68 protein-coding genes, 1 tRNA gene and 2 pseudogenes (1 of these 71 running past the window's edge) are annotated in these 53,747 nt (G+C 46.3%); 36 read left to right on the top strand and 35 right to left on the bottom strand.

Annotated elements, in window-relative coordinates; translation table 11 throughout:
- From JFQ59_RS11745 to JFQ59_RS11735, 3 genes are all read right to left on the bottom strand, one after another.
- Positions 1–939 carry the beginning of a molybdopterin-dependent oxidoreductase gene (locus tag JFQ59_RS11745; protein ID WP_407928354.1) on the bottom strand. 1,695 nt of this gene lie to the left of the window's left edge, so only the first 939 of its 2,634 coding nucleotides appear in the window; its start codon is at positions 937–939; the stop codon falls past the left edge of the window.
- A gap of 127 nt (positions 940–1,066) precedes the next feature.
- Positions 1,067–1,633 carry an FmdE family protein gene (locus JFQ59_RS11740; RefSeq protein ID WP_202320692.1) on the bottom strand — a complete coding sequence of 189 codons (567 nt, stop codon included), beginning with the start codon at positions 1,631–1,633 and terminating at the stop codon, positions 1,067–1,069.
- Positions 1,634–1,680: 47 nt separating this feature from the next.
- The gene (locus JFQ59_RS11735) at positions 1,681–2,826 is read right to left on the bottom strand and encodes a hypothetical protein (RefSeq protein ID WP_202320691.1); all 1,146 of its coding nucleotides are present in this window, start codon (positions 2,824–2,826) and stop codon (positions 1,681–1,683) included.
- Positions 2,827–2,905: 79 nt separating this feature from the next.
- Here JFQ59_RS11735 and fdhD point away from each other — a divergent pair, with 79 nt between their 5' ends.
- From fdhD to JFQ59_RS11720, 3 genes are read left to right on the top strand one after another with little or no spacing between them, the layout of a single operon-like run.
- Positions 2,906–3,589, top strand: coding sequence for a formate dehydrogenase accessory sulfurtransferase FdhD (gene fdhD / locus JFQ59_RS11730; RefSeq protein WP_202320690.1), 684 nt, complete (start codon positions 2,906–2,908; stop codon positions 3,587–3,589).
- Positions 3,579–4,184, top strand: coding sequence for an N-glycosylase/DNA lyase (locus JFQ59_RS11725; RefSeq protein WP_202320689.1), 606 nt, complete (start codon positions 3,579–3,581; stop codon positions 4,182–4,184). The genes fdhD and JFQ59_RS11725 overlap by 11 nt, the downstream gene beginning before the upstream one ends.
- Before the next feature lie 40 nt (positions 4,185–4,224).
- Positions 4,225–5,247, top strand: a complete 1,023-nt coding sequence (locus JFQ59_RS11720; protein WP_202320688.1) for an S-methyl-5-thioribose-1-phosphate isomerase — start codon at positions 4,225–4,227, stop codon at positions 5,245–5,247.
- Between the two features lie 27 nt (positions 5,248–5,274).
- Here JFQ59_RS11720 and JFQ59_RS11715 read toward each other — a convergent pair.
- The 3 genes from JFQ59_RS11715 to thiI form a co-directional block, all read right to left on the bottom strand.
- A tRNA-Arg gene (locus JFQ59_RS11715) sits at positions 5,275–5,346 on the bottom strand.
- Positions 5,347–5,943 carry a 6-hydroxymethylpterin diphosphokinase MptE-like protein gene (locus JFQ59_RS11710; RefSeq protein WP_202320687.1) on the bottom strand — a complete coding sequence of 199 codons (597 nt, stop codon included), beginning with the start codon at positions 5,941–5,943 and terminating at the stop codon, positions 5,347–5,349. It abuts the tRNA gene before it with no gap.
- A complete protein-coding gene (gene thiI, locus JFQ59_RS11705; RefSeq protein WP_202320686.1) occupies positions 5,943–7,067 on the bottom strand; it encodes a tRNA uracil 4-sulfurtransferase ThiI in 1,125 nt (374 codons plus the stop codon). Before thiI ends, JFQ59_RS11710 begins: the two co-directional genes overlap by 1 nt.
- A 71-nt stretch (positions 7,068–7,138) precedes the next feature.
- Here thiI and rd point away from each other — a divergent pair, with 71 nt between their 5' ends.
- Together rd and JFQ59_RS11695 are read left to right on the top strand one after the other, a co-directional pair.
- On the top strand, positions 7,139–7,303 hold the full coding sequence (gene rd, locus JFQ59_RS11700; RefSeq protein ID WP_202320685.1) for a rubredoxin: 165 nt from the start codon (positions 7,139–7,141) through the stop codon (positions 7,301–7,303).
- A 64-nt stretch (positions 7,304–7,367) separates the two neighbouring features.
- Complete coding sequence (locus JFQ59_RS11695; RefSeq protein ID WP_202320684.1) at positions 7,368–8,696, top strand: AIR synthase-related protein; 1,329 nt, start codon at positions 7,368–7,370, stop codon at positions 8,694–8,696.
- On the opposite strand, the gene JFQ59_RS11690 is transcribed toward JFQ59_RS11695, so the two are convergent.
- Positions 8,693–9,175, bottom strand: a complete 483-nt coding sequence (locus JFQ59_RS11690) for a hypothetical protein (RefSeq protein WP_202320683.1) — start codon at positions 9,173–9,175, stop codon at positions 8,693–8,695. The genes JFQ59_RS11695 and JFQ59_RS11690 overlap by 4 nt on opposite strands.
- 51 nt (positions 9,176–9,226) lie before the next feature.
- Between JFQ59_RS11690 and JFQ59_RS12700 the strand changes: the two genes are divergently transcribed.
- Entirely contained in the window at positions 9,227–10,105 is an 879-nt protein-coding gene (locus tag JFQ59_RS12700) for an MBL fold metallo-hydrolase (RefSeq protein WP_330999887.1), read from the top strand.
- Here JFQ59_RS12700 and JFQ59_RS11680 read toward each other — a convergent pair.
- The 6 genes from JFQ59_RS11680 to JFQ59_RS11655 are packed head-to-tail and all read right to left on the bottom strand — an operon-like array spanning position 10,102 to position 13,892.
- Positions 10,102–11,124 carry a 4Fe-4S binding protein gene (locus JFQ59_RS11680; RefSeq protein WP_202320682.1) on the bottom strand — a complete coding sequence of 341 codons (1,023 nt, stop codon included), beginning with the start codon at positions 11,122–11,124 and terminating at the stop codon, positions 10,102–10,104. The two genes, JFQ59_RS12700 and JFQ59_RS11680, sit on opposite strands and share 4 nt — an antisense overlap.
- Before the next feature lie 32 nt (positions 11,125–11,156).
- On the bottom strand, positions 11,157–12,137 hold the full coding sequence (locus tag JFQ59_RS11675) for an isocitrate/isopropylmalate family dehydrogenase (RefSeq protein ID WP_202320681.1): 981 nt from the start codon (positions 12,135–12,137) through the stop codon (positions 11,157–11,159).
- Positions 12,134–12,619, bottom strand: coding sequence for a 3-isopropylmalate dehydratase small subunit (locus tag JFQ59_RS11670; protein WP_202320680.1), 486 nt, complete (start codon positions 12,617–12,619; stop codon positions 12,134–12,136). The genes JFQ59_RS11675 and JFQ59_RS11670 overlap by 4 nt, the downstream gene beginning before the upstream one ends.
- Before the next feature lie 31 nt (positions 12,620–12,650).
- A complete protein-coding gene (locus JFQ59_RS11665) occupies positions 12,651–13,244 on the bottom strand; it encodes a VIT1/CCC1 transporter family protein (RefSeq protein ID WP_202320679.1) in 594 nt (197 codons plus the stop codon).
- Positions 13,241–13,657, bottom strand: coding sequence for a hypothetical protein (locus JFQ59_RS11660; RefSeq protein ID WP_202320678.1), 417 nt, complete (start codon positions 13,655–13,657; stop codon positions 13,241–13,243). Before JFQ59_RS11660 ends, JFQ59_RS11665 begins: the two co-directional genes overlap by 4 nt.
- Position 13,658: 1 nt before the next feature.
- On the bottom strand, positions 13,659–13,892 hold the full coding sequence (locus tag JFQ59_RS11655; protein ID WP_202320677.1) for a NifU family protein: 234 nt from the start codon (positions 13,890–13,892) through the stop codon (positions 13,659–13,661).
- Between the two features lie 113 nt (positions 13,893–14,005).
- On the opposite strand from JFQ59_RS11655, the gene JFQ59_RS11650 reads away from it, so the two are divergent.
- From JFQ59_RS11650 to JFQ59_RS11625, 6 genes are all read left to right on the top strand, one after another.
- Positions 14,006–15,379, top strand: a complete 1,374-nt coding sequence (locus JFQ59_RS11650) for a lactate racemase domain-containing protein (protein WP_202320676.1) — start codon at positions 14,006–14,008, stop codon at positions 15,377–15,379.
- 67 nt (positions 15,380–15,446) lie between these two features.
- Positions 15,447–16,181 carry a helix-turn-helix transcriptional regulator gene (locus JFQ59_RS11645; protein ID WP_202320675.1) on the top strand — a complete coding sequence of 245 codons (735 nt, stop codon included), beginning with the start codon at positions 15,447–15,449 and terminating at the stop codon, positions 16,179–16,181.
- 102 nt (positions 16,182–16,283) lie between these two features.
- Positions 16,284–17,552 carry a hypothetical protein gene (locus tag JFQ59_RS11640; protein WP_202320674.1) on the top strand — a complete coding sequence of 423 codons (1,269 nt, stop codon included), beginning with the start codon at positions 16,284–16,286 and terminating at the stop codon, positions 17,550–17,552.
- A 2-nt stretch (positions 17,553–17,554) separates the two neighbouring features.
- The gene (locus JFQ59_RS11635) at positions 17,555–17,986 is read left to right on the top strand and encodes a hypothetical protein (RefSeq protein WP_202320673.1); all 432 of its coding nucleotides are present in this window, start codon (positions 17,555–17,557) and stop codon (positions 17,984–17,986) included.
- Complete coding sequence (locus JFQ59_RS11630) at positions 17,983–18,618, top strand: hypothetical protein (RefSeq protein ID WP_202320672.1); 636 nt, start codon at positions 17,983–17,985, stop codon at positions 18,616–18,618. Before JFQ59_RS11635 ends, JFQ59_RS11630 begins: the two co-directional genes overlap by 4 nt.
- A gap of 40 nt (positions 18,619–18,658) precedes the next feature.
- Positions 18,659–19,099: a hypothetical protein gene (locus tag JFQ59_RS11625; protein ID WP_202320671.1), complete on the top strand. Its 441-nt coding sequence runs from the start codon at positions 18,659–18,661 to the stop codon at positions 19,097–19,099.
- A gap of 88 nt (positions 19,100–19,187) precedes the next feature.
- Here the strand turns inward: JFQ59_RS11625 and JFQ59_RS11620 are convergent.
- Positions 19,188–19,309: pseudogene (locus JFQ59_RS11620) on the bottom strand (IS481-like element ISA0963-7 family transposase); the annotation flags it as partial.
- A 246-nt stretch (positions 19,310–19,555) separates the two neighbouring features.
- Here JFQ59_RS11620 and JFQ59_RS11615 point away from each other — a divergent pair.
- From JFQ59_RS11615 to JFQ59_RS11595, 5 genes are all read left to right on the top strand, one after another.
- Positions 19,556–19,834, top strand: coding sequence for a hypothetical protein (locus tag JFQ59_RS11615; RefSeq protein ID WP_202320670.1), 279 nt, complete (start codon positions 19,556–19,558; stop codon positions 19,832–19,834).
- Between the two features lie 9 nt (positions 19,835–19,843).
- Positions 19,844–20,572, top strand: a complete 729-nt coding sequence (locus JFQ59_RS11610) for a hypothetical protein (RefSeq protein WP_202320669.1) — start codon at positions 19,844–19,846, stop codon at positions 20,570–20,572.
- Positions 20,562–20,945, top strand: coding sequence for a hypothetical protein (locus JFQ59_RS11605; RefSeq protein ID WP_202320668.1), 384 nt, complete (start codon positions 20,562–20,564; stop codon positions 20,943–20,945). The genes JFQ59_RS11610 and JFQ59_RS11605 overlap by 11 nt, the downstream gene beginning before the upstream one ends.
- A 298-nt stretch (positions 20,946–21,243) precedes the next feature.
- Positions 21,244–21,921 (top strand): DUF6345 domain-containing protein, encoded by a 678-nt coding sequence (locus JFQ59_RS11600; protein ID WP_230972493.1) that lies wholly within the window; start codon positions 21,244–21,246, stop codon positions 21,919–21,921.
- A gap of 4 nt (positions 21,922–21,925) precedes the next feature.
- Positions 21,926–22,810 (top strand): hypothetical protein, encoded by an 885-nt coding sequence (locus tag JFQ59_RS11595; RefSeq protein ID WP_202320667.1) that lies wholly within the window; start codon positions 21,926–21,928, stop codon positions 22,808–22,810.
- Between the two features lie 28 nt (positions 22,811–22,838).
- Here the strand turns inward: JFQ59_RS11595 and JFQ59_RS11590 are convergent.
- Positions 22,839–23,093, bottom strand: a pseudogene (locus JFQ59_RS11590) (peroxidase family protein); the annotation flags it as partial.
- 248 nt (positions 23,094–23,341) lie between these two features.
- On the opposite strand from JFQ59_RS11590, the gene JFQ59_RS11585 reads away from it, so the two are divergent.
- Positions 23,342–23,521, top strand: coding sequence for a hypothetical protein (locus JFQ59_RS11585; RefSeq protein WP_202320666.1), 180 nt, complete (start codon positions 23,342–23,344; stop codon positions 23,519–23,521).
- 81 nt (positions 23,522–23,602) lie between these two features.
- Positions 23,603–24,004, top strand: coding sequence for a hypothetical protein (locus JFQ59_RS11580; protein ID WP_202320665.1), 402 nt, complete (start codon positions 23,603–23,605; stop codon positions 24,002–24,004).
- A 176-nt stretch (positions 24,005–24,180) separates the two neighbouring features.
- Here JFQ59_RS11580 and JFQ59_RS11575 read toward each other — a convergent pair whose 3' ends face one another.
- On the bottom strand, positions 24,181–24,327 hold the full coding sequence (locus JFQ59_RS11575; RefSeq protein ID WP_202320664.1) for a hypothetical protein: 147 nt from the start codon (positions 24,325–24,327) through the stop codon (positions 24,181–24,183).
- Positions 24,328–24,375: 48 nt separating this feature from the next.
- On the opposite strand from JFQ59_RS11575, the gene JFQ59_RS11570 reads away from it, so the two are divergent.
- On the top strand, positions 24,376–24,681 hold the full coding sequence (locus JFQ59_RS11570) for a hypothetical protein (RefSeq protein ID WP_202320663.1): 306 nt from the start codon (positions 24,376–24,378) through the stop codon (positions 24,679–24,681).
- Positions 24,678–24,812, top strand: coding sequence for a hypothetical protein (locus JFQ59_RS12620; protein WP_269140591.1), 135 nt, complete (start codon positions 24,678–24,680; stop codon positions 24,810–24,812). The genes JFQ59_RS11570 and JFQ59_RS12620 overlap by 4 nt, the downstream gene beginning before the upstream one ends.
- Before the next feature lie 91 nt (positions 24,813–24,903).
- Here JFQ59_RS12620 and JFQ59_RS11565 read toward each other — a convergent pair whose 3' ends face one another.
- From JFQ59_RS11565 to JFQ59_RS11525, 9 genes are read right to left on the bottom strand one after another with little or no spacing between them, the layout of a single operon-like run.
- Positions 24,904–25,524, bottom strand: coding sequence for a Dph6-related ATP pyrophosphatase (locus JFQ59_RS11565; RefSeq protein ID WP_202320662.1), 621 nt, complete (start codon positions 25,522–25,524; stop codon positions 24,904–24,906).
- Entirely contained in the window at positions 25,521–25,910 is a 390-nt protein-coding gene (gene cbiX, locus JFQ59_RS11560) for a sirohydrochlorin cobaltochelatase (RefSeq protein ID WP_202320661.1), read from the bottom strand. The genes JFQ59_RS11565 and cbiX overlap by 4 nt, the downstream gene beginning before the upstream one ends.
- Positions 25,907–26,485 carry a cobalt-precorrin-7 (C(5))-methyltransferase gene (locus JFQ59_RS11555; protein WP_202320660.1) on the bottom strand — a complete coding sequence of 193 codons (579 nt, stop codon included), beginning with the start codon at positions 26,483–26,485 and terminating at the stop codon, positions 25,907–25,909. Before JFQ59_RS11555 ends, cbiX begins: the two co-directional genes overlap by 4 nt.
- Positions 26,439–27,353: a cobalt-precorrin-5B (C(1))-methyltransferase gene (locus JFQ59_RS11550; RefSeq protein ID WP_202320659.1), complete on the bottom strand. Its 915-nt coding sequence runs from the start codon at positions 27,351–27,353 to the stop codon at positions 26,439–26,441. Before JFQ59_RS11550 ends, JFQ59_RS11555 begins: the two co-directional genes overlap by 47 nt.
- The gene (gene cobJ / locus JFQ59_RS11545; RefSeq protein ID WP_202320658.1) at positions 27,334–28,674 is read right to left on the bottom strand and encodes a precorrin-3B C(17)-methyltransferase; all 1,341 of its coding nucleotides are present in this window, start codon (positions 28,672–28,674) and stop codon (positions 27,334–27,336) included. The genes JFQ59_RS11550 and cobJ overlap by 20 nt, the downstream gene beginning before the upstream one ends.
- Complete coding sequence (locus JFQ59_RS11540; RefSeq protein ID WP_202320657.1) at positions 28,649–29,371, bottom strand: cobalamin biosynthesis protein; 723 nt, start codon at positions 29,369–29,371, stop codon at positions 28,649–28,651. Before JFQ59_RS11540 ends, cobJ begins: the two co-directional genes overlap by 26 nt.
- Positions 29,346–30,050 carry a cobalt-precorrin-4/precorrin-4 C(11)-methyltransferase gene (locus tag JFQ59_RS11535; RefSeq protein WP_202320656.1) on the bottom strand — a complete coding sequence of 235 codons (705 nt, stop codon included), beginning with the start codon at positions 30,048–30,050 and terminating at the stop codon, positions 29,346–29,348. Before JFQ59_RS11535 ends, JFQ59_RS11540 begins: the two co-directional genes overlap by 26 nt.
- Positions 30,051–30,054: 4 nt before the next feature.
- Positions 30,055–30,642 (bottom strand): SAM-dependent methyltransferase, encoded by a 588-nt coding sequence (locus JFQ59_RS11530; protein ID WP_202320655.1) that lies wholly within the window; start codon positions 30,640–30,642, stop codon positions 30,055–30,057.
- Positions 30,627–30,980, bottom strand: coding sequence for a hypothetical protein (locus tag JFQ59_RS11525; protein ID WP_202320654.1), 354 nt, complete (start codon positions 30,978–30,980; stop codon positions 30,627–30,629). The genes JFQ59_RS11530 and JFQ59_RS11525 overlap by 16 nt, the downstream gene beginning before the upstream one ends.
- 161 nt (positions 30,981–31,141) lie before the next feature.
- Between JFQ59_RS11525 and cbiM the strand changes: the two genes are divergently transcribed.
- Genes cbiM through JFQ59_RS11500 form a run of 5 tightly spaced genes read left to right on the top strand, consistent with a single transcriptional unit; the run spans position 31,142 to position 34,216 of the window.
- The gene (cbiM, locus tag JFQ59_RS11520; RefSeq protein ID WP_202320653.1) at positions 31,142–31,795 is read left to right on the top strand and encodes a cobalt ECF transporter S component CbiM; all 654 of its coding nucleotides are present in this window, start codon (positions 31,142–31,144) and stop codon (positions 31,793–31,795) included.
- Positions 31,792–32,049: an energy-coupling factor ABC transporter substrate-binding protein gene (locus JFQ59_RS11515; protein WP_202320652.1), complete on the top strand. Its 258-nt coding sequence runs from the start codon at positions 31,792–31,794 to the stop codon at positions 32,047–32,049. The genes cbiM and JFQ59_RS11515 overlap by 4 nt, the downstream gene beginning before the upstream one ends.
- Positions 32,042–32,761, top strand: coding sequence for a cobalt ECF transporter T component CbiQ (gene cbiQ, locus JFQ59_RS11510; RefSeq protein WP_202320651.1), 720 nt, complete (start codon positions 32,042–32,044; stop codon positions 32,759–32,761). Before JFQ59_RS11515 ends, cbiQ begins: the two co-directional genes overlap by 8 nt.
- Entirely contained in the window at positions 32,707–33,708 is a 1,002-nt protein-coding gene (locus JFQ59_RS11505; protein ID WP_230972490.1) for an ATP-binding cassette domain-containing protein, read from the top strand. The genes cbiQ and JFQ59_RS11505 overlap by 55 nt, the downstream gene beginning before the upstream one ends.
- Before the next feature lies 1 nt (position 33,709).
- Positions 33,710–34,216: a methyltransferase domain-containing protein gene (locus JFQ59_RS11500; RefSeq protein ID WP_202320650.1), complete on the top strand. Its 507-nt coding sequence runs from the start codon at positions 33,710–33,712 to the stop codon at positions 34,214–34,216.
- Position 34,217: 1 nt separating this feature from the next.
- Here JFQ59_RS11500 and JFQ59_RS11495 read toward each other — a convergent pair whose 3' ends face one another.
- Both JFQ59_RS11495 and JFQ59_RS11490 read right to left on the bottom strand, forming a co-directional pair.
- The gene (locus JFQ59_RS11495) at positions 34,218–34,598 is read right to left on the bottom strand and encodes a class II SORL domain-containing protein (protein WP_202320649.1); all 381 of its coding nucleotides are present in this window, start codon (positions 34,596–34,598) and stop codon (positions 34,218–34,220) included.
- Between the two features lie 106 nt (positions 34,599–34,704).
- Positions 34,705–35,241: a winged helix-turn-helix transcriptional regulator gene (locus tag JFQ59_RS11490; protein WP_202320648.1), complete on the bottom strand. Its 537-nt coding sequence runs from the start codon at positions 35,239–35,241 to the stop codon at positions 34,705–34,707.
- A 101-nt stretch (positions 35,242–35,342) separates the two neighbouring features.
- Between JFQ59_RS11490 and JFQ59_RS11485 the strand changes: the two genes are divergently transcribed.
- The 3 genes from JFQ59_RS11485 (at position 35,343) to JFQ59_RS11475 (ending at position 39,093) form a co-directional block, all read left to right on the top strand.
- Entirely contained in the window at positions 35,343–37,526 is a 2,184-nt protein-coding gene (locus JFQ59_RS11485) for a heavy metal translocating P-type ATPase (RefSeq protein WP_330999886.1), read from the top strand.
- Between the two features lie 19 nt (positions 37,527–37,545).
- Positions 37,546–37,749, top strand: coding sequence for a cation transporter (locus JFQ59_RS12695; RefSeq protein ID WP_330999885.1), 204 nt, complete (start codon positions 37,546–37,548; stop codon positions 37,747–37,749).
- A gap of 219 nt (positions 37,750–37,968) precedes the next feature.
- Entirely contained in the window at positions 37,969–39,093 is a 1,125-nt protein-coding gene (locus JFQ59_RS11475; protein ID WP_202320646.1) for a radical SAM/SPASM domain-containing protein, read from the top strand.
- An 87-nt stretch (positions 39,094–39,180) separates the two neighbouring features.
- Here JFQ59_RS11475 and JFQ59_RS11470 read toward each other — a convergent pair whose 3' ends face one another.
- The 3 genes from JFQ59_RS11470 to JFQ59_RS11460 are packed head-to-tail and all read right to left on the bottom strand — an operon-like array spanning position 39,181 to position 40,753.
- Positions 39,181–39,690, bottom strand: a complete 510-nt coding sequence (locus JFQ59_RS11470) for a helix-turn-helix transcriptional regulator (RefSeq protein ID WP_202320645.1) — start codon at positions 39,688–39,690, stop codon at positions 39,181–39,183.
- A 50-nt stretch (positions 39,691–39,740) separates the two neighbouring features.
- Positions 39,741–40,409 (bottom strand): M48 family metalloprotease, encoded by a 669-nt coding sequence (locus tag JFQ59_RS11465; RefSeq protein WP_202320644.1) that lies wholly within the window; start codon positions 40,407–40,409, stop codon positions 39,741–39,743.
- Entirely contained in the window at positions 40,406–40,753 is a 348-nt protein-coding gene (locus JFQ59_RS11460; protein ID WP_202320643.1) for a BlaI/MecI/CopY family transcriptional regulator, read from the bottom strand. The genes JFQ59_RS11465 and JFQ59_RS11460 overlap by 4 nt, the downstream gene beginning before the upstream one ends.
- A 111-nt stretch (positions 40,754–40,864) precedes the next feature.
- On the opposite strand from JFQ59_RS11460, the gene JFQ59_RS11455 reads away from it, so the two are divergent.
- Genes JFQ59_RS11455 through JFQ59_RS11440 form a run of 4 tightly spaced genes read left to right on the top strand, consistent with a single transcriptional unit; the run spans position 40,865 to position 44,189 of the window.
- Complete coding sequence (locus JFQ59_RS11455) at positions 40,865–42,787, top strand: heme lyase CcmF/NrfE family subunit (protein ID WP_202320642.1); 1,923 nt, start codon at positions 40,865–40,867, stop codon at positions 42,785–42,787.
- Between the two features lies 1 nt (position 42,788).
- Entirely contained in the window at positions 42,789–43,199 is a 411-nt protein-coding gene (locus JFQ59_RS11450) for a cytochrome c-type biogenesis protein (RefSeq protein WP_202320641.1), read from the top strand.
- A complete protein-coding gene (locus tag JFQ59_RS11445; protein WP_230972489.1) occupies positions 43,186–43,875 on the top strand; it encodes a class I SAM-dependent methyltransferase in 690 nt (229 codons plus the stop codon). Before JFQ59_RS11450 ends, JFQ59_RS11445 begins: the two co-directional genes overlap by 14 nt.
- A gap of 47 nt (positions 43,876–43,922) precedes the next feature.
- Complete coding sequence (locus JFQ59_RS11440) at positions 43,923–44,189, top strand: hypothetical protein (RefSeq protein WP_202318670.1); 267 nt, start codon at positions 43,923–43,925, stop codon at positions 44,187–44,189.
- A 75-nt stretch (positions 44,190–44,264) separates the two neighbouring features.
- Here the strand turns inward: JFQ59_RS11440 and JFQ59_RS11435 are convergent, their stop codons facing one another.
- From JFQ59_RS11435 to JFQ59_RS11425, 3 genes are all read right to left on the bottom strand, one after another.
- The gene (locus JFQ59_RS11435; RefSeq protein ID WP_202320639.1) at positions 44,265–45,569 is read right to left on the bottom strand and encodes a NosD domain-containing protein; all 1,305 of its coding nucleotides are present in this window, start codon (positions 45,567–45,569) and stop codon (positions 44,265–44,267) included.
- A gap of 124 nt (positions 45,570–45,693) precedes the next feature.
- Entirely contained in the window at positions 45,694–46,047 is a 354-nt protein-coding gene (locus tag JFQ59_RS11430; protein WP_230972487.1) for a response regulator, read from the bottom strand.
- Between the two features lies 1 nt (position 46,048).
- The gene (locus JFQ59_RS11425; protein ID WP_202320638.1) at positions 46,049–47,464 is read right to left on the bottom strand and encodes a PAS domain-containing protein; all 1,416 of its coding nucleotides are present in this window, start codon (positions 47,462–47,464) and stop codon (positions 46,049–46,051) included.
- Positions 47,465–47,672: 208 nt separating this feature from the next.
- On the opposite strand from JFQ59_RS11425, the gene JFQ59_RS11420 reads away from it, so the two are divergent.
- On the top strand, positions 47,673–49,205 hold the full coding sequence (locus tag JFQ59_RS11420) for a class I adenylate-forming enzyme family protein (protein WP_202320637.1): 1,533 nt from the start codon (positions 47,673–47,675) through the stop codon (positions 49,203–49,205).
- Here the strand turns inward: JFQ59_RS11420 and JFQ59_RS11415 are convergent.
- Positions 49,186–49,644, bottom strand: a complete 459-nt coding sequence (locus tag JFQ59_RS11415) for a MaoC/PaaZ C-terminal domain-containing protein (RefSeq protein ID WP_202320636.1) — start codon at positions 49,642–49,644, stop codon at positions 49,186–49,188. The two genes, JFQ59_RS11420 and JFQ59_RS11415, sit on opposite strands and share 20 nt — an antisense overlap.
- 94 nt (positions 49,645–49,738) lie before the next feature.
- Here JFQ59_RS11415 and feoB point away from each other — a divergent pair, with 94 nt between their 5' ends.
- Together feoB and JFQ59_RS11405 are read left to right on the top strand one after the other, a co-directional pair.
- Entirely contained in the window at positions 49,739–51,652 is a 1,914-nt protein-coding gene (gene feoB, locus JFQ59_RS11410) for a ferrous iron transport protein B (RefSeq protein ID WP_202320635.1), read from the top strand.
- Positions 51,652–52,263, top strand: coding sequence for a metal-dependent transcriptional regulator (locus tag JFQ59_RS11405; protein WP_230972486.1), 612 nt, complete (start codon positions 51,652–51,654; stop codon positions 52,261–52,263). The genes feoB and JFQ59_RS11405 overlap by 1 nt, the downstream gene beginning before the upstream one ends.
- Here the strand turns inward: JFQ59_RS11405 and JFQ59_RS11400 are convergent.
- The coding region (locus tag JFQ59_RS11400) for an acetate--CoA ligase family protein (RefSeq protein ID WP_202320634.1) at positions 52,256–53,747 on the bottom strand (1,492 nt) is incomplete at its 5' end. The genes JFQ59_RS11405 and JFQ59_RS11400 overlap by 8 nt on opposite strands.

Below are 53,747 nucleotides of genomic sequence, written 5' to 3'. Positions count from 1 at the left end.
TCTCTTCTCATCGTACACAACGAATACATCCCTGTACTCAGGAATCCTGCTTTTCAGCTTCTCCGCCTCATCCTGGATCCCCCTTACATCGTAAGCCCTGAGCCTCTTTTTCGTATCCAGCCTGACGAGAATGGGAAGATCTGTGTACGTTTTCACAAAATCCTCGTCGTAAAGCTTTCGCCTGATTATCTCGTGAGCAATGCCCAGGGCCAGAGCTGCGTCTGTAGAGGGGTTTATCTGAATCCACTCATCAGCCTTCGCTGCCGTTGGATTGAAGTTCGGATCAACCACGATGAGCTTCGCCCCCCTCTCCCTTGCCAAGGTGAGGAATTTGGCATCTGGAAGTCTTGTTACCATCACATTTGATCCAAATACTGCTATGTACCTCGATTTCATCCATTCGAGGGACTCAAATTCCTCCGTCTGAACACCAAAGGTCTGGGACCAGAAGGCCGGGAGATCTCCGTTCATCGTGTAGCCATGAATCACGCTCCAGCCAAACATGCTCGCCAGTCTGACAAGAGCCCCCTTGTGGACGTACCCGGTTCCAGGAACCTGCACGGATACGGCTACAGATTCCGGCCCATATTTTCTCATTATTTCAGCCAGCCTGTCTGCTGCGTAATCGAGAGCTTCATCCCAGCTTACAGCCCTGAACTTACCCTCCCCTCTCCTTCCTGCCCTGATCAGCGGTCTCTTTAGCCTGTCAGGACCGTAAATGAGGTTCACCATTGACTGCCCTCTCAGGCATCCTCGAGGATTGTATTCTGGCTCAGGATAGTCGGCCGACTGGGTGAGGGTCTCAATCCTTCCCTTATAAACCATTGCATCGAATGCACATGCTCCAGTGCAGTTTGGTGAGCAAACAGACCTTACAATCTCGAACTTTTCGTCCGGACTCTGCTGAGCAATGGCCTTTCTGAAATATTCTGTTTGCATACCCGTCAGAACAGCACTGCTAAGGGCGGTAATTTTAAGAAAATCCCTTCTACTTAAACCCACCAGATCACCCCCAATTGTACTTTGGCAAGCAATTTTTTAACAATTATCCCTAAAATTTTCGGTGTTAAATTACCTCAAAATACACATCACCACTGCAGGTAAAACAGATTCTCCCACCGTCTTTTTCAACAACGTAATCAGCAGGCTGAAGTTCCCCACAAACCTCGCATTCAACTATCGGTTCCTTGATCCCCCCTACCGGAATTGTCAGCCTTATCTTTTTAACATCAAAAAACCTCTCATCGAGCGAAAGAAACTCCTCTGCAAGCACTTTCTCATCCTCCCTGCTGAGCTTCCCAAGCCTGAATAAAAACTTCCTGATCAATTCAGATTCGCTGGCGGCTTCTTTTCTTATCGCCACCCTGTATCCTTCTTTTGTATCGAACCTCACAATGGAAAGGGCAAGCTTTCCGTAATCCCTGACCACCAGATTTCTGTTTCCCGGGGTTGTTCCGGCAACAATCTGAAGCGCATCAGGGATGCACATGCTGGTTTCAGCAATTCCGACAAGACCTTTTCCCCGAAAGCCCACATTAAGCCTGGAGTACGCTATTCTGGCCATCCTTATTCCCAAGGCTACGCCCGGGCTGAGATGGCCGTGGAGCCTGGTGGCAAATTCAATTTCATCCATGAAAATTACTGCAAACAATCAATTATAAACTTTTAGACGTTCCAACTTTACTCCTCGAACTCCTTCCCGATCACACACTCAGGCCACCGCCTATCCGCTCCAGATTTCAGGATTTCAATCTTGAATGCCGGATGGACTTCCGTCCACATACCGTGATCTGTGTCGACAACCCAGACTCCCCTGACCTTCACCAGATCGCCGGGACAGACACCCTGAACTGGCGTTAAGACCTCAATCTGATCCCTCGGAACCACCTCCACGTGCAGTGCCCCCCTCCTCAGAACGTAGTTCCCAATGCCGAGAGCGTTTTTATTATCCGGGATGATATCAAAGCAGTAGTCGCCATCTCCTGCTACAAACGGTGGTTTTTTCACAATTCCTGTAATCTCTATGCAGCTTCCAATAATTCTAAGCCTTTCCGGCGTGTGAGTGTTGACAAAGACGTCGCTCATCTCAGGACAGAGTCCGCTCTCCTGTTTCCATCTCTCCTCACTCCAGCTTTTGGGGTTGAACGGGTAGAGTGAAATCTTAAGGTTGTTTTTGAATCCGTCATCTGCTGTCAGGGCGTAGGCAGAGGACGCAAAGAGCAAAACCAGAGTAAGTGCAAGCAGAGACCTGGATCGCCTTGTCAGAAGGGGAACTGCAAGCAGGGATGAAAATACGGTGACTAAAACCGGAAACGTTACCAGTGAAAGGTAAAAGAGAAATGCTGCAAACAATCCCGCTGTGGCTTTGAGTTTCTCCCCGTTTTCTATCGCCATGTATACCACGTATCCGAAAGGTGCAAGCAGGATTCCGAAAATGGAGAGAGACGCATGTATGCCATCATCTCCGAAGTATAGAATTGCGATGAGAAGTGCAGTGAAAGTTTCAAGTGCCGACAGGGTAAAGGTTGAGGAGAGCAAACCGTTCCGCCACCTTACATATGACGCCACATAAGCAATTGGAGCTCTCACAATAACGTTGAGAACTGCCACCTCCACAAAAACGGCTTTTGTCATCAGCAGAATCGGTAACGATAACAGGGTGCTAAGCAACACCGCGAAAAAGGCTTTTTTTGGGTTGAACAGCCACGAAGCAAGAAGCATCACGAGATAAACCAGTCCATAACCGACGAATATGGCCGGTGCATTCATCATGGTGGAAGTGGCCAGCGTGCCAAACAGGACAAAGAGCAGGAACCTCCTATCCATATTCTACCAAATTTATTCGTTATATTTAACCCTTATTCTGAAAAGTGAAGTTTATTAATTCCTACCTCGGCAAGATGATGTGATTAAAAAAATTGGAAAACCCCTTGAGCTGGCGAAGGAGGCCAAAATTACACTGTTCGCTGGTAAAACCCCATACCACATAATGTGCACCCCTGAGAACCTGAAAGAACTGGCCGTAGGATTTCTCGTATCCGAGGGGATCGTAAAATCAATCGATGAAATAATTTTTTCGTATATAGATAACGATGTTCTCTTTGTAAAGCTGAACGGAAACCAAAGCAGCACCACAATAAGGTCTTCGGGCTGTATTGGGGTTTACAGAGAGCAGGAAAAAATACCGAAGGTTGAGGCTGAAGCGAAATTTACAATGGACGAGATTAAAAAATCCCTCGAGTATCTGGAAATTGAGGAATACGTGAGAACCAGAGGGTATCATGTCGCATCCATAGTGGGAAAAGATGGCTTGCTGTACAGAAGGTACGATGTTGGTAGACACAATGCAGTTGATAAGGTTATTGGAGCAGCATTGCTCAACGGAATAAGACTCAAAAAGACGTTCCTGCTCATTTCCGGGAGAATATCGAGGGGAATGGCGATGAAATGTGCAAGAGCTGGAATACCGCTAATTGTGTCAAAAGCCGCAATTCTGGACTCTGCAATAGACGTGTGTGAGAAAAGCGGTGTTTCAGCGGTATCATTTGCCACAAACATTGCCGTCGTTGGTGACGCCCTTGTTCTTTGATCTTGGGAAGGCCATAAAGTCGAGACTGGCAGAATTTGAAACTCTCGGTAGAGAGGGAGAGGTCATTTTTGACTTCAGGCCTTTTCTGGATCTCAAGGTTAAAGCCGACCTGAAAAACGAGCTTGCATTTTGCATATCCACTGCCAACTCATCTGCAGCGGCAGGTTTAAAATTTCAGACGCTGCTGGAGAGTGATAACATTCAATCCGCTCTCAGAAAGGCCGGAGTCAGATTCTGGAGAAGGAAAACAGAATATATCAGAGAGGCTTTTCGCAATTTCAATTTGGTGGAGAGGGCTCTTCAGCTTAGCACTGCTGCAGCAAGGAAACGGCTCCTAAAGGTAAAAGGCCTCGGGATGAAGGAGGCCAGCCACTACCTCAGGAACGTTGGAAGAGATGATGTGGCGATTATAGACCGCCATATACTGAGGTGGCTTACAGAAAACGAATACATCGAGCAATACGGAAGTTTGACAGTCAGAAAGTATGCTGAAATTGAAAAGATACTGAGAGACATCGCCGAAGAAAGAAGAATCAGCCTTGCCGAGCTCGATCTGAGGCTGTGGGCAGAAATGACGGGAAAAGTTCTGAAGTGATGAAGCGCAACAAAGAAATAGTATCGTAAGAATTACCCGCATGCGATCCATATTCTGGGAAGATGGTGTCAGGCTGATAGACCAGACGAAAATTCCGGAAAAATTTGAGGTTATAACCTGCAAAAAAGTTGAAGAGCTTGGAGATGCCATAAAGAGACTTGCAGTGAGGGGAGCTCCGGCACTTGAAGCTGCTGGAGCCTACGGAATAGCCCTCGCTGCCCATGAGAGAGACTTCAAGGATGTGGAAGAGATGAAGAGGTGGCTGAAGAGGGCCGCAGAATTTCTGGCATCGACCAGACCAACCGCCGTAAATCTTTTTGTTGGTATCGAGAGAGTCCTAAAGGTTGCCCTCACAGGAGAGAGTGTGGATGACATAAGAAAACTGGCACTGAGAGAAGCAGAGAAGCTTGCGGAGGAGGACATACAGAGAAACAGAAAGATGGGTGAGTATGGAGCAGAACTGCTGGAAGATGGTGATACTGTCATGACTTACTGCAATGCTGGCAGACTTGCAACTGTAGACTGGGGGACTGCACTGGGGGTTGTGAGGAGTGCTGTCGAGCAGGGAAAGAACATCAGAGTCATAGCCTGCGAAACAAGACCTCTCAATCAGGGTTCAAGACTGACATGCTGGGAGCTGATGCAGGATGGAATCGATGTAACGCTCATCACCGACTCAATGGTTGGGATAGTCATGCAGAAGGGTATGATCGACAAGGTTATTGTAGGAGCGGACAGAATCGTCAGGGATGCCGTGTTTAACAAGATCGGAACATACACTGTTTCTGTTGTAGCTAAAGAGCATGGAGTCCCATTTTACGTTGCTGCACCCAAAGCAACCTTCGACTGGGGGAGAAAAGCTGATGAGGTAGTTATTGAGGAAAGAGGGAGAGAAGAACTGATTTACTGCGGAAATCGAATTCTTGCCCCGCCAGACGTGAATGTGTACAATCCCGCTTTCGATCCAACACCGCTGAAAAATGTCACGGCATTGATCACGGAGTTCGGGGTAATATATCCACCCTATAATGAGAACGTGCCAAGGATTCTGAAGTTTGACTGACTGCAAAACTGCTCAACCATAAAAAAGCGGGCCCGCCGGGAATTGAACCCGGGTCGGAGGTTCCGGAGACCTCCAGGATATCCACTACCCCACGGGCCCTTATATGATCCCCTCCTTTCGGAGAATTATCCTTGCCCATTTGAGCTTTTTCTTCTTTACCTCAGTGTCTGCCCTTTCAAAATCGAATCCGTAAAGCTTTATCTTTTTCGCTCCAAACCTTTTTGCGATTACTGCCGCCCTGTCACCATCAGTGAATCCACCAAAGTTGTATACTCTGTTGAACGGAATGCTCTGTGTTGTCCCTACGAATCTCCCGATTTTTGGTACAACAGACATTATTCTGTCCACATTGTCACCGTGAGCGTGCAAAACTAAAAGACATCCATTTTTCTCAAGATTTACGAGGGTTTTATCATCCTCCTCCATGTCCGTAACATGAATGTCTGGTACGAAGTCCACGAGATTGATTGCCTTACCGGCTGTGATTCTGAACTTCTCCTCCACCCCTTCACCCCGATATGCACCACCGATCACTGCCACTTCTTTTCCACGTATAATTTCAAGTACGCTTTTGTCGAGCAACTTTCCTCTCCCGAGTGATTCCATCAACCTCGCCGCCTTCTCATCTTCCTCCCTGCTGAATTCAAAATCAGCAAGAATGGCCTCGTAAATCTTCAACCACATCTCGAGCTTCATCAGAACACCCTTACGTCTTCCACCTCGCTTTTCTCAATTGCTTCCCTTTCCAGCCTATCAAAGCTTTCATACTTCGTCACGTCCTCAAGATTCGCCCTGGTTTCCGGATGTCTCGCAATCATGAATGAGCAGCAGTCATCATAAGGCAGGATTGATATATCGTATGTCCCTATCTTCCTCGCAATCTCGATTATTTCCTCCTTGTCCATACCGATCAGCGGTGGTAAGACCGCCAGCTTCGATGCGGAGTATATCACATTTAGATTATCCAGAGTCTGACTCGCAACCTGAGACAGGTTATCTCCGGTTATAACCGCCTTGCAGCCCTCCATTTCCGCAATCATGTTCGCCATCCTCATCATACTCCTCCTGTATACAATCATCCTCAGCCTTGCCGGAACGTTCTTTATAATCTCAAGCTGAATTTCATAGAAAGGAACCATATACAGCCTTACCTCTCCCTGATACTCTGCCAGCTTCTCTGCAAGAATTTTTATCTTTTCCCTTACTTTAGGTGAGTGCATGGTGCGGTTGAAAAAGTGAACAGCTACAATCTCGCAGCCCCTTTTCATGGCCATGAACGAGGCAACGGGACTGTCTATACCCCCAGATACCAAACTAACGACCCTTCCCGCAACTCCCACAGGCAGTCCACCCACCCCCGAAATTTTCCGGGTGTAAACATACACCTCCCGATCGCAAACCTCAATCCAAACTGTCACATCCGGGTTTCTGAGATTGACACCTTTTCCGGTCCTCTCAACTATGTAAGCACCGACCTCTCTGTTGATCTCAATCGAATTTAGAGGGAAATTCTTGTTACTTCTTGAAGTCTCAACCTTAAACGAATTGAACTCGTCAGGAAGGCTTCTGATAGCTGCTTTCTTGATTTCCTCGATATCAGTACCGGTCTTAACCCCAACACCGAAGTACTTAATTCCCGGAATTTTTTTTAACCTCTCAGCAATGCTATCCGCATATTCAACCTCAATTCTCCCGAATTTACGCCTGACTTTCCTGCCAGTAGCTCTTTTAATCGCATTAATCAGCTTTCGTTCAAAAAATTCTCTGTTCTTCCCCTTTGTGGCTATTTCTCCGTAGTGCACCACCACAACTTTTTCCATTGTTAGGAAAACGACCCTGCGTTATTTGAGTTAAACGAAAGGATTATAATGGTAAACAACCATGAAGTCCCATGGCAAAGTATCAGTGTACGGTTTGCGGATACGTTTACGACGAGACCGAGGGGGATCCGGAAAGTGACGTCCCTCCCGGAACAAGGTGGGAGGACCTGCCGGATGACTGGGTCTGTCCTGTTTGTGGAGCTTCCAAAGACCAGTTCGAGAAGATAGAAGACTAAATCCTATTTTTTATATTTTTGGAACGGCAAACAGCTTATTAACCCTGCAGACCGTCCATTAACGATGGACATTGAGGGGTACGCAAGAAGAATGCTTGAAAAAATGAGTGAAGACAGGGTGAAAGAGCTGCTTGCAGAAAGAATAGCGGAGATCAAAAACTGGGATATGGATAGGGCGAAAAGGTGGGCCGAAGCCGTTATCGTGGAGGTTAAAAACGCATACGGCAAATCAAACTATCTCCTCGACTACTACAAATCGGGAGTGACGATGGGAAGGTTTGGTGTTGGTTCAAGGGGTAGAGGTGATTTTTACGTTCATGAGAAGATTGCTGAAGTGATTGGAAGTTCCGGAGCTGTCGTATCATCGAAGGATCTGGACGATGCAGGAGTTGTCAAGTTCGGGGATTTATACATCAGCGTTGCGATTGACGGAATTCATTCAAGACTGAGCGAGTTTCCTTTCATAGCTGGATTTCATGTAACAAGGGCAGCGATGAGAGACGTTTACGTGATGGGGGCTGAGCCTGTGGCCGTTTTTTCAGACATACACATCGCTGATGATGGGGATGTCAGCAAGATATTCGATCACATTGCAGGCATTTCTGCAGTGTGCGAGGCCACAGAAGTTCCACTGGTAAGCGGTAGTACGCTCAGGATTGGAGGAGATATGGTAATCGGAGAGAGAATGACCGGCGGTGTGGGATGTGTTGGAGTTTCCCGCTATATTACACCCAGAAAAAATGTGGAGTCCGGAGATGTTATTTTACTAACTGAAGGGGCTGGAGGCGGAACCGTTGCAACCACGGCCATCTACTACGGCATGCACGATGTGGTTGATGAGACCATCAATCTGGACTTCATCAGGGCGGTAAGGGCGGTGTTCTCCCAGAATCTCGTGAAAAGAATACACTCGATGAGTGACGTAACAAATGGTGGAATCAGAGGTGATGCTGAGGAAATAGCAAAGGTTTCCGGAAAGTCGCTGGTATTCGACTTTGATGAGCTCAGAAAATGCGTAAACCCGAGAGTTCTCAGCATGCTGGAGGAGCTCGAAATAGACTTTCTCGGCGTTTCTATAGACTCGCTGATGATCGTGTGCGATGAGGAAACTGCTGAAGATGTAATAAAAGCCGTGAAAGGTGCAGGAGTTAACATAAGAAAGGTGGGGTGGGTTGAAGAGAGCGGAGATGGTCCCAGAGCGTACCTGATTGAAGGTGGGGAAAGGAGAGAGATAAAACCGAGATTCAGAGAATCTGCTTATACACCGCTGAAGAAAGTTGTTGGAGAGGAGGAACCACCAGATTTTGGAGATATGAAGAGAAGAGTGGATGAAGCGGTTAAAAAAGCCATCGAGAAGAAACTGAAAGTTCTTGAAAGGCTTGCGAGAGCCTAATCCCCCTTTATTTCTCTGTTAATCCTATCCTCCAGCTCGATCAGTATCTGAAGGATCGTGAAGTACAGTTCGGCAAGCTTCTCCTTGTCCCACTCAGCGTATTTCAGTATTATACCATCAAGCTTGCCCTGCAGCTTCCCCATCCTGTAGAGGACGTAAAGCATGTCCTCCACGCTGTTACTGAACGTTAACTCCACTCCTCTCTCCCTCTCAAACAGCCACGCTCTCCTTATTGTCTCACCTATCGTGCCGTAATCTATCTGCAAAAAATCCTTCCTTGTCCTGAACAGTTCCTCAAGCTCATACCTGTTGGGCATTACAATTCCATTAATGATTGCCGAAAGCTCCACGAGCCTCGTGAAAAACAGATAGAAAATAGGATTGAATATATTTCCCGTCTTTTTCAGATTCTTGGCTCTCTCCACAAGATTTTCATCGAAAAGACTCCTGACCTCTTCCTCAAACTCTTTCAATCGCATTTACAGTTACTAAAAGAAAGGGGTTATAAATCTTGCCGAGAATGCGAAAAGGTGATATTCGACGAGATTGTAATTTACAGGCGGAAGTACGGAAGAGGTTACAGACCACACATTACTATTGATTTTGAGGGCTCTGAATTCCACATAGACTCATCCCCAGGCAAAACCGGATGGAACATCGTAACCCACGCTCACTCCGACCACTATGGTCAGAGAAACATGAACAATTCTAGGGCAATAGCAAGCGAGGAGACTGCGAAAATTCTTGAGGCAGATACACAGAAATCCTTTGGCGGAATAACGTTCTCAACTGGACAGAGATTGAAAATTGATGGACATAAAGTTAAAACATATCCAACACACCACATGCACGGTTCGACCGCCTTCTTTTTTGCAGAATGCGAAGTTCTGATAACTGGCGATGTCAAGGATTTCTCAAAACTTCCCTCCTGCAGAATTCTTATTACAGAGGCCACCTACAGCCATCCATCACAGATATTCGAGGACGAGATTGACAGGCTGGTAGAGCATGCCTCTGACAAAACTGTTTTTGGAGCATATCCGATTGGAAAAGCCCAGAGAGTTGCGGAAATTCTTACAGAGAAGGGCTTTGATGTTAGGGCAGAAGAGAAGATTGCAAGGATCTGCAGAGCTGTGGGCATTGAGTGCAGTGAAAGCGGTTCTCTGATTGCATCGCCACGTAATCTGCCCAAATACGGTTCAGGGTACATTCTTACTGCTCAGAACTTCTACAGATGGCCGAAAATTACTCTCAGCGATCATCTCGACTACAGAGGGTTGCTTGAAATGATTCACCACTGCAATCCGGAAACGGTTGTGTTTTACCACGGAAAGCCCTCAAAATTCCTTATGAAATACCTGAACTCGGAAGGAATCGGCTGTTACACACTTGAAGACTTTAAAAATTAGGTTGGAATGTGTTCGGGCGGTCTGACAGCCTTCATTTTCATCGCTTCCTGCTCGCAGCCGACAACACAGGCGCCACATCCGAAGCATTTCTCCTCGTCGACCCTGGCCACATCATCTACTGCAATGGCGTTGAACTGACAGCGTTCCTCACAGACCCCGCATGCTATGCAGAGATCCTCATCAACGTACGCAACGTATCGACTTTTTTCAAGCATGGACTCGATGGGGACGTTGCCGTATTTCGCAGAAAGGAAGAACTCACAGCAGTCTTCACAGCAGTTGCAGTTAACCGTTACCCTCTTGTCAACTATCTTCCCTGTATTGGGCCATGTATGAATTAGACCGTCCTCCTCGGCTTTTTCAATTATCTCTAGGGCTTCTTCAACCGTTATCTCTTTTCCGGAACCTCTGGCCACCACGTACTCGGCACCTCTGCCAAACTGAATGCAATGCCAGAGTGACGTCTCGTTCGTGTGACTGCAGCCATCTCCGGCAAGATGTGTTACATTCCTGCATGAGCACGGAACGACAGCAATTTTATCCTGTGCCTTGATCATCTCAACTATATTTTCCTGTGGAAGTACGTCCGGCAAATCCTTTATCGCTCTGTAAGCCGGAACAACTCTCCACACCTTAAAATCTGCTATCGCCAGAAGCTGTCCCATTTTTGCGTGTGCTTCTTTCTCACCAAACTCCTTCCACAATTTCGCAAATTCAGGGTCTTTCATGTGCTTAGAGGCTAGTGTTGCATCGTGAAGTTGAATAAGATCTCTTGCAAAGCGGTAGTAGTTTCTGTTCTGGAAGTCCTTTGGAAATACAACTCCCTTAAAGAAAAGATCCTCGAGAATCTCCTTCACTCTGCTGACATCCATTCCGAGTTTCTCCGCAACTTCCTCCGGGCTTCCGGGCAGGGCAGCAGCAACTTTGGCAGCCTCCTCATCCATGAGGTATTCCAGAATCTTTCTCAGATACACTGACTCCGGAAACCCAAGTTTCATCATCAGAGTTTCGTAGCTCATGAAAAAAATTAGTCAGGCTTTACTATTTAAATCTAATCCAACAGAAGGGCAACTTCGTTAGCAAATTCCATCGTTTTCAGATTGCCTCCAAGATCGGGAGTTGTTTTTCCAGATTCTATAACCCTCTCCACAGCCTCTTCAATCTTTCTTGCCTCGTCAAGATACCCGAAATGCCGGAGCATCATGCATGCTGTGAGAATCATTGCCGTTGGATTCGCAATGCCTCTGCCTGCTATATCGAAAGCCGCACCGTGCACAGGCTCAAATATCGCATTTTTCTCACCAACGTTGGCAGAAGGGGCCAAACCAAGCCCACCAACCAGTCCTGCCGCAAGATCCGAGACAATATCTCCAAACATGTTGGTCGTCACAATGACGTCAAACCTGAAGGGATCCATCACGAGGTACATGCAGGCGGCATCGATGTAATAATCATTGAACTCTATATCCGGATACTCAGAAGCGACATCCCTGCACACCTCTCTGAAAAGTCCACATGTCTTCTTCATTACGTTGGCCTTATGCAATGCGGTAACCTTTTTTCTCCTTTCCCTCTTTGCAAGCTCGAACGCATACTTCGCAATTCTTTCCGAGGCCCTTCTCGTTATCACCCTGACTGCCTCAGCCACCCCATCAAACTCAAACTCAAAGCCCCTATAGAGGCACTCGGTGTTTTCCCTTACCACCACAATGTCGAGCCCCGGATAGAGGCACCTTATCCCCTTTATGGCTTTGGCCGGCCTGATGTTTGCAAATGTATTGAGTTCCTGTCTCAACCTGACAATTACATCGGCAGCGGTTTCACCCGCTGCACCAAACAGAACCGCATCACTCCTTCTGCACGCTTCAAGAGTCTCTTCGGGTAAAGCTTTACCGTACCTCTCAAGAGCCCCATCTCCGGCATCGTAATACTCAAAGGTGAAGGGGAGATCCAGCTTTTCCAGAATCAGCATAGCCGCTTCCATCACTTCATTTCCAATACCATCCCCGGGTATAACGGCAATTCTTTTCATGCTCTATCCCTCAGACTCCGTGCAAAATTAACAAGACCTCCCTTGTCCAGTATATCCCTCAGAAACTCCGGCAGCGGGGCAATTGAATACTTCTCATCTCTGGTTCTGTTGAAAACAACCCCCCTTTCGTAGTCCACATCAATATCGTCCCCGTCATTTATTTTATCGGCATCTCTGCATTCAATAACCTTCAAACCGATGTTTATTGCGTTCCTGAAGAAGATCCTTGCGTATGATTTTGCTATCACCGCCTCAATTCCCGTAGCTTTCAGTGCCAGTGGAGCATGCTCTCTGCTGCTCCCACATCCGAAGTTCTCTCCGGCAACAACAAAATCGCCCTTCTTTACCTCACTGGCAAATTCAGGTCTCAGATTCTCGAATACGTGTTTTGCCAGCTCCTCGGGATCATTTATAACAAGGTACTTTCCCTGAATGATCACATCCGTGTCAATGTCATTCCCAAACTTCCAGGCTCTTCCCATGTGCTAAGTTGGGGGAGAATTAAAAAATGTTTCATATGAAGTGGCTTGGGCTAAGCAGGGTTACTATGACAGCCGTAAGAACTCCCGCCAGAAGCATCCTCAAACCGCTCAAAATCACATTAAACCTTGCGATTTTTCCCATCACCGCCCCGACAACGAAAAGGCTGAAAAAGCCCAGGCAGACAGAAGCCACAAAGGCTTCATCTAAGGGTAAGAACACGTACGGGGCTATCGGAATCATTGCAGCAATTATGGGGGCAATTCCGTGAACCAGTGAGGATACGTAAGCCGCAAACCTGTGCGCTCTGTCGATCGTACACTCTCTGGAGTTCACAAGCAGGGCCTTATCCTTTTCATCCTTGATAATTTTTTGTTCAATCCTTTCCGCCTCAAAAGCCCCCCACGAGCTTGAGATTCCCAAAGCCAGTGCCGCTGCGACTCCTGCAGAGATTATGAGTCTCGAGCTTATCTCACCAACCATATGTGCACCGATTATCAGCCCAAGAACCGTAAGAACCCCATCAAAGAAACCTATAACGAAATATCTCCTGGACACCGAGGTTATGTCGGTCATCTCGCTGTAAAGTTTCAAATCCTCCCTGTACTTCCTTATTTTTTCCCTCATCGCACTACGTTAAGTATTTCCTCAAAATTAAAATTCATAGACGACAGTTTTTTCCTGGCATTCGACAAAGCCATGGATTGAAAACTGCTGTCCCTGGCTTTTTTCAGTAAAGCTTCGAATTCAATTTTTGTGAGCAGATTCTTCAGGAAATCAATTAGTTCGTATCTGCCAAGAACTTCCACTTCCTGCTTCCCCACAAAATTGAAGTTAACAAAGATTCGAGCCTCATTCTTCCAGCATTTTTCGCATTCTGAGATAAGTATCTTTTCCCCATTCTTCTCGAACCATAGTTTCTGAAACATCAGTCCCCCGCAGTCACAGAACCCACCAAAAAGCTGTTCCTGAACTTCCTCACACTCGTATACAGTATCCTCTAAAATTACCTTCTTCAAAGGCTCGATCAGCCTTATCATATTAAACAGGTACTATTTTCTTGACTTCCGGAACCTTGGTCCTGAGATGCCTCTCAACGAATGCCGTGAGAGTGATCATTGACATCGGGCATCCGCCGCATGCACCCAGAAGCTGAATTTTTACTGTGCCAGTTTCCTCGTCAACATCAACTACTGCGATGTTTCCTCCATCTCTCATCAGAGCGGGTCTTATGTCCTTCTCGACAACCTCTTCCACTTTCTCTCGTAGTGACATGATTTCAATTCTTCACCCAGAAATAATAAGTTTTTGGTGTCGATATCAAGACTGAATGTTTCCAGGCTAAAGATGTTCCGAAAGTTTAATCTTCTACTCTGTAAATATTTTTCATGAAAATTTCGCTGCCTTTCGGGAATCGATGGGTTGAGGCGGAATTTCCCGAACATGCAAAGACCATATCTCCCGGATACGGGTTTTCAAAGCTCAGCCCTGTAGAGAACCAGGAAAAGGAGATATTAAACGGCATCAGTTACCCCCTTGATACCGAGCCGCTCAGAAATGTGGCAAAGAAAGGATGGAAAATTACCATTGCCTTTGACGATCCTACAGTGCCCTGCTATGCTCCTGTGTGGAACACTGCACTGAAAGCAACTGTCAGAGAACTGAAGGCCGCAGGAGTTGATATGAAGGACGTCAGCCTTCTATGTGCCAATGCTCTTCACAGGAAGTTCAGAATATGGGAGGTTGAAAAAATACTCGGTGATGTGGTGAAGATGTTCTCAGGCAGAATTTACTGTCACGACGCCGAGGATAGGAGGAGAATCGTGAAGCTTGGAGAAACTCAAGACGGTTATCCCGTGGAGATAAACAGGGCCGTTGCTGACTCCGATCTCACCATATACGTCAACACCTTCGCATCTGCCTTCAACGGTGGGTGGAAGTCCATCTGCGTTGGTCTTGCCACATGGGAGACAATACGGTGCCACCACACTCCGGACTACATGTCCATGTCTGCTGAGAGAAACATGATGCACGATATCCTGAACAGAATGGGTGAGGTCGTTAAGTCCGAAATAAGGAGGGACATTTTCAAGATTGAGACTGTTATGGCAAATCCTCTTCAGGTTCACGCTGTGTTTTCCGGAACCATTGACAGGTGCAGAGAGGAGGTTCTGAAAATCTGGAGGAGGAGAGCTAAGAGGCGAAGGGATCTGCTCAAGGAAAAGGTAGATGTCGTGTGCTATGGAGTTCCAGAGTGGAGTCCGTATGCGGCCTTTTCAAAGATGAACCCCGTACTAACACTGCTTTCAACGGGTCTGGGCTATCTCGGTGGAGTAGTGGAGGGACTGGGAAAGAAAGGCTGCGATGTTATCCTTGCCACCCCATGTCCCGATCAGTGGGACAGGACAGCCCATGCCCCATATCCCGAGATCTGGGAGATACTTGGTGATCTGAGGGATCCGTACGAAATCATGGAGAGATACGAAAACCACTTTGCCAGTCACACCGAATACATTTCAAAATACCGCAACCACTACTCCTTCCATCCCGTTCACGGCCTGATGGCGACTTTCCCGCTTAAAAGGCTGAAACATGCTGGAAGGGTAATTGTGGCAGGAATCGAGAATCCGAAGCTCGCAGAGCACATTGGATTCCTTCACGCACCCACAGTTGAGGACGCTGTAGAGATGGCTCAGGAGCAGCACGGGAAGGATGCGAGTATTGCTGTGGTAAAATACCCAATGATCGTCAGCAGGCAGTGAGTGGTAGCGGTGCCGGACTTTGACACTTGTCAGCAAAAATTATAAGTTTTGTTCACAACTAAGATCAATGCCCCTTGGACCACCAAAAATCGAGATGCTGTGGTTGCTGAGAAATCCCAGAAACCTTGGCGAGCTGTCGGAGCTGATTGGTAAATCAAAGCAGGCGACGCTGCACCACCTCAAGCCCCTACTGGAGCTCGGACTCGTGGAAAGGATGAGAAGTGGAGTTTACAGGACGTCCAAGCTGGGACAGATCTTATTTGAATTCGGCACGAGATTGGAGAAGTTTGAACGGGTTGTCAAGGCTGCAGGAAGATTTTTCATTGAACACGAGTTATCAGCGATCCCGACGGAGATATTTGAGAACATCTACATGCTCGACGGATGCCGGATAAACGTGAGAGAGAATCCCTACGAGCTCGGGGAAGTAGAGGGAATTTTAGCTGACTCAGACTGGGTCAAGGGTCTGTCGTCAGTATATCACGAGAGGTTTCCAGAGTTTTTCGCAAGTCTGACTGATGGCAGAAATGTGGAACTGGTCTTAACCAAGGACGTTTTCAATGTAGTGGTTGAGAGAGCTAAAGCCAAGCTGAACGAGTTCCTAAAGCGGGGAAAAATGTACGTCTGCGATAACGTCAGACTCGCTTTCGTTGTGGCTGAAAGAGGCTTTGCTTTAGCCTTGTACAGGCTTGACGGGGTTTACGATGCCCAGAACATCCTGATTTGCAGGACGGAAGATGCTGTGAGATGGGGCTTGAGGCTCTTTGAATATTACAGGTCGATATCGCGGGAAATTAAGTGATTAGCTGAACGTTAAGTAATTCGCTTAACGTTCAGCATTTTACTTAATGTTAAAATAAAAGCTTAACGAAAAATTTAAGTTCTCGCTATGCTATGTGTGATCATGAATAAAGCGAAGTTGGGACTGATTATACTGGCGCTCGTAGCCGTGCCAAATGCACTGGCAACAAAAACGGACTTTTACGCAGGAATTCCCGTTAAAGCTATCACGAACGAGCACGGCTACATGCTTGTCGATATGAGAACCAACCAGACGATCCTCTACTTCAACCACACAGCCATCAACGAGAATCTGGATGGCAAACCATCCATAACGAAGGATGAGGCGATTGAGATGGCTGAAGAGCTGTGTGGTGAAGCTTACACGCTCGTCAGGGTTACTGAAAATCCTTACGACTACGACATTCAATTTGAGAGACGGGTTAATGGAATAGCCGTTTTCGGCGAGGACTGCTACGTTGTTGTGAACAGGATGACGGGCAAGATCGCAGCTTACAGGAAGATACCCGTCGAAGAAGTAAAGGTTGAACAAGTCGTTAAACTGAAGAAGGAAGAGGTTCTGAAAATCGCAAAAGCGAGAGATGCGAAGCTCTACATAGTTCCCGGCTTCGGTGTCGTGTGGTTTACCGACGGTGATGCTGTGGATGCTGTTAGTGGAAAAATCGTGAGCGATGAAATGAAGAGGATTATGGCGGAGAAGTATAAAACGACGGTGGATTTCGGAAAGCTTGAGCGCGAGGTTTGGGTGGGAGAAATTAAGTCCAAGGCAGATTCGAAAGGAATAGACAATGATCAGGGGGCTGTTTTCAGAGCTGACGACGAAATGTGCAAGGACGACATTGACGCTGCTGAAGCTTCGATGGAGACTTCGTATAGTTACTGGTATCCTTGGTCGTGGGATGACGATGCAGATGATTACGATGTAGTAAGTAGTGACAGCACCGTGAACTACATTCTTGGCCATTTTGAAGCAGTTTACTACTCCGGACATGGAAACCGCTACTGCATAGCTCTGGGAGGGACTGGAAGCAGCAGTACATACTGCACGAATGACATAGCAAACAACAGGCAGACAAGACTCTTCGTGGTCTCAGCATGCTACGCTGGTGGAAACAGCTTTGGGGACAGGCTTGCTCAGAACGGAGTGGGATGTGTTATAGGTGCATCTGGCGAGATAGCGGACATCCAGTACTGGTGGGGGTATTCGGCCTGTGCAGACTGGGCCGGCAGGTTCTGGGACTGGGCGACAGGGAACGTTAACGTAGCCTATCAGAAAACAGCCCACGAGGCGAGGATCGCAGCGAACACGGCTGTTTGGAAGAAGGACTGCAACCTCGACAGCGAAAAAGGTTACTGTAACATCTACATCTGACCATGCTGCTCGAGATATACTTATCCAACTTCCTTAATCTGATTGGCGGAGCGGGCGTGGTGATCTACGCCATCTCGATAGCGCTCCTCTACACATCGTTTATCACAGCCTTCGCAGCCATCAGAAATGTCGAGCTACAAACAAAACGCTTGCCCGCTGTCCTCGCGGTAACAATCTTCGTTCACTTCGCAGTCATGGTTGCGACTACCTACCCGCTCATAGCGCTCGGCCGGGTGCTTTCGGAAAAGGTGGCTGCAACATTTCTTGGCATCCCAGTGAACGCGATCCTTGGCGTCGCCGCCAGCCTCGCCTACAAAAAGTGCAACCACTTGGAAGTCATCATCTTCTGGGTCATCGCGGGCTTGATCCTCGACGTAATCGCCCTGCAGCTTCACGGCGAGGTGTTCATCGCACATCCGAAGATGATAGAATGAGCTCGAGGAGAAAGTACGCTGTAATGTCCGTACTCTCCGCCCTCGCCTTCGCTACAATCTTTGCGGTGAGCTACTACGCATCAGAGGCGGACGAATTGATATCTGCCAGAGCAATCTTCAAAGTGTACGTGTACAAAGTTGAAGTAGGCGAGAAAAACTGCACACTCTACGTTCCGATTCCGGCCAGAGATGGCAGGGTGTTGGAGTTTGCCGACGTCGTCAACGCTCCTAAGAACTGGTCGATCGTTGACACCAAATACGGGAGAATGCTTAAAATAGAGGGTGATTTTGAGGCGTACGCACTCTCAGAGAAGCCGATAAATCTCAGCAACGCCTTCCTACTCCGTCCGAGGTTCGGAGGAGGGAGTGCCTACACCACCTACATCTACTCCACCTGCAACACATCAATCAAGATCAGGCTCGTTGGCTACAATGAGTGGTGGGAGGAGAGGGGAATTTGGAAGAAGAAGGTCAAATGGTGGGAGTGCTATCAGGATGTTGTGGATGTAGAAGTTGTGGCAGGCTGGACGGTGGTTGAGGGGGAATTGGTAGCAAAGAAATGCTACAGTGCAAAGTGCATAGAGGAGTGTCTGGGCAAGAGTCGAAGCGAACAACGCCGCATGGTTCTGTGATTTGGACAGGGAGGTTGGGAACTGCAACATATACATTTAAGTGAAATTTATGCTCTTCAACTTTTTAATCCCTGCAATCCCGCTTCCATTTGCTGTTTACGTGGCTTTACTACCATCGTCATCCTACGTTGTCAACACACTCTTTCTGCTGGTATATTCGCGGCTGTTTAATGCGGAATTCAACGATAGAAGACTTCCACCCATCACAATATTACTCGTGTTAACTGATTTTCTCTCGCTTCTCATCCTTGTGTTTGCATCCAGAATTCCATACACGCTTTACAAGACGTTTTCAGTACCAGCAGATTTGACTTCCTACTTTCTGCTGGGGTTTATCTGCGCTGTTGAAGGATTAGTTCTTGCCAGTCTTTCGTCATTAGCATTTCTCAGCGTGGATAAAAAGACCTTGTCCGTCTCTTGGATTCTCGCGAATACGATTTCGAGTTTCGTGTATATTGCCTTGGGAGGTGTGTTACCGTGAATATACGAGCACGAACTGTATGCGGACGGGGTCTGATTGAATTTTACACTTTCTCTTCACCAAACCACCTCCTTACAAACCACATAATCTATGAAAGCTTATACCAGAACACATTGCATGGCTCATCCCATCCAGACTTCTGTGGGGCTTAACTTCATTATGCCATCTTACAACTGCATCAACTGAACCAAATTTATCAGCTCTTCTCTTTCATTTGAGCCATAGCTTCAATATTCTCAGTATATCCTTGTTGGTAGCTTCCTCACGTTGCAGATTTGTTCGGATGTAAAGTTATTAGAGGTTGTGTGGATTGGTGCTTTTGACGAAGCAGCAGTTTCGGAGATCCTTGAACTCCCAGAGCATGTGAGTGCCATAGTGATTAAGCAGATCGCTTAACGTTCAGCATTTTACTTAATGTTAAAATAAAAGCTTAACGATAGATTTATATGCTACATTGTGAACATATATCTGGGTAGTGATACGGTCAAAAGACCGAAGATTTGGATCGTCATATTAGTTGTACCAGCGATTTTGACAACTGCGATGGCAGACGACACAAATAACAGAGAAGTAGGAGTAGAGTGGGTGGAGGAATACAACGGACACGGAAGCAACGTTAGAGCAGCTTACATATCCACATGCAGCAACCAGAACGACTACCTCCCGGGATTCGGAAGTGTTGGAGACGATGAAAATCCGCCTTCCTGCTTAGTGTATGGCTACTGGGAGTGCTGAGGTGGTAGAATGAGGAAGTTCGTTGCCGGACTTGCGCTCTGCTTGCTGCTTGTAGTGGTTGCTGCTGGAAATTATTGGGGCGAAAGCAAAGAAATGGAAGTTTTGGTAATACTACCACCAGATATCAGCGCTGAAGAACTTTCCGATAAGCTTGGCGTAGAGAAGTCAGATGTTTTTGAATACAAACAGGGGTACCTGAAGTACTTCTCCAAAGATGCGTTCGAGTGCGAAGACTTCGACGAGGTTGATTACGCATCTGCTGCCAGAAACTATCTGGCCAAACTAAAGCTGGAGCCGAAACTCAGCTACGAGTTCAGTGGAATCGCAGAGGACGGAAAGATTTTCGCGTACAGAAACGGAACCATCAGGAAGTGTATAACAAACAAACACGTGAACTTCCAGATGTACTACAAAGGAATCAAGCTCTTCGGTCCGGGGGCAAAGGTTAGGGTGTACTTCAGCGGTAACGGTGTGAGTGGAGTGATAACCCAGTTGTGGAACGTGAAGGCTGTGGGAAAGGTCGGGATACTGGACAGAGATGTCGCAGTAAAGGAGTTGAAGGGGTGCAATGTTAAGTCAATCGAACTCGTCTACTTCGTCCCGCTGCCGGAGGGTGACAGAACATACATCTACCCGGCTTACGCCATCAGATGCGTGCATGAGGGAGTGGAAATCGGAAAGATCGTTCCAGCCGTACCGATCTCGGAACTCGAGGAGGTCACGAGCGGTGAAGGCTAAACATCTTTTAATTTTGGTTGGCCTGAGCTTGGCGTTTGGCTTAATAGCACTGGTAGTAATGCACGGATCCGAAAACGTGAAGGTGTCATCGAACCTGTGTGATCCTAAAAAGGATGTCGTCCTGAACTTCGTCGATGATGCACTGTCGAAAGATCTCGGCATTCTGACGCTGATGATAGATGACGAGTACTACAAGTGGCTGAAGAACAACACGGGGTGGATTGAGGTAGAGTACAAGTCAGGAGACGTCAAAAAGGTTCTGATATTCAAGAGCGGGAAGATGGGCGTTATTGCTGTTCTCAGGGAGGGATGGTACTGCTACGGGTTAAATGGAAGTGATGTGGATGTGCTGTTCGAGCAGGCCTGCGGCTGATTTTTGGTTGTGGTAACTTTTTAGCATAATGTAAGTGCTCCGTCTGTTCAGGGAGTTGAACTGCTATCCTGCGGATGTAGATTACCGCTGTTAAGCAGATCGCTTAACGTTCAGCTAACACCTTAACGTTCAACATTTTACTTAATGTTAAAATAAAAGCTTAACGATAATTTTAAATAGCATAAAGTTAACAGGTATCAGGGTGGTGACGTGACCGGGAGAGTTAAGGTATGCATCGCAATGTTGGCAATCTTATGTAATATAGGTAACGACATTAGCTTACGATGTTGGAGCGGCGATGTCTTTCTCAGAAGACCCAAATGATGTATGGTTCAACAGTATAAGACAGTTCGTAGAGATAATATCAGATGAAACTGGATGGATTCAACACTTTTTAAGAGATTACCCAAAAGTCGGACCATATATGTGGACTGAGGAAGAAAATGGTGGGAGAGACAACAATTACGCCGACTGGACAGAGTTGTCCTTAGTGCTGGGGCATGGTTGCGTTGTAGTTTATCCAGATGGTACAAAAAAGAGTGCAATAGGATTTGCAGACAAAGGCTGTGCAGTTCCAGATGATATTAGACTGGGTTATTCCAGTCCAGATGGTTTTGGATACAGTGTGTGGACCTTCATAATACAGTGCAGCATTCTGGAGGATGAGTATGTTACGGAGTGGCTCCAATCTTTGCAGGGAATACACATGGTTTTAGGTTTCGCCAGCACCGCAACAATCAGTAACGCCGATTTTCCGGAATTGGCTTACAGATTGACGGGGACAGGTGGTTATAGTAGAGAGAAGGTCGAGAATGCGTTTTTCAGCACATTTCTCAAGGCGGACGGTGTGCATAACAATAACAGGGCGAGGATCATAGCCGAGAACTCAGATGTACTTGAAAACAACTATCTGTACAGCTTAGAAAGAGTGCCGGTTGATGGGGAAAAGATAATCGTTACGGGCTGGGTAGGGTGAGAACATGCAGAAGCACATTATCGTTGCAATTGTGGTTGTTGCACTGGCTATTTTGACCTTCCACTTTCTGCCCTTTCCAGATGCCGAACAGTTCAACCTTATCGATCCAGAAAAAACTGCGATACTGAGACCGGTGGTTTACTACAATCTTCCGAACGGAAGTGTGATAGAGGTGAAGGACAAAAACCCTTTCCCGTTCACGATTGAGCTGGTTGAAAACGTCAAAAATCTGAAGGTGCCAGAGACGATCGAAGTGTACAGCTACGAAGTTTACCAGAAACCGGATGAAGTGTTCAGGATGGCTAAATCTTTTGGTGTGTCTGCAGACAAACTGTACTACAACAAAGTTACGAAGGCCTATCTTTACAATGACGATAAATTGAATTTCGAGTACTACGCATCAACTGGATATTTCAGGGTGATCTTCAAAACCCCGAGGGAGGCAACAACTTTTCTCAAAAGCTCGGGATTGCTCGATTATGAATATAAAGAAATCAAAAAGGAGCACGGAACTTTCTTCGCCAGAACCTTTAACGGCTTTTCATCCAACATCGGCGTGTTTGTGAAATTCGACAAAGCTGGGGTTAGAAGTGTCGAAGGGTTGCTCCTAAAGGATGTTCAGCCCAAAGGCAGGTATAAAGTTCTTCCGGTCGTGGACATCCCGGAAAAGCTGGCTGAAAGGGTTAAGGGGGATGTCAAGGCGGATGACTGGTATTTAAGCAACATCGCCTTCACGAAGCTAACGATCACCAATGTCTCGCTCGTTTACACAATCACTCCAGACGGCATACTGCCGGTTTACAGGCTTCATGGTAAATACGCGGTTGAGTATGACGGGATTAAAGATTCGGGAGAAGTTGACGGACGAATCGTTGCTGTATTGCCCTAATTTTTTGAACCGAAAAGCTGGGTGTGAGATATGCGTGACCTCCTCCTATTAACGCAACTGTCTCCTCATCGTTTATTCCCATCCTGGCAAAAATGTACCGTATTTCCTCAGCGGACCTTTTTGGATCAGACACTCCTCCAGGTCCGGCTGGATTTACGTAAATGAGCCCCATTTCCGTAGCAGAATACGGCTCCCTAAACTCCTTCTTCTCGAAACGACGCCCAGACGTGAGCATCTCCTCTTCGGGACCCCAGTCTGGACTTTCGTCAGGTTCGTATATGTCCGTCGTGAATTCTGTCCGAAATTCACAAGCCAAAAATCCTGTGAGCTCCTCATAAGCCTCTGTATCCTGAAATAATTTCACTCCTCAACCAAACCTCTCCATTTGGGTATTTACGTCACTGCGCCCCTCCTCGGCGCTTATTGAACGATTGAACAACACTAATGCTTTGGTTTTGAACGGTTTGAACATTCCAATCTGAAAAATTTCCCAGTTTTATTTCTCCGCTTCATGTAAACATTGGAATTTGCATGATAAAAAAGGCAATGATCGTATTGCTTGCAGTGTCCATAGCCGTGGTTTCGGCAACATTCGAGAACAGATCCGATCTGATTGAGATTGGCGAAATTAAAGATGACAAGATCCGTGAAACTGTGGAAAAAGCTCTCGAAGATGGTGAGTTGACCGTTGATGAACTTAAAACGACATGAAAGCCAAGATACTCGTAGCGGAAAATTCTGAAGTTGCTGAAAAAGCTGCACCCCGACTATAATCTGATCATCGGAGGTGAAATGGCATCCAAACTTGACGAAAAGCTCAAAGAAGAGTTCAAGAAAAAATACGGCTACCTTCCAGAAGAGACAGGTAAGAAGCTGAGTGTCGATGAGATGAGAAAACTCGCTGCTGAAGGAGAGCTCGTGTTTGACAGAGCCTGCTTTGCAGACGGTAAGGGATGCAGCGGTCCCGGTAACCCCCTTAGCCCACCCTACGCTGATGAGAACGGGAAGATATTTGTGATCACGTACTCAGCCAGCGACGATCAGCACGCTCCGGCAGGAGGTGTACACTGGGATGACGTTGTTTCCGGAACTGAGCCTTTTGAGCGTGATTTTTTTGTTGACATCATACGTGGTGGCTGCTACAACTGCTGGGATGCGAGCGGGGTAGATTACAATCTTTCGCCCTCACTTTAAGATTTCGAGAGTGATATTGATCACGGAACTTACAATACCGTGGTAATAGGGTGGGTTGGGTACAGTGATTACTACAAAGCCATAGCTCGGATAGATTGTACCATTCTGTCGTTGCGGAAAGTAGGCCGCCCTGGTTCCCAAATTATCCAAACGATGCTGCTGTGCAACATGAAATTTCACACAATTTTGATGCTGAAGACGGAGAGTGCACAGATCAGTGTCAAGGAGAGTGTGTGATGAACTACTTCTATGCCTGGCTCGGGACAGAGAAGTGGTGCCTCTACCATGGTGTTGAGGTCATGTTTGGTGTCTGGGGCCCACATAGTCCTTGGAATGTAAAATAAAAATTTATTATTTATTGCGGTGAAACTATGAATGAGAGGATAAAAATCACACTTGTTGCGTTTACAGTACTGCCGGTCATTCAAATCCTCATCTTTCCGGTTTTGACCTATGTAGTCGGGTACATCCTTGTGAGTATCGAGTATTACACCGCTCCAGTCGGCCCTCTCGACTACAGCATCCACAACAGAGATAACGCAAGCCATACCGTTTACATTGAGATAGCAAAAGCCGGAAGCGGGGAGATCATATACAGAGCTAACCACACCGTAGGTCCGAAGGAGTGGATAGATTCCAAACCGATAACAAACGAGGCCGGGAGATACAGGGTGTGAAGGTCGTCGTGGATGGCAAGGTCAAAGATGAGAGGTGCCTATGCATAGAGAGACTTACCGGAGGTGCGGCCATAGTCATCGAGCGATTAAACGGGAAACTGGCCGTCCACATTTCACAGCTCACCGCCTGATGGTATCAAAGCCAAATTAATGATGCCCAGAAAGCAGTAGAGTGTTTAACTGGCTTCACACCATGAAACCACCTGTCCGTCATTTAGCCAGCTAAACTTTTATCCCGAAATGCCAGTATTTTTCGCTTTCAAACGGTTCGGTAAAGCTGAATTCAAGCCTTCTCCTGAACAGTGGCCCATCAACGACAAGTGTGTGGAATTCTCCATCCTCACCGCATGGGTCGATGTTTCTCCTGATCAATTCATCTACAAGATCGCTGTCAAACCTTCTGCCAAGCAGATCCCTGAACTCCTTCTTCGCAGCGATGACGTACGCCTCAAACCCAGCATTTATGAACTCTTCAGCCAGATTTCTGGTGTTCTCACCCCACAGTGGGAAAACTGGCCTAACATCCACCTCACTACAGACTCTCTCAATCCAGAGTTTATGCTCTTCAAGATAAATGTCGCCAAATATCGCTTTTCTGACTCCGAGTCTCCCAAACAGACTCTTCAGTCTTCTTTCGTATTCCTCCCAGGTTGTCTCCTCGAGCACCATGTTTATCCCGATGCATTTTTCCTGTGCTTTTACAACCTCTGCATTGATACCATGTGCCCTTGCCTTTCCATGCTGCATCATGCAGATCAGATGGTTCACTTCCTCCTCCTTCAGAGCTCTCCACACTGCGAGACAGCTGTCCTTCCCACCGCTCCACATCGCAACCGTTGTCATTTTTTCTCCCTCCCTATCCTGAATACCGAGTTGAGGATAGCATATGTAACGAAATAGTCCTCTCCAATTGGCTCACAGATTACAACCTTCTTTCCATCGAACTCGCCCTCTTTGATTCCCTCCCCATGCGTAAATCCGAGCATGTCAGGCAGATCTTCGGTTACATGAAGCCCGTAAGAGATGAAAAGGGGGACAACAAAGACTATATCGCAGTCCATTTCCCTTATCGCCTCGTCAGGCATTGGTCTCCTTTTTCTTGCAGCAAAAGCGATTTTGACCACATCAAATGCGCCGCTTTCTTCAATTCTCTTTTTATGCAACTCCATAACCTTCCTGTAATGATTGAGCTGGCTTCCATGGCCCACAATAAGCAAACCTTTCCTCATCCTACCACCTCCTTCTCAACAAATACGATGGCATGGTCAGACATGATTTCTCCATCAACAGCCATGCCCTCCCAAACTCTCTCACCACCCATACACAGATTTTCGAGAATCACAACTCTTCTCCTTCCAAGCTTCGAAATGGCAAATCCTCTGTCTGCCAAAATTAGCAGATGTCTGTACCTTACCAGTTCAAACAGCTCCTCATCAAACTCCCTAGCATGGCAGTCAACAACGGCGACTTCCGTCAGATCCACCTTCAACCTGGATAAGGCAACCTGTACACTCGAGATTCCTGGCTCTATAATGACGTCGTAATCCCTCAGCATTCTGCCAAGCCCGGCAACCATTGGGTCACCGGTTGAGATGATTACAACCTTTCTGCCTGCGGCCTCTTCCAGCAACCTCTCAAACTCCTGCATACTGAATTTTCTCAGAATCCTGACCCTATCATCTTTCACCCCAACAATATCGATGGCTCTTTTGCTACCGCAGATGATGTCGGCCTGCCGTATTAATTCCGCAGCTCTCTCAGTTACCTGCTTTTTGCATATTCCAGATCCAATTATCCAGATCATCCCCGATTACCTCCACCCTTACACCCGCTTTTTTACACTTCTCCCAAATTTTGTCTCTCCCCCCTGCCCATATTGACAATATGCCCGGAAATCCAACCACTACCTTCTCCCCCGGATGTTCCAGAGCCTCATCGATATGAACACCGAACACAAAAGGCTGATATTCAGGAAATTTCCTGATAGAGTAAAGCCACGCCTTTCTACCTGTTGTAATCGTGATTTTTTCATACTGCATTGCAATCTTGAGCTTGGTTTCCACAAGCCTCCTGCACCACGGTTCCACAAACCCGGTAGTGCCGAGTATCGAGATCCCACCCTCTACGCCAGCCCTTTTATTGCCAGTTTTCATTGCAATTTTCCTGCCCTCGGGTATTGAAACCATTACTCCCCCTGTAAAACCGTACTTTCTTGAACAACTTAGAAAATTCTCCTGAATCTGCATCAGAGCAGATTTACTCACAGCCTTTCTTTTTATTTCTCCCCTAACGAATTCTCCCACTCCTTCTCCGAATTTCACCCCCCTGCCATCCGTTACCTCTGCCTCAATAACAAGTCCATCGGTCACATCGAATTCGTGGTCTCCGGAGAACTTTCTCACCCTCGCAAAACCCCCGCCAGCCACCTCCACCTTAACATCCACAGGTATACCTGCCGGTGTGGTGATCTTTACTTTCTTAACATCTTCGTACAAAGAAGATATCGCAGCCACCACGGCCGCAGACGCTGTAGTACCGGTTGTTATTCCCCTCCTCAAAAATCCGTCCTCCGTAAGGATGTAAAGTCCTGATTTTACCTTTCTCACTATTTCTTCATCGCAGTTGTGCCACTCCCGGGGGTACTCGTAAAGCTCAATCGGGTCTCTCAGCATGCTCAATCAAACAGTTGACTATCGCCACACAGATGCCGCTACCACCTCTCGCCCCCTCAGTCGTCACGGACGGGATATCAAGGCGTCTGATCATCTCTTTGGACTCAGCGGCATTAACGAAACCGACAGGAGTGGCTACAATGAACCTTGGCGGATACCTACTGGCAATATCACACAAAGCCAGAGCAGCAGATGGGGAGTTGCCGATTGCAACTACGCTGTCCCTTACAAGCTCTTTAATTCTTTTCAACCCGGATGCTGTTTTGGTTTCACTGCCATCGGCGAAGTCAACTGCGGAAATTGCCTCTCTCCTTAACCCCACCCTGACCATGTGGACATCGGTTATAATCCTGCAACCCTCCTTTATCGCCCTTACTCCCTCCTCTGTATCTCCCACAAATCTCAGAAAATCCTTTATCCCGACATCTCCAGTTGTAGCTATGCATCTCCTTACTATATCCCCCCTGAGCCCGTCTTCACCATGAAAACCTTTCAGTATCTCCTCGCTCCTCCTTGCAATCTCCCTGGCTTCTTCAGTCACCGCACCCATCCTCGGTACCTCTTCCTTTCTCACCACCCCGTACTTCCTTGAATATCCCCTCGGAGTGAACATTGTTCCGCCCACAACTCTGGTCTCCGAGTTTCCAACGATGAGGATCGTGCTCATATCCACATCATCAATTTCAGAAAGTCTTTTGATTTCTACCTTTTGACTCTCTCTGTATGCATTTTTCACAACTCCGACCGTTACATCGCCTCTGAACTTTCTGATCAGTTCCACAGCTCTTCTGAGATTTCTCTTCCTTCTTCTGCTTGAAGGGTTGTAGATCGCTATAACGAAATTTCCGTTCAAGGCGTGGATAAGTCTCTGCTCTACGACATACCATGGAATCAGTAAATCGCTCAAACTTACAACCGCAAAATCTCCGCAAATCGGAGATCCAAGCAAAGAGGATGCAGCAGAAACCGCCGTAACTCCAGGAATTGCTTCTATTTCTATATTTATCCCGTTTTCCACCACATACTCCACTACCAGCGGTAAAATTCCGTATATAGACGGATCTCCTCCACTTATCAGTGAGACGACGTGGTTTTTTGCAAGCTCAACTGCGATCCTGACTCTCTCCAGCTCTTTTCTCATCGGTGTTGTTATAACCTTTTTTTCTTCAGCTAAATCAGAAATCCTCTCAACATAGGTTCTGTAACCCACCACATACTCGGATTCTCTTATGGCCTCCATTGCCCTCAGCGTCATCATGGCCCTGCTTCCGGGACCTATACCAACCACATACAGCTTACCTCGCAATGGCAACGGTGACACCTCCGTAAACTCTTTTAGGTAGCAAAAGCTCTCCGGTATTGGAGCTAAAAATCGCACAGGCCTCTGCAACGTTTCTGACTCCGATTTTTACCGCCTCAGTTTCTCTGATGTCCATTGCGTTTATCTCTTCTGCGCTGACAAAAATGAGCGGTCTCTTGAACCTGTCTGCAACATCCACGATCACACTCCCCTTTTTCGCCTCTACTGTTGCGATTACCCTGACGTCCTCAATTCCTGCACCCACCTCTTCAAGAGCGAGATTTATGGCCCTTATGATATCTTCCGCTTCCACATCCCTTCTGAACCCTACACCAACACTTAGACCGTGAGAAAACTCCATGGCAGTTGTTATCACAGCCTCAATACCTGCGGACTCAAGAACTCTCGCTACTTCGTTGCCGCCATGATGTCCGCCCATCAGCACAACGGCATGTTTTAAGGGCTTGTCCAGAACGATGACGGCAGGATCGACCCATTTTCCCTTCAATTTTCCGCATAACCCTCTCACGACAATACCTGCAGCCAGGTATGCGATTATGCACCCGTAATTTAGGAGAGAATCCCAGATATCTTGCGAGTAGTAGATGAACTCGGCAGAATATCTCTCATCAAGAATATCCTTTAGCGGTTTGAGCTTATCTCTATCCTTTTTAAAGCAGAGGATGGCAATTTTACGAGTAGAGATATGACCTCTCATTGTACCCCTCTACAACCTTTCCAACAATTATCGTGGCTGTCCTCTTAATCCCCCTTTTCCTCACCTCGTCGGCAATTTTTCCGAGATTCGATACTATTCTAACCTCATCCTTCCGTGAAGCATGAAACACAACTGCACACGGTTCATCCCATCCCCTAACCCCTGCAATCTTTTCTGCAATGTACTCTATCCTATCGACTCCAAGCAGAATGACCAGCGTAAGGGGGAGTCTGGCCAGCTCGTCCAGATGATCTTTTTTCAGAGTTTTACCCGACGGTCTTACAATCGCAACCCCCTCTGTTAGAGGGGAGGTCAGTTCTATTCCAAGGGAAGATGCTGAGGCGAAAACACTGCTAACCCCCGGGATGATCTCACACTCAATTCCTCTCTTTCTCAGCTCTCTGATCTGCTCCCAGACAGACCCAAAAATTGACGGGTCGCCACTCTGCACCCTCACTACCTTTCTTCCTTTTCTCAAATTTCTTTCAATAGTTTCTGTAATCTCCTCAAGGGACATACCATGGCTGTTCACCTTTTCGGCCTTGAATTCCCGCAGAAAATCTTCATCGATGATCGATCCAGGGTAGATTATTAAATCCGCCTCTTTCAGTAGTTTATAAGCCTTCAATGTTAGCAGCTCAACGTTTCCGGGTCCGAATCCGACGAAGTAAACCTTCATTCCATCACCTTCTTGCAATCAAAACGCTGAAGTAGCTAGCCTTGTCAGGCATATCCTGATAAACTCTCTCGCCATCCATAAACATCCTCTCCAAAAGGATGAAATCAGAAAAACCCTTTGAAATGAGCTCCTTCTTAATTTCTCTGGGTTTCTTAACCTTCAGTACAACGGCAACGCCGGTATCCTCTAAATCCTGCGTCGTAATAAGGGCCGAATCTGCAACAAAAGTTTCTGTTTTTGCCAGTGCAACCGATATGCTGCTTATTCCCGGCACAATCTCAATTTTGTGGTCAGGGTTCAGCTTTCTGACCTCATTTACAAGATGATGGAAGGTCGAGTAAAAAACAGGATCGCCAAGACAGCAAAATGCAATTTTCTCCCCATCCCTATTTGAAATCTCCCTTGCAAGGTTTTTGACGACGTTCTCACTATCTCCCATAGGAAACTCGACAATTCTAGGCTCTCTTATGCTCTTGACGATTTCATAAGCCATCTTTCCCGGAACTATAACCTCATCAGCTTTCTTTATAACTTCTATTGCCCTGAGAGTGAGATGGCCTTCTGTCAGTCCTATACCTACCCCATACAGCAACTCACCACCCCCGTCTTCGGTGAAATCATGATCCTTCCTTTTAGCCCATACCTGCAGACATCTGTCAAATACACTGGAATACCTGCAGTTGCTATAAACCCTGGCAGGAAATCCTCCTTACCGTGGAAAGCCTCGGGAAGACTGAAAGCCCTGTACGACAGATACGTCATCAGCAATACGATGGAGAGAAGGGCTCCACCGAACAGAAATGAGGGGCGAGCCTGCGTTTTAGCAATCAAACGTATAGTGGACAGAGATGGCAGAAGTCCAAGTAGCAACATTAATGTGAAGTCTGAAGATTCCATGCTTTCACTGGTGGGTTTTTGTTCATACCTCACACTTCAAAGGGTGTGGAATAGTTTTTAAAATTTTTTGAATTCGAAATAAAGTTAATTTTACAATTTCTCTGTTTATGTAGTAAGATCGTCTTTATTTTCATTCCAAAAAACTTAAATAAACACTGTTTGAGTCAGAATCAAAAAAATTGGAGGTGATGTGTTTGCACATAATGGAGGGGTACCTCCCTGTTGAATGGGCTGCATTCTGGTATATATTCTCGCTGCCCGTCGTTGTCTACGGTGCAATAAAGGTCAAAAAACTTCTGGACGAAAACAGTACACTGAAATCCCTTATTGCAGTAGCCGCAGGGTTCATATTTGTACTCTCCGCACTCAAACTCCCCTCAGTAACGGGAAGCTGCTCGCATCCAACAGGAACAGGTGTAGCTGTTGTATTCTTCGGACCTGCCGTTACGGCATTTCTCTCCATGATAGTTCTTCTCTATCAGGCCCTGCTTCTTGCCCACGGAGGTATAACCACACTTGGAGCAAATACAGCATCAATGGGCATTGTAGGGCCATTTGCAGGATGGGTTGCGTATAAGGCGTTAAAAAACGCAAATATGAAGGCAGCGGTTTTCTTTGCCGCAATGGTCTCTGATCTTGTAACCTACGTTGTGACGTCCCTGCAACTTGCACTTGCTTTTCCGAGTACCTCTGGTATCGCAGGGATAGTGAAGTCTGCTGCAACATTCATGGGGATATTTGCAGTTACACAGATACCACTCGCCATTCTTGAGGGCATAGTTGCTGTGATGCTCGTGAGCTACATTATTGAAGTGAGAAGCGATGTCCTCGAGGTGGTCAAGGCATGAAAAAGCCACTTATAGTTCTGGTGTTGCTCATAACCTCAATAGCCATTGTAAGCGCCGAGAAATGGGCCGGAGCCGACGACATGGCAGAAGATGCCATAAACAAGATAAACCCGGACTACCAGCCCTGGTTCAGTCCCGTATTTGAGCCCCCAAGCAGTGAGATCGAAAGTATGCTTTTCAGCCTTCAGGCTGCGTTTGGAGCTCTAATCATTGGTTATTTCCTGGGGTATTACAGGGGACTTAACCATGCATGACACTCTGGAAATCGTACAGATGAATTCAAGGAAGATTATCGACGGAAATCTAAAAGTTTATTTTTCTTTGCTGTCCCTGATCATTATCCAGTTTGGTGCTGCTTCCCAGATTCTGGCGCTAGCGGTATTTGCAGCCCTGTCCATTTATGCGGACTGGAAAAGTTACATCAAAATCCTGAGGATTCCTCTACTTTTTCTGATGGCTGGGTTACTGGTGATTCTTTTCACAGTTGAGGGAAAACCAATTTTTCGCATCGGTTTCCTGGTTATCAGCAACAGGAGTGCCCAGATTGCCATGCAAACTTTTCTCAGGAGTCTGGCATCCTTTACAATAATGAGTTTTCTCGTGATAACAACATCCATTCCCGAGTTCGTTTCATCTTTATCAAAACTTAGAATACCCAGTTTCATTACCGAAATCCTGTTTCTGGCTTACCGAGCAATTCAGATTCTCATGGAAGAGATTTACAGACTGGATACAGCAGCATCTGTCAGAATGGGGTACAGGAGTGCTTCATGTATGGTAAGAACGACTTCCTTGCTGGCATTTTCGTCTTTCATACGTGCAATGAACAGGTCTGAGATAATGGATGAGGCAATGAAGACCAGGTGTTATGACGGAAAATACCCATTGCTTGGTGGAGAAAACAGGGGTGTTTGGCTGTCAGTGTTGATAATTACCGGACTGATGGCAGCAGGGTGGTTGTTTTGATTCAGGCCGTAAAGCTGAGGTTCAGCTACAGGGATAGGGAAGTTTTGAATGGCATCGATTTCATAGCAGAAAAGGGTAAGGTTACGGTTTTGATGGGCAGGAACGGTGCCGGTAAGACAACTTTACTGAAGCATTTCAACGGTTTGCTGAAACCATCGTCCGGAAAGGTATTGATTGACGGAGAGGAAGTAAAATACGACAGGAAAAGCCTTCTAAAAGTGAGAAAGAAGGTATTTTACGTCTTTCAAAATCCGGATGACCAGATCCTTTCCCCAACAGTGTGGCAGGATGTAGCATTTGGACCTAGAAATCTGGGATTGAGCGGGAATGATCTCGAAAAGGTGGTAAAAGATGCACTGAAGGCTGTTGGGCTAGAGGGGTATGAAAAAAGACTCTGCAGCACGTTAAGTGGTGGTGAGAAGAGAAAGCTGGCAATAGCCTCAGCTCTGGCCATGAATTCCGATTACTACATTATGGATGAGCCCTCCGCCAATGTGGATGGTGATGGGTTTGAGATGATTGTGGAAACTGTCGAAAAACTCAGAAGTGACGGGAAGGGTGTCGTGGTCTCAACCCACGACCTTGATCTGGCCAAAGCTGTTGGAGACAGATTTTACTTCATGGAGAATGGCAGAATAGTCTGGAGCGGGGAAAAGTTCAACTACAGGATTGCAAGAAAACTCGGAATCAGAACATTTGCCTTCGGAAAGGTAATCCTGAGCGATCAGGTCAATCATGCAGTAAAAAAGGTGGATTATGTGGCCGTGCAGAACGGAGATGCCAGCATTGAGCGTTCGTTCAGGATTATAAGTGGAAATGCTGTCTTCGAAAGGGCCGTTCTAAAAGCAATCGAGGGATACTGCGTTCTCTTTGTGTGCGATGACGTTGAAAGGATGGCGGAGAAGATGGAAAAATATCCGATTGATGTGGAGATTCTGGAGGAATAGAATGGGAGAAACAAAGAGGGGAAAATTTACGAAAGAAGAAGTGATAGGTGTGGTATTTTCGAAGTTGAAACCCACGAGGAAAGATGTCTTTGCCGATATAGGATGTGGAAGTGGTGCGGTTACCAGATTTTTTGCTCCCTACGTCAGGAAGGTCTTTGCCATTGACCTGACAATTTCAGAGGATGTGAGAAAAAATCTGGAGGGGTTCGAGAACGTGGTGATCTTGGAAATGGATGGAAAGGACTTTTTAAAAGAATATGACGTGGATCTGGTATTCATCGGCGGAACCAGGGGTGTGGAAGAAATTCTTGAGATCTGCAATGCACGGAGGATCGCTGTGAATGCTGCGAGGATCGAGGTTGTAACACTGGTTGCCAGAAAAATGAGGGAGCTTGGAATTTTCAGAGAGATTATAGCGGTAAATATTGCGAAAAGCTATGAACTTGCCGGAGGGCTGGCTTTCAGACCGTTGAATCCGATTTTTATTGTGTACGGCGAAAATCTTTGAGTTAAAACCTCAGCTCGTATTCATTTTTCCACAATCCGTGGATATTGCAGTAAGATGTGGCTATCAGCTTACCGGCCTTCTCCGTTCTGAACGTAAAAAGGGCTATCGGCTCGGTGTACACGGTGCTTGTATTGGCACCTTCGGTGGATGCGCCGTGGGCCAGAAATTCAGCCCTTCCAATCTGGAACGGAAACCTTTCCCCATCAGGCAGGAAGAACAGCTCTATCCACGATATGTGATGTTCAGTAGTGTTGGGATGTGGAATTTCCTTTCCCACTGTCACCTTTATCACTACCGGACTCTTCTTTCCTGCCTCACCAACAACCTCTATAACGGGAACGTGCTTCTCCTTTTTCCAGTCTGCAGTCTGAAACATTTCCATCCTCTCTCACCCATCTTTTTTTGTTGTTGACAAACTTAAAATTTTCTTACCGATTTCGAACCTGAAGTTTGCAGGAACAGCAATTTTTCTGGTATGCCCGAAATACCTAGGAAATAAGTGTCTTGAACTCTCGCAGGCACGTTTTGCAGCAGAGCACATAGACTTTATTGCGGTATTTGTAAATTACAGGCTCCTCAAAAGCCTCCTTTCCGCAGTAATCACATTTGAATGGAACTCTTGCCCTGAAAGGTCTGTCTCTTACCACTCTTTCTATTACCGGTAGTATTTCAAGAACCTCAAATCCGGTCCTCTCTATAATTCTCGCAAGCTCGTTCATATCGTTTATTAAAACTCTTATGAGATACCTCCTGCTTGTGATTCTGTTTATCTCGACAATTTCCTCCACCTTCTCCAGTTTCTCCAGTTCAGCCTCAACGATCAAAAAGACTGAACTGTCGTTTTCAAGAGCGGATGACAGCATGACTGTATATCCCGTAATTATACCCTCCTTTTCAAGTCGCTCTATTCTGGATTTTACAGTCTGCCTGCTAAGATTAAGAGCCTTGGCCATTTCAGATATACTCATTCTTGCGTTCTCCTTGAGCATGTTGATAATTTTGAGATCGTATTCGTCGAGTTTCATCGCCAATTTTTTAAACTTGACAAAATATAAATTTTATCCGTCTTCATTTAACACTTTGTTAAAAATTAACCTTATTTAGTTGTCAGCCTATATTTATCATTGTGAGTGAAGAGGAAGTTCTGGATTTCAGAATAGGCGGAATGAGCTGTGCGATGTGCGTTAAGTCAATAGAAACACGTGTCAGCCATATTGAAGGAGTCAAAAGTGTTACCGTCAACCTATCCACTGAAAAAGCCAGAGTTGTTTTCGATCCGAGATTGACCAGTGCAGAGGATATCAAAAGTGCAATAGAGGAGATCGGTTACAAAGTTCTTGAGGTGGAGAGTGAGAAAGAAGAAAATGAGTCGGGAAGATTAAGAAGACTGTACTTCGCTGCTGTGGCGGGAGCGTTTTTGCTGATAGCTAATTACGGCAAACTTCCGCTTCCGGACATTCTGCAGATGATCATCGCCAGTGCAGTTATGGTGTACTCTGGAAGGGAGATGTTCCTCTCAGCATTCAGATCGGTAAGGCACAGAACGCTCAACATGGACGTTATGTACTCAATGGGTGTGGGAAGTGCCTTTGCAGCGAGCATACTCTCGACAGTGGGTGTCCTTCCCCCGGAGTACACGTTCTATGAAACATCGGTGATGCTTCTCGCCTTCCTGCTTCTCGGAAGAACGCTTGAAGCCAGGGCAAAAGCAAGAACCGGTGAGGCGATTAGGAAACTTGCAGCATTGAAGGCAAAGAAGGCAGTGGTTCTGAGAGATGGAAAGGAGGTGGAGGTGGAAGCAGAAAGTGTCAGAGTTGGGGACATCGTGGTGGTTAAGCCCGGAGACATGATTCCCGTGGACGGTGTTGTGGTTGAAGGCGAAAGCTATGTTGACGAATCATCCATCACGGGCGAACCGGTTCCAAAATTCAAGAGTGCTGGAGATGAGGTGATAGGAGGCACAATAAACAAAAATGGTGTGCTGAAGGTGAGGGCAACGAGGGTTGGCAGAGACACAGTGATAGCTCAGATCATAAAGGTTGTGGAGGAAGCGATGAGCAGCAGACCGCAGATACAGAGAATTGCAGACAGAATAGTGTCCTACTTCATTCCCACAGTTTTGAGTATAGCCATTATCTCATTCGTGTACTGGTACTTCATTGCCGGCCAAACCTCTCTGTTCGCCTTCACAGCTCTTATAGCAGTACTGGTCGTGGCCTGTCCCTGTGCCTTTGGTCTGGCCACCCCAACGGCGCTTGCGGTTGGGATGGGAAAGGGGGCGGAGCTCGGGATTTTGATTAAGCATGGTGAAGCTCTGGAGATTGCAGGAAAGGTTAGTACGGTTGTGTTTGACAAGACAGGAACATTGACGAGGGGTAAACCCGAGGTAACGGATGTCGTCAGCATCAGTATGGGAAAAGACGATGTTCTCAGACTTGCCGCCATAGCCGAGAGAAGGAGTGAGCATCCAATAGCTGAGGCAATAGTGAGAAGAGCTGAGATTGAAGGAATTGAGGTTGATGAACCGGAGAAGTTCGAGGTTCTGCCGGGAAAGGGAGTGGTAGCTTCGATAAACGGCAAGAGAATTCTGGTCGGAAACAAAAAGCTGATGATTGAGAACGGAGTGGCGGTAAATGAACTGGACGGGATACTGCAGGATCTGGAAAAGGGTGGTAAGACTGCAGTAATTTTGAGCCTGAATGGAAGCGTTGCCGGTGTTATTGGAATCGCCGACACCCTGAAGGACGATGCAGCAGAGGTTGTTGAGGAGCTCCACAGAATGGGAAAGAAGGTGGCCATGATCACAGGAGACAACAGAAGAACGGCAGAAGCCATTGCCAGACAACTGGGAATAGACCACGTTCTGTCAGAGGTCCTTCCCCATGAGAAGGCGGAGGAAATTAAAAGGCTGCAGCAGGATGGAGAGATAGTTGCTTTCGTCGGTGACGGTATAAACGATGCCCCCGCCCTTGCCCAGGCGGATCTCGGTATAGCCATCGGCAGCGGGACAGACGTCGCAATTGAAAGCGGCGATATAGTTCTGATCAGGGAAGATCTGAAGGACGTTGTTGCCGCAATACAGCTCAGCGAAAAGACCCTCGGTAAGATCAAACAGAACATCTTCTGGGCTCTGATCTACAATGCGGTGCTGATTCCCATGGCTGCGGGACTGCTCTACCCACTCTACGGCATACTGTTCAGGCCCGAGTGGGCCGGGTTCGCAATGGCCATGAGCAGCGTCAGCGTTGTTACCAACTCGCTGCTGATGAAAAGATATGTTCCTCCTGTCAGGTCTGGAGGGGTTAAATAAAAAGAAAGGAGGTGATGGTATGAAAAAGGTGAAGCTGGAACTGTCCGGCCTCTCATGCGGGCACTGCATAGCCAGAGTTAAGGCCGCCCTTGAGAAGGCCGGTGCCAGAGTTAACGAGGTGAACCTGAACGAGGCAGAGATAGAGGTTGCGGAAGATGAGAGTGTTGAGAAATACATACAGGCTGTACAGGAGGTAGGATATGCGGCAAGCCTGAAAGAATAATGTTGCCAAAAGGGGGGTGATGATGGTGAGAATAAAAAAGGTTGAAAGGAGAAAGGCCGGAATCTGCAAGTGCCATGTCTCGTGCTGATAGAATTTTCAGAGAGACCATTTGCCTGGCATGCGATTTCTACAAACCCGGAGATGCCCTGGAGTGTGCAGGATTCAAAGTTCTCAAATATTTTGTTGAAACGGGGCGACTTACACTGGAGGAGATAGAAATTGCAGTATCTCTGTCTTGCAAAGAGAACTCTGCTCAGGAAGTTCGGAAATAATTTCTACGCCTACAATGCGAAATCTGACACGCTATACGAGTTAGACGATGAAGCTTTTTATTTTTTATTGAAATGCGATGGTAGAAGACAGGAAATTGACGGTCAAACCCTTAAATACCTCCTGTCAGAGGGTCTCGTTGAACTGAGCTCTGAACACAGAGATATTGAATTCTATCAACAGGAAGAACCATCTCTGAGATACCTGCTCTTGAACATTACATTGAAATGCAATCTGAAGTGTCAGCACTGTTATGTGAAACAGAAGGACGTTTTCATGGATTTTGAAACGTTCAAAAAAGCTGTAGATGACTTTTACAGACTTGGCGGGTTAAAGCTGATAATCTCGGGTGGTGAGCCACTTTTACACCCTGAAATTTTTAGATTTCTCGAATATTCAAGAAAGTATCCTCTGAGAGTCGTTCTTCTTACAAACGGCTATCTGATAAACAAAGAGACGGCACTGAAAATTTCTGAGCTTGTTGACGAGGTACAGATCAGTCTCGACGGGCTCAAGGGGCATAAAAAACTCAGAGGTCTTGGATGGGAGAAGGTTGCTGAAAATATAAGACTGCTCTCTGAAATAACAGACGTGAGTGTATCGACGATGATAACGAAATACAACGTTGACGAATTTGAGAAGATGAGAAAACTGTTGGAGAAGACAAAAATAATCAGGTGGAGCATAGACGTGCCCACTACTGAAAAAGAACTGATTCCGTCAGAAATTGAAATCAGGAAAATCATGACCGATTACGGTTTCGGAGATCTGGGTCATGTGAGCAGTCCGGGATACTGCTGTGGAGCCCATTACTGCGAGATAAATGCAGATGGATCTGTTAAGAAATGCGGATTCTTTGATGAATCTGTCGGGAATGTCAGAGAAGGATTGGAGGTGTCCTGGAGTAGATTGAAGAGGAACCATATTTGGAAAATCGAAGATTTGAAATGCTCATGCAGCTTTATGGACGATTGCAGAGGTGGCTGCAGATATCGTGCTCTTGTTTATTCAGGAGATCTGTTTTCATGCGACCCGGTAATGTGTCTGCTTTATGGAGTTGAGAGCTGTCCCTGATGTTGCAGCTTGCAGTCCTCACCGACTCACTTTTCCCTTATGCTCCCTCTCCTTACCAGCACTGACACAGTAAAACTTAATTTCTCATCAATTTTTAACCCAGTCACTCAGATATAGCTTGAAGGTTTTTCCAAACCTCTCCCTGTAAATCAGGTCTTTTTCCTCCAGCTTCTTAATTATCATCGATATTTTTGAGTGCGAGAACTCCGTTCTCGCTCTGAGCGAGTCCTGAGTTATGCCCTCATTATCCGCTATTATCCCAAGCACCAGCGCCTCATCATCGTTGAGAAGCTTTGAGGCAAGTTTGAGCCTGTCCTCGACCGGGTTCGTTTCTGTGTTTTCGACTGCAGGTGGCTCCTGCAAACCTTCCTCCAGATCAGCAACCATTTTAGCCCTCTCTCCTTTTACGAGAATAAGATAAGCTCCTGCAAAAAGTAACATAATGCCAGCAATCCCGGAAAGAGAGGGAAGCAGACCAAGATAATACTGTCCCATCATCATGTAATGGTGCGATGTTGGTGAGTAGGTAATGTAAATTGCGAGAAGGATCATTCCCAGCCCGGCCAGCAGTAACCCCGTCCTCTCGTTTTTTTGCATGAAACTACTCTATAACAGTGTTTATAAAGTTTTAGACTTTTTTCAGGGTTTTAGAAATCGTACAGACCTCCCTCAGCAAGATAAAAAAGCAAAATTTTCTTTTTCGCTGATTCGTTTACGATCTCACCGACCAGCCGATTTGCATACTCGTCAGCCATTTTTTCAAAATCCACAGCGGGAATAAAGGTTAGCACACGCAAATTTCTGATGAGAGGGTACCTGTTTTGCCTCACATGAAAGGCCTCATGGGCTATTACAGCTCTGATTTCTTCTTCGTTTAGGATCTCAAGCAAACCTTTAGACAGGAAAACATCTCTGCCGAGCGTAAAGGCTTTTGGGATTTGGGACGAAAAAACGAAAAGTCTTGAGCGTTTCGAACTCGAGACATCTCTCAGAAAACTCTCTAGGTGCAAAAGTCTTTCTATACTGTATTTCTCTGACAGATACCACCTGTAAACCACTGGTGCAATCAAAAAAAGTGTGAGGGCAGACAGAGCGTACAAAACATATAGTTTTACTATCAGTGAAAACTCACAATCCATCCCCAGGTAAAGAACCGGCAACAGGCTGATTAAAGCCACATTCAGACCCCAGTAATACTTGAGTTTCCCGAAACCGTTACTTCTAAAGTATCCGATCGCCGCTACGGCTATCACCAAACCAATTCCAGAGAATGTTGCCCCGTATTCATCCAAACATGAAATGAGGCAAAGATTCATTTCAACACCTTTTTGTGGTAGTAGTCTATGACCAGATCACCAAATTTTTCCATGAGAGTGTCGAGAATCTTTTCCACGACTCTTTTCTCTGCTTCCTTCGGGGAAACTGTGGGATAATACAGGAATCTGTATCTTCCATCCTTTTTTTCCCTTTTCCTCAATGCGTATCCAGAAGCTACAAGCCTATCAAGTGTCGCCGCAACACTTGAAATCGGGGCGCTTACACCCTTCGAGATCTCTGAAACTCCCGAACCGGGATTTTCCCATATATACTGGACTATTTCCCGTTCGAGAGGAGAAAAAGGAGATATCCTGTCCACCTCTATCCTTTTTTCCCTAACCACGCTCCCTTTTTAGCTTTTAAAGATTTAAACTTTTACATTCCGAAATGAAAAAATTTAAATACTAATTTACGTCAGGTGAAAAAATGATAACAGTGTTAAAAAGGTGATAGAATGGCCATAGAAGCGGGAAGCTTGCTGCTCTACTCAGCTTTAGTCTCCTCCGCCTATACAATCATCTCCTTTTACGAGTCGGCATTAAAAGCAGACACAAACCTGAACAAAGCTCCAGTACGACTTACGGCTATTATCCTAACGGTTTCCCTGCTTACTCTCGGCTACTACTTTCTGACTGACAACTTCACAATTGAATACGTTTATTCCCATTCGACATCGGAGCTTCCAGTCCACTACAAAATCTCTGCAATCTGGGCAGGTTCCGAGGGTTCGTTTCTTCTGTGGACGTGGATTTTTTCAGTGATGCTTTTGATATTCACAGAGCTGGAACGTCCGGATAGATTGACGACACAATCTGCTCTCATTCTCGCAATGCTGTTAAGCGTCATGGTATTTTTCACCATGGCATTTCAAAATCCGTTCAAGATTATCGAATCGAATCCACCTCATGGCCTGGGCCTGAATCCGCTGCTTGAAACACATGAGATGCTTTTTCATCCACCAGTACTATTCACAGGTTACGCTGCTGCAGCATTCCCGTTTGCTTTATCCATTTCCGGTCTCTATCTGCTTGACGACAGGTGGATACTGAGAGCCCGGAAGTGGGCACTGATTTCATGGCTTTTCCTAACTGCCGGAATCCTCCTGGGCGGGTTCTGGTCCTATCGCATTCTCGGATGGGGAGGGTTCTGGGCATGGGATCCGGTTGAAAACGCCTCGCTGCTTCCCTGGCTTACACTCACAGCCTTTCTCCACAGCATAATGATACAGGAAGCAAGAGGAGGTATGAAAATCTGGAACTTCCTGCTCGCTCTGACAAGCTTCGAATTCGTGTTACTCGGCACCCTCATAACCAGAAGTGGAGTGATTACTTCCATTCATGCATTTGCTGAGAGTACAATTTCCATACCCATAACCCTCCTTATGACGGGGACTTTCGTTTTCTCTCTGCTTTTGCTGCACAGACGTATAGGAGAGATACAGAGCTTTGACGTAATTGAGAGTGCAGTATCAAAAGAAGCAAGCTTCCTGCTCAACAATCTTTTGTTAACTGCCTTCGCTCTTATTGTTTTCTGGGGGACAATTTTTCCAATTTTCACAGAAGCTTTTCTGGGGTACAGGTCGTCAATTGGAGAAAAGTACTACCTGCAAACGGTCTCACCTGTTGCCTTCTCACTGGTAGCTTTAATCGGGTTTTGTGCTGGACTTCAATGGCGTAAAAGTGACAGAAAGAGGCTGAAAATACTCTCAACTGTATTTATTGTCGTTTCAGCCGCATCACTCATCGCCGGATACCTGACAAAGATGGGGGCGATCGATTTCATTGCTCTGACGTTCGCACTGTTCTCCCTGGCGTTACAGGGGTATCAGTACATCAGAGACGCCATCGTTTTCAAAAGAGAATACGGAAATCTGAGCTTTATAAAAATTTTAATCCTGAAAAGGAGGAGATATGGAGGATACCTTGTACACCTCGGTGCCATAATTGTGTTCCTGGGTGTGGTTGGGAACTGGGGATATTCACATGAGCAGATACTGGAACTAAGGAAAGACCAGCCTGTCGAATTTTACGGTTACCAGTTAATATACCGAGGTTACAACTTTGAGAATACATCAAACAAAGTGGTGGCGTTTTCTGATGTAGAGGTGGTAAAAGATGGGATTTCAGCTCTGATTCAACCTCGTATAGAGTATTACGTTGTTCAGGGTCAGGTGATAAGAAAGCCGGGGATTTCAAGATACCCGCTGGTGGATATCTACGTCATAATAGAAAAACTCGGAAAAGAAAAGGGTATTTTCAAAGTAAAGATTAACCCTCTGACGAGTTTCATCTGGAATGGATCAGTGCTTATGATTGCTGGTGGACTGGTTTCTCTAACTCCAAGGAGAATCGTTGCGAAAGTCAAGGGTGGTGGCTGAGATGAAGAAAGTAGCAGTTCTATTTCTATTCTTCGCAATACCTACTGTCTATGCTACAGCGCTTGAGGACCTTGAAGGAGACCTTTTCTGTGCCTGTGGGTGTGGAAAGTTACTCAGAAACTGCGACTGTGAAGTGTCCTACAGGATGAGAGACGAGATAAAAAGCATGCTCTCATCGGGAGCAAGCAGAGACGAAGTGATCTCAGCACTTCAGGAAAAATACGGCAGGAACATCATCGCTACACCACCAAAGGAAGGATTTTTTCTGGGTCTCTGGTACTACCCGGGAATTGTTGTAGTGGCAGGATTGATAATTGTTTACGCACTACTGAATCGAAGAAAAACGAGCTGGCTGGGAGATCCGGATGATACAATTAACTATGAGGAGGAGATGTGGTATGATGAAGAGTGACGTTAAAAGGTACAATAGAATAGCTCCACTGTACGACCTGATGGAATCTCCGATGGAACTGATTAACTTCAAAAGGTGGAGGAAACTGCTTTTCGATGAAATGAAAGCTGATGAGAACTCTTTAATACTCGAAATCGGTGTCGGAACGGGGAAAAACATTCCGTTCTACCGGAACAACCACTTTGTTGCGATAGACATAAGCGAGAAGATGATTGCCAGGGCGAAGAAGAAAAGTGGAAGTAAAATCGTTGACCTCGTAATTGCCGATGCTGAACGCATGCCCTTTAAAGACGAAAGTTTCGACATAGTATACTCGACCTTCGTTTTCTGCTCAGTTGACGACCCGGTCAGGGGATTGAAGGAAGCGTATAGAGTTCTGAAAAAGGGCGGGAAGGCCTACTTTTTAGAGCACATGCTGCCAGAAAACAGAATCCTCGCAGCAATCTTCAACATCCTCAATCCTCTTTTCAGGTTTTTCGGGCCAGAGATAAACAGGCGAACTGACAAAAACATAAGAAAGGCAGGATTTCGGATTGAAAAGCAAATATTTCTGCTTGGTAGCGTTTTCAGACTAATAACGGCAGTAAAGGACGCCAATACGGATAATGAAACGTCACAGACTCGATTGAAACGTTCTGAAATGAAGGGGAGCCTTTCAAATAGACGTTTTAACTGACAAGGTACTTTGCCCATGACGTTAACAGTGTTTTGAGGTGATGTGAGATGGACTGGAAGAAGGTCGGAATCGTGGTGGCCCTTGCAGTTGCTGCAGGGCTGTATGTTGCGGCTGCAATGCCCTGGGGAATGATGGGATACATGGGATACGGTGGATACGGCATGCCCATGATGGGCGGATACGGGCCAGGGTACGGAGGTATGGGATATCCGGGCTACCAAGGATACGATGTAAATCAGACGCAACCGCAGGGCTATTACGTGCCGTATGGCTACTACGGCGGTCACGGCTGTCCGATGATGGGATACTGGTAAATTTTTTTATTTTATTATTACCCTATTTTTCCAGTTCGAAGCAACCCATTATAAAGTTCACATCAAAAATCTGCGTTATTTTCTCTCCACCATCTTCCCGATACTGTCAACAAATCTTTTTATCCTGTCAGCACTTTTTTTGATCAGAGAAAGGGCAACTTCTTCATCAATCTCCCCCCACGATTCGAGTGTTAGAAGGATGGCCGTGAGTGGAGTGCGGATTTTATCGGCAATAATATCAAGCAGTGTCTCGATTTCTTTTTTTAGCTGTGGATTTCTGATCGTTCTCTCCAGAACCGAGTTGAGGTCCTTGTGGTCGAAATTTACTTCCTCAGAGAACTTTGAAATCTCGTCTATTAGCTGGTTCTGAGCTTCGGTGCAGATGATGGATTTGATGTCTGCCGAAACTGGCCCTCCATAAACCTCGGCCACAAGTCTGACCTTCCTCCCGTCTTCAAGCTCTATTTCATCGAGAGGAATAAAAACAGGACTTTCAAAAAAGCCCATTTTTTTGAATTGGTCTGAATAAACATCGCAAGTGTTGTTTCTCACTGCTGTATCCCTTACGACATTTCCAGTCGAGTCTATCAGATATACTCCGTAACAGTTCCCTTCAACGAGATTTGAAACGAACAGATTCTCGTTGGAATTAATCAGGGAGATTCCAATTCTGCAGTTTTTCACTTCACACCCCTCTATGAGGCTTCCGGTTGTGTTCCACATCAAAATTCCTGTAGAAACGTTTGAAATTTTCAGATTTTTTAGAGTTAAGTTGCGGCAGTTTACAGCCACTACCTGCCCTGCATCGGTCACAATTTCACCTTTTGCATTTTCGAGATAAACAAGAGGCTTTCCATTTATTGTGTTTCCCTCTACTCTGTTTCTCCAGCTCTCCCACAACCCAAGCCCACCATCAAAAAACGTGTTTGAGAGAATCTGGTTGTCATAAGAACGGCGGAGGTACAGTTCTCCTTTAATCCTGTTTTCAACTATTGCGGCGTTTCTTGAATTCTCGATTAGAATTCCACCTTCCACAACGTTGGATTTAATTCTCATGTTGACAGAATTCGCTATCCTTATCCCTGTTGAGCAACCTGCAATTTTGTTTTTGATAATATCACAGCCGTTTGCCTCGACACATATTCCGTTTATGCCGTTAACGATGGAAAAACCCTCAACCCTAACACTGTCGGCGATAATCCTTAAAACACAGTCGGCCCCACCACCATTTACAGTCACTTCTCCATCCGACCTTAAAATAAGGGGTTTGTCTATGTAGAGAGTCTCATTATAAGTACCTGACCTGACTAAAATTATCTCTTCCGGCCCAGCATTTTTAATTGCCTGATTTATGGAAATGGAATCATCAGGAACTCTCACAGGCATACCTTGAAAATAACCATATATTATTTTTACGTAAACCTCATTCCAACATTATGTGTTTTGCTCGCTGCATCAGACCACAATCCATCTTTCGTGCCCCTTTTATTTTCCAGAGATTTTCTCACCCGAGATATTTCTCAACAGTCTCTATCAACTTCTTTCTCGTGAAAGGCTTCTCTATAACTTCCTTGGCTCCTGCATCAAGCAGTTCTTGACCCCTTCTTCGAATGTATGCGGAAATGCCTATTATTTTCGCCTCTGGATCAAACTTCAGAATTTCTTTTGTAGCCTCTACTCCATCCATGACAGGCATTGCTATATCCATCAAAACCAATTCCGGTTTAAATATCCTGTACAATCTCACAGCCTCCTCCCCGTTGGTGGCGGTGATGACATCATACCTGTTTCCCAGCATGATCTGCACCGCCTCCAGAACTGCGGCATCATCTTCCACAACCATAATTCTGCGCCTCATATCAGCCCACCTTTTCTCCTCCCAGATCTCCTAACAGATTCCTCACACGTTCGGACTCTTCCCATCTGTCCTCCAACTGTCGTACAAGCTCAAGTATTCTTTCGTGCTGTTCGTTTATCTTTCTCCTGATCTTTTCATCTTCGACGTAAATCTCCGTGAACCCTCTTGCCGCTGCCAGAGGATTTCTGATACGGTCAACCAGAAAAGCCATCTGGTCTATGTTTCTGCTAATCTGCTCATACGCCCACCTTTCCGCCTCGTCAATTTCAATTGCTTTTATGGCAAACGCAAGGTCTCCTGAAAGAGTTTTAATCAGATCCAGTTCATCGTCCGAGGGTCTTTTTTCCGCCTGTACAACCAGACCGCCCTTTACCTCCTCCTTAACCATCATCGGTAATGCGCATCTGAACATTGTTCTGTGCTCGCCGTAAAACCTGCATTTCCTGCAGTCCTCCACCTCTCCTTCCCTGAACACCTCACGTCCGGTTTTGATAGCCTCGATCAGGCAGTTAACGTCATCACCCGTAGTCCTCAATCCTATGGATGGCAGAAAGACGCTGTCTTCCTCTGTGATTCCAACCCAGCAGTTCATGTGTCTGATGTGTCTGAGTTTCTCTGCAGCTTTACTGACAAGCTCCATTTTGTCCTTCTCGTAGACCATCAGTTTGTTGATTTCCTTTATCACCTCTAGCATGTTGTTTACTCTCACAAGCCGGGTTATCTCCTGTACGATGTGCAGGGTGTATTTTTCACCACTCAGCTCAACAGGTACGATATGTGTCAAAAAATGTCTGCCGTCTCTTTCTCCCATCACCGTCAGCGATCTGCCATCCTTCAGCACCTTTCTGATGTGGGAGAGTCTTCTCTCGGCAACTTCTCTTGAAAATATCTCACGTAGGTTTTTACCGACAGGGTTCATACCAACACTTCTCACGGCCGCCGGATTCGCCTCCACTATGGTTCCCTTGCTGTCAATCAGTACGACGATGTTGGGCGTATTTTCAAATATTTTCCTGAACTTCTCCTCAGCGTCTCTCAACCTCAGTTCCAGCAGCTTTCTCTCGGTCACATCTCTCGCAATTCCAAGGATTGCAACGAGCTTTCCATTCTCAAAAATCGGTCTCGTTTTGACCTCAACCCACAGGTCTTTCCCGTCTTTAGTTTTGATTAAATACTCAGCGGGTTTTTCCAGAGGTTTTCCGCTCTTCAAAATCTCGTTAAATCTCTTCTGTGCTGTTGACAGGTATTCTTTTGCAATTATATCTCTCAGATTAACTTTTCCTGCCTCATAATGAAGAATTTTGCGGGCCATTTTGTTTGCATAGAGTATATTCCAGTCTGTATCGCATACGTAAACAATTTCATTCAGCTCATCAAGAACATCCGGAAGTATCCTTAACATATCATTTAGGTTCAAGTTTTACACCTCCATGGTGATGGTAATTATTGTAGTCATAATCAATTAAAATTTTTTTCTCCTTCTCACCCACACAGTATAAATATTTCTCCACTCAACTGCAGAAAGAAACTTTAATGGGGAAAAGATGCCATGTTACACCAGCACTGGCTTCGGTCATACAAATTAGAACGAATAAATGTTAAATAATTTTAAAGGTAATTGGAATATGGTTCCCGAGTTCGATTATCTCTGGCAGTATCTTGACCACTGGGCAGAAATTGATGAAAGATTTCCGGCAATAAAGTTTAAGGGAAAAGAAATCAGTTACGGGGAATTGAAGAACAACGTTGACAGGCTGGCAGCCTCGCTTCTGAGTCTGGGAGTGAAGAAAGGTGACAGGGTCTCCACTGTTCTACCGATGTGTCCTGAATATGTTTACTCGTTTCTGGCCTGTTCCAAAATAGGTGCCATATGCGTTCCGATGGACGTGAGGTACAGGACGGCTGAACTGAGAAAATTTCTGAGGCATGCTAGGCCTGAGGTCGTGATGGCTGCAGAAAGCTTTCAGGAAAACGATATAAAGACGACTTTAACTGAAATAAAAGAGGAAATAGGCAATCCTGAAATTTTCTTTCTGGACTCCGGATTTGAGGAACTTCTGAAAGGTGAGCCTCTGGAACGGGTGGTGGAACAGTCCCCCGATGATGACATCCTGATAATATTCACCGGAGGGACAACAGGAGTTCCGAAAGCAACCCTTCTGTCCCACAGAAACATCATTTCGATGGCCATCGGAGAGCTGAAAAGTCTGGTGAGATACGTTGGCAGGGAAGAGAGAATGACCACCCTGGTCCATCTACCCCCCAGCCATGTTGGCGGAACGACAGAGCTGCTTGCAACGGGAGTCGTCAACGGATCAAAAATGATTCTGGTCGATCACTGGAGACCGGACACAGTTTTGAGGGAACTGAGTGAGGAAAAGATAACCTTTTTCGGAGCCGTTCCCACGATGTTTGCCCTTCTGTTCTCCCTCAATGTCCCCCTTCCATCGGTTGAACTCCTCGTAACTGCAGGTGAAAAGCTCAATCCAGAGCTTCTCAGAAGAATGGTGGCATGGTGCGAGAAGGTGGGAGTTGGATATGGTTCAACCGAGACGGCGGGGTTCGTCACATTTTCGCAGCCAGAGGATGATCCGGCGAAGTTTACGGAGGGATACGTGGGCATACCGTTTGACGGCGTTGAGATAAAAATTGTCGACGGCAGTGGAGTTGAGCTGAAGGACGGGGAGATCGGAGAAGTGCTGGTAAAGGGGCCTATGGTAAGCAAGGGATATTTCAACCAGCCTGAAGAGACGGAAAAGGGATTCAGAGACGGATACTGGGTGAGTGGGGATCTGGGATACAAAAAAGGAGAGGAGCTTTACATAGTCGGAAGAAAAAAGGAAGTTATAAGGGTTGGCAGCTACACGGTTCTGCCCTCGGAAATTGAGGAAGTTGTTATGAGAAATCCCGGAGTCGGTATTGCTGCTGCTTTCGGCTATCCGCATGAGATTTACGGAGAAGTCGTGTGGCTGGCGGTGGTGCCGAAGGCAGGAGAGAAGATAAACGAGGCTGAAATCATTGAAGCATGCAAAAGAGAGCTGGCTGACTTTAAGGTTCCGAGAAGAGTGCTGATAATGGACTCCATTCCCCTGACACGACTCGGAAAGGCAGACAGGATAAAGTTAAAGGAGACCATTCTTAAGGAGTTTTCCGGATGAGGGCAGAGTAAAGGGCGGTGAGTACTGTCTCGTCTTTCTGATTTTTTACCTCCAGCCGGTATGTGACCACGCCTCTTTTTTCGTCGAGGTCTTCTTTATCCACAACCTCCGCCCTGGCTGCTATGGTGTCGCCGATAAAAACCGGTCTGAGGAATCTGACCTCCTTTACGCCAAAAAATGCGATAACCGGACTAACATCGTATTTGGAGAGAATCACCTGATCCACCATTCCGAGAGCTATGCTGAGAACGAGCATTCCCTGAGCTACCTGGCGTCCGAAGACCGTTCTCTTCGCAAACTCAGTATTGGTGTGGAGTGGAAAGAAGTCTGCAGTCAGGTAGGCAAACGTCCAAACATCGGTCTCAGTTATTGTTCTCGGAACCGAATCGATGCTTTCACCGATGTTTATGGTGTCAAAATATATTGGCCTACGGGACATATTTTTTATTGGAACGGCAATTTTAAAGATTTACCGTTCGGGATTTTTTAAAGATAAACCAAAACTTTTAAATAATTTAGGCTTACCTAAATTCATGGAATGTCACGGTGTTAATCCAGAGATTCCAGGGAAAATAAGGGTAGCGCTTGTGGGAAATCCAAATGTTGGCAAAAGTGCACTTTTTTACGCTCTGACAGGAAAATACGCAACGATATCAAACTATCCCGGAACAACGGTTGACATCGCCGTGGCGAAGATGGAGAACTTCACAATCATCGACACTCCCGGAATGAATTCGCTGGTTCCTGTTACTGCAGAAGAGGAGGTCGCAAGAAGGCTTATGGAAGATGCTGACATCATAGTCCATGTTGTTGATGCCAAGAACATAAAGAGGGCTTTGCCCTTTACCCTTCAACTGATAGAGGCGGGCTTTAATGTTATCCTCGTCCTCAATGCGGTCGATGAGGCGGAAAGCCTTGGAATTGAAATCGATGAGAAAAAGTTGAGCGAAAGGATCTCAATTCCTGTGGTCAAGACTGTAGCAACTGAAAAGAGAGGTATCGGCAACCTCAAAGAGGAAATAAGGAAGTGTGCTGGAAGAAAAATGTCAAAAACTAAAGTCATTCAATTCAGCGAGACGATTGAGAAGTTGATCTCGGAGATAGAGACTCTGATTAAGGGAGAATACAGGATCAGCAGGAGGATGATCTCCGTTCTTCTCCTTCTCAGAGATCCAGAAATTAAGAAGCTGCTTGAGGGAGAGGAAAATTATGAGATAATACTTGAAAAGGCCAGCTCTCCCGCACTTCCTTATGAGGTGATGAAGGAGATTTACGAAAATGCTGAAAGAATACTGGAGGACGTTGTGATAAAAAAGGAGGTACCGCACAGCTTTTTGAGAAAGTTTGGTGAGCTGTCCCTGAATCCAGTTTTCGGCATTCCTCTGTCACTGCTGTCTCTCGCCTTCATATACCTGCTTGCAGGATACGTCGGAGCCCAGATTCTTGTTGATTTCATTGAAACATGGTTTGAGAATAACGTAAACTCGATCGTTAACGGTATCCTGCTCCAGTATGTTCCGAACTACTGGATCAGAGAGCTAATCGGTGGTGAGTACGGTGTGGTGACTCTCGGACTGAGATACGCAATAGCGATAATTTTTCCCATAGTTACGACATTCTTCATAGCCTTTTCAATCCTTGAAGACTCCGGACTCCTTCCCAGAACTGCCTATCTGCTGGACGGACTGTTTAAGAAGATAGGAATGAGCGGGAGAGCCGTGATTCCTCTTTTGCTCGGAACCGGTTGCGGAACGATGGCCGTTATCGTCACAAGAATTCTCGAATCCTGGAAGGAGAGAGTTATAGCGACAATCCTTCTCGCAGTTGGAATTCCTTGCAGCGCTCAGCTTGGAGTCATGCTGGGAATAGCGCCGGATTTCAAAGCACTGCTTATATGGCTCGGGGTAGTATCCTCAGTGCTGATCATTGCGGGTTACCTGTCCTCAAAGGTCATCCCCGGACCGTCGCCCATGTTTTTCATCGAGATACCACCAATAAGAATTCCAAAAATCAAAAACATCTTCTACAAAACCGTATCAAGATTGGAATGGTACTTCAAGGAAGTTCTGCCCATTTTTATACTGATAAGCGTGGCGATATGGATCGGGAGAATTACAGGAGTATTTGATTTAATAGTGGCAGGTCTGAGCGTACCCGTTACCGCAATAGGTCTGCCTGAAAGCACTTCGGAGGTATTCCTTTACGGCTTTTTCAGGCGAGACTACGGTGCAGCAGGACTGTTTGATCTCGCAACCAAGGGAGCTATGAGCTACTCCCAGATTGTTGTTGCGATGGTTGCATTAACACTCTTCGTCCCCTGTGTGGCCCAGTTCACAATTATCTGCAAGGAGAGAGGAATACGGTGGGGAGTTGCAGTTTTTATTCTCTCAGTCGTAATCGCATTTGCAGTTGGGGCATTAACAGCCCTCATGCTCGGGGTGATATGATGAGCGAGAGGATCGAGAACGCTCTAAGGGATATCTGGATGAAACTTGAAATCGGTGAAAAAGCAACTGTGGATGAAAAACTGTTGGAGGAGCTTGAGAGCGAGGGGCTCGTAAGTGTGAGAAGCGGGGAGCTGGAATTAACAGAAGAGGGGAGAAGGAGGGCGGAGAAGATCGTTCGTCTTCACAGGCTGGCAGAGCGATTGCTTGCAGATATTCTCGGAATTCAGGAGGTGGAGGAGCATGCATGCAGGTTCGAACATCTAATCGATGATGAAGCGGAAGAAGCAATTTGTACACTTCTCGGCCATCCGAAGTTCTGTCCCCATGGCAGAAAAATACCGCAGGGAAAATGCTGCAGAATCAATGAGGTTGAGGTTGAGAAGGTCATATACAAGCTGAGTGAACTGTCTCCCGGGGATGTTGCAGAGATAAAGTATATCATTGCAGATGATAGAGAAACAAGGGCACTGATTTCTTCAGGAATAATTCCGGGTGTGGAGATAAGAGTAATTAGGGTTTATCCTGCATTCGTCATTCAGATAGAGAATACCCAGTTTGCCCTTGACAAGAATATTGCGAACACTATATATGTTGTAAAAAGGGCTAGATAGAAATTGAGAGCATCCACTTCAAGACCCTTACGGCTCTCTCGGGCGTTGGATATACCGGCACACCACTTTTCTCTATTTCAATCCTTGCTGTTCTCAGCTCCTCAATATCGTCCTTCATCGTGAAGAGCACAGGTTTGTCGTACTTCTTAAGCCATGAGAAGTCAAAACCGAGCGTCATGAGGCTCGGTATGAATACCCCGGCAACTATCGCATCGATATTCTCATCCTCGGCGAAAATTTTGAGGATCTCATTGAAAACTCTGTCCCCACTCTTCTCAGCAATTGGATAGAGGTCAAGCGGATTATTTATGCTGTGCCATTCTGGAGCAAATTCGTAGATTCTTTCCACCGTATTCTCGGAGTACTTTGCAAGTCTCAGACCATTCTCCACAACAGCATCTGCGGACATGACACACTCGGCCCCTGATGGCTGGATAACCCCCACCCTGTCCCCCTCTGGTAAAGGCTGGAGGGATAGCGCTTTAACCGTGTCAACTAGCTGCTCAAAGTCGTAAACCTTTGCAACACCCGCCTGTTTGCATGCAGCCTCAAAAATCTCCTCGCTTGTTGAAATTGACGCTGTGTGGCTCATCGCACTTCTCTTTCCAGCTTCGGTTCTTCCTGATTTAAGCACAACTATCGGCTTGTTTGAGCTCCTCATGACTTCGTATAGCTTCCGGCCGTTGGTGAATCCCTCCAGATAGACTGCTATCACGTCAGTTTTATCGTCCTGAATAAGGTATCTCAGTCCTTCAACCTCGTTCACATCGCACTTGTTGCCTATCGCAATTATTCTGCTGAAGCCAATGTGCCATAACGGGAGGATTATGAAGTTCGCAACTGCACCACTCTGTGCCAGAACTCCAATATTTCCCGATTTTATCCTTCGAATTATGCTGAAAAAGGACGTGAGACCGGATTCAGGGTCGAGAATGCCCATCGTATTTGGGCCTATTATCCTCATCCCGCTCTCCCTCGCAATCTCGACAATTTCCCGTTCAAGCTCCTTTCCCTCTTCCCAACCTTCTGCAAATCCGGCACTCAGAACAATGATCCCCCTGACCCCTTTTTCCGCACACTCTCTCACCACATCTCCTGCATTCCTGGACGGGACGGCAACTACGGCAATATCCACGCTGTCAGGAATAGATTTCACCGAAGGATAGCACTTAAACCCAAGTATTTCGTCAGCGTTTGGATTGACGGGGTAGATTTTTCCTCCGAAACCCAGATTCTTCAGATTGCTGACCACCCTTCCTCCGGGTTTGAGGGTGCTTCTTGAAGCCCCAATCACAGCAACGCTCTCGGCATCAAAAAAGAAACTGATGTCACCAATCTCCATATCGAACGATTTTAGCTCCCCAACAGCAATCCTCGCATCCGCAACAACGCATCCATTCTCGTAGACGAAGACGGGATTCAGGTCCATCTCAACTATACCCTCTTTCTCGACCATCTCCCCAACTCTGACGATGAGATCGACA

The sequence above is a fragment of the Archaeoglobus neptunius genome, from assembly GCF_016757965.1.
Taxonomy (GTDB): domain Archaea; phylum Halobacteriota; class Archaeoglobi; order Archaeoglobales; family Archaeoglobaceae; genus Archaeoglobus; species Archaeoglobus neptunius.
The sequence above is the reverse complement of the archived record's forward strand: the minus strand, read 5'-3'. Positions and strand labels throughout refer to the sequence as shown.

Excerpts from the sequence above, each read along its gene's own strand:
- JFQ59_RS11580 (WP_202320665.1), top strand. The coding sequence starts at position 23,603 with ATGGCATCCAAACTTGACGAAAAGCTCAAAGAAGAGTTCAAGAAAAAA.
- JFQ59_RS12695 (WP_330999885.1), top strand. The coding sequence starts at position 37,546 with ATGAAAAAGGTGAAGCTGGAACTGTCCGGCCTCTCATGCGGGCACTGC.
- JFQ59_RS11490 (WP_202320648.1), bottom strand. The coding sequence starts at position 35,241 with ATGAAACTCGACGAATACGATCTCAAAATTATCAACATGCTCAAGGAG.
- JFQ59_RS11450 (WP_202320641.1), top strand. The coding sequence starts at position 42,789 with ATGAAGAAAGTAGCAGTTCTATTTCTATTCTTCGCAATACCTACTGTC.
- JFQ59_RS11440 (WP_202318670.1), top strand. The coding sequence starts at position 43,923 with ATGGACTGGAAGAAGGTCGGAATCGTGGTGGCCCTTGCAGTTGCTGCA.
- JFQ59_RS11550 (WP_202320659.1), bottom strand. The coding sequence starts at position 27,353 with ATGCTGAGAGACCCGATTGAGCTTTACGAGTACCCCCGGGAGTGGCAC.
- JFQ59_RS11575 (WP_202320664.1), bottom strand. The coding sequence starts at position 24,327 with ATGTGGGCCCCAGACACCAAACATGACCTCAACACCATGGTAGAGGCA.
- JFQ59_RS11600 (WP_230972493.1), top strand. The coding sequence starts at position 21,244 with ATGTCTTTCTCAGAAGACCCAAATGATGTATGGTTCAACAGTATAAGA.
- JFQ59_RS11465 (WP_202320644.1), bottom strand. The coding sequence starts at position 40,409 with ATGAATCTTTGCCTCATTTCATGTTTGGATGAATACGGGGCAACATTC.
- JFQ59_RS11570 (WP_202320663.1), top strand. The coding sequence starts at position 24,376 with ATGAATGAGAGGATAAAAATCACACTTGTTGCGTTTACAGTACTGCCG.
- JFQ59_RS11595 (WP_202320667.1), top strand. The coding sequence starts at position 21,926 with ATGCAGAAGCACATTATCGTTGCAATTGTGGTTGTTGCACTGGCTATT.
- JFQ59_RS11445 (WP_230972489.1), top strand. The coding sequence starts at position 43,186 with ATGATGAAGAGTGACGTTAAAAGGTACAATAGAATAGCTCCACTGTAC.
- JFQ59_RS11565 (WP_202320662.1), bottom strand. The coding sequence starts at position 25,524 with ATGACAACGGTTGCGATGTGGAGCGGTGGGAAGGACAGCTGTCTCGCA.
- JFQ59_RS11735 (WP_202320691.1), bottom strand. The coding sequence starts at position 2,826 with ATGGATAGGAGGTTCCTGCTCTTTGTCCTGTTTGGCACGCTGGCCACT.
- JFQ59_RS11670 (WP_202320680.1), bottom strand. The coding sequence starts at position 12,619 with ATGGGAAGAGCCTGGAAGTTTGGGAATGACATTGACACGGATGTGATC.
- JFQ59_RS11420 (WP_202320637.1), top strand. The coding sequence starts at position 47,673 with ATGGTTCCCGAGTTCGATTATCTCTGGCAGTATCTTGACCACTGGGCA.
- JFQ59_RS11495 (WP_202320649.1), bottom strand. The coding sequence starts at position 34,598 with ATGGAAATGTTTCAGACTGCAGACTGGAAAAAGGAGAAGCACGTTCCC.
- JFQ59_RS11585 (WP_202320666.1), top strand. The coding sequence starts at position 23,342 with ATGATAAAAAAGGCAATGATCGTATTGCTTGCAGTGTCCATAGCCGTG.
- JFQ59_RS11470 (WP_202320645.1), bottom strand. The coding sequence starts at position 39,690 with ATGCAAAAAAACGAGAGGACGGGGTTACTGCTGGCCGGGCTGGGAATG.
- JFQ59_RS11555 (WP_202320660.1), bottom strand. The coding sequence starts at position 26,485 with ATGATCTGGATAATTGGATCTGGAATATGCAAAAAGCAGGTAACTGAG.
- JFQ59_RS11645 (WP_202320675.1), top strand. The coding sequence starts at position 15,447 with ATGCCCCTTGGACCACCAAAAATCGAGATGCTGTGGTTGCTGAGAAAT.
- JFQ59_RS11695 (WP_202320684.1), top strand. The coding sequence starts at position 7,368 with ATGGACATTGAGGGGTACGCAAGAAGAATGCTTGAAAAAATGAGTGAA.
- JFQ59_RS11500 (WP_202320650.1), top strand. The coding sequence starts at position 33,710 with ATGGGAGAAACAAAGAGGGGAAAATTTACGAAAGAAGAAGTGATAGGT.
- JFQ59_RS11665 (WP_202320679.1), bottom strand. The coding sequence starts at position 13,244 with ATGAGGGAAAAAATAAGGAAGTACAGGGAGGATTTGAAACTTTACAGC.
- JFQ59_RS11740 (WP_202320692.1), bottom strand. The coding sequence starts at position 1,633 with ATGGATGAAATTGAATTTGCCACCAGGCTCCACGGCCATCTCAGCCCG.
- JFQ59_RS11455 (WP_202320642.1), top strand. The coding sequence starts at position 40,865 with ATGGCCATAGAAGCGGGAAGCTTGCTGCTCTACTCAGCTTTAGTCTCC.
- JFQ59_RS11515 (WP_202320652.1), top strand. The coding sequence starts at position 31,792 with ATGAAAAAGCCACTTATAGTTCTGGTGTTGCTCATAACCTCAATAGCC.
- cbiX (WP_202320661.1), bottom strand. The coding sequence starts at position 25,910 with ATGAGGAAAGGTTTGCTTATTGTGGGCCATGGAAGCCAGCTCAATCAT.
- JFQ59_RS11430 (WP_230972487.1), bottom strand. The coding sequence starts at position 46,047 with ATGAGGCGCAGAATTATGGTTGTGGAAGATGATGCCGCAGTTCTGGAG.
- JFQ59_RS11415 (WP_202320636.1), bottom strand. The coding sequence starts at position 49,644 with ATGTCCCGTAGGCCAATATATTTTGACACCATAAACATCGGTGAAAGC.
- JFQ59_RS11655 (WP_202320677.1), bottom strand. The coding sequence starts at position 13,892 with ATGTCACTACGAGAGAAAGTGGAAGAGGTTGTCGAGAAGGACATAAGA.
- rd (WP_202320685.1), top strand. The coding sequence starts at position 7,139 with ATGGCAAAGTATCAGTGTACGGTTTGCGGATACGTTTACGACGAGACC.
- JFQ59_RS11610 (WP_202320669.1), top strand. The coding sequence starts at position 19,844 with ATGAGGAAGTTCGTTGCCGGACTTGCGCTCTGCTTGCTGCTTGTAGTG.
- JFQ59_RS11630 (WP_202320672.1), top strand. The coding sequence starts at position 17,983 with ATGAGCTCGAGGAGAAAGTACGCTGTAATGTCCGTACTCTCCGCCCTC.
- JFQ59_RS11710 (WP_202320687.1), bottom strand. The coding sequence starts at position 5,943 with ATGAAGCTCGAGATGTGGTTGAAGATTTACGAGGCCATTCTTGCTGAT.
- JFQ59_RS11690 (WP_202320683.1), bottom strand. The coding sequence starts at position 9,175 with ATGCGATTGAAAGAGTTTGAGGAAGAGGTCAGGAGTCTTTTCGATGAA.
- JFQ59_RS11660 (WP_202320678.1), bottom strand. The coding sequence starts at position 13,657 with ATGATAAGGCTGATCGAGCCTTTGAAGAAGGTAATTTTAGAGGATACT.
- JFQ59_RS11540 (WP_202320657.1), bottom strand. The coding sequence starts at position 29,371 with ATGAGAGGTCATATCTCTACTCGTAAAATTGCCATCCTCTGCTTTAAA.
- JFQ59_RS11640 (WP_202320674.1), top strand. The coding sequence starts at position 16,284 with ATGAATAAAGCGAAGTTGGGACTGATTATACTGGCGCTCGTAGCCGTG.
- JFQ59_RS11720 (WP_202320688.1), top strand. The coding sequence starts at position 4,225 with ATGCGATCCATATTCTGGGAAGATGGTGTCAGGCTGATAGACCAGACG.
- JFQ59_RS11675 (WP_202320681.1), bottom strand. The coding sequence starts at position 12,137 with ATGAAAAGAATTGCCGTTATACCCGGGGATGGTATTGGAAATGAAGTG.
- JFQ59_RS11635 (WP_202320673.1), top strand. The coding sequence starts at position 17,555 with ATGCTGCTCGAGATATACTTATCCAACTTCCTTAATCTGATTGGCGGA.
- thiI (WP_202320686.1), bottom strand. The coding sequence starts at position 7,067 with ATGGAAAAAGTTGTGGTGGTGCACTACGGAGAAATAGCCACAAAGGGG.
- JFQ59_RS11405 (WP_230972486.1), top strand. The coding sequence starts at position 51,652 with ATGAGCGAGAGGATCGAGAACGCTCTAAGGGATATCTGGATGAAACTT.
- JFQ59_RS11535 (WP_202320656.1), bottom strand. The coding sequence starts at position 30,050 with ATGAAGGTTTACTTCGTCGGATTCGGACCCGGAAACGTTGAGCTGCTA.
- JFQ59_RS11680 (WP_202320682.1), bottom strand. The coding sequence starts at position 11,124 with ATGAGCTACGAAACTCTGATGATGAAACTTGGGTTTCCGGAGTCAGTG.
- cbiQ (WP_202320651.1), top strand. The coding sequence starts at position 32,042 with ATGCATGACACTCTGGAAATCGTACAGATGAATTCAAGGAAGATTATC.
- feoB (WP_202320635.1), top strand. The coding sequence starts at position 49,739 with ATGGAATGTCACGGTGTTAATCCAGAGATTCCAGGGAAAATAAGGGTA.
- JFQ59_RS11650 (WP_202320676.1), top strand. The coding sequence starts at position 14,006 with ATGAAAATTTCGCTGCCTTTCGGGAATCGATGGGTTGAGGCGGAATTT.